Below are 41035 nucleotides of genomic sequence, written 5' to 3'. Positions count from 1 at the left end.
TTGATCGGGCCAAAAGGCAGTGCCCCAAAGCCCTGCCCGATCTCCAATTTTAAGGGGCAAATCCCCCAAATAAAATCGGACACGAACCAACCAGCACTCTCATCTTCGCAGGTCAATAGGCATGTTGCTGGTGGTGGGCGGGTGGCTGATTGACTGCCTGGCCGAGCGTGCGGTGCCGCGTAGCGGCCGATTTTACTTGGGGTTTTTGGCGCTAAACTCAGTCGGGCGGCAAGTTTTGATCCTGCCGTTTTGGCCCGACTAGCGCCAAAAAGAGGGGCCCCAAGTCAAATCGGCCACCAGTGGAACTGTCTGCGTTGGTACAGGCGGAACTGCCTGCGTGCCCGCTAGCGGAACTGCCTGCGTGCCCACTGGCGGAACTGCCTGCGTGGCCACGAGCGGAACTGCCTGCGTACCTGCCGGCGGATCTGCCTGCGTGGCCGCCAGCGGATCTGCCTGCGTGGCCGCCAGCAGGAACCGCCAGCCCGGCCAACCTGCCCAGGAGGAACCCCACCGGCGACGGCTCAGGAGCAGTCCCGAGTGCAGCCCGGAAACCCCCTGCAACCACCGCTTACCCACAGTCACACCCCCGGACCTGTGGCCAAGATCCATGCCGGGTAAGCTCGGCCTAACACTGATTCCTCGGCAGTGGCCCGTTCACCACCCGCATGCCACCCGCACATCGTCTCGGGACCATCTGCCGCGCCCCATTACGTCACCTTGCGTAGTCAAGTTGGGCCCAACCCGTGGTTCAACCGAAGAATCTTAGTGCCTTCGTGTGATTATCAGACCGTTATATAGCCTCATCGGCTACGTGGCGTGGCAGGATTCCAAGGTCGGACAGGGGCGTCCGGCAGAGCTGCCGGGAGGGCATTGAGTGGCGTTGTGGACCGTGCACGGCGATGGTCGGACTACCGACGGTGAAGCCGTGTCAGCGCAGGAGCGGTTGAGCTGGCCGCTCACCATCGGCTTCGGCGCACAACACCTCGTGGCGATGATCAGCGCCACGGCGCTCGTCCCCGCCGTCACGGGTCTGCCGGTCAGCACCACCCTCCTGTTCTCCGGGGTGGGCACGCTCCTGTTCCTGCTGCTCACCCGCAACCGCGTTCCCAGCTACCTCGGTGCGTCCTTCGCGTTCATCGCCCCGCTCGCCGCTTCCCGTGAGGAAGGGGTTGCCGCTCAACTCGGCGGTGTCCTGGCCGTCGGGTTGTTGGTGATCGTCGTGGGGATCGCGGTCAAGGCGCTCGGGGTTCGGCTGATCGACTCCGTCATGCCGCCGGTCGTGACCGGGGCCGTCGTGATCCTCATCGGGCTCAACCTGTCGCACTCGGCGACCGACTCCTTTTCCCAACAACCCCTGCTCGCCGCCGTCACGATGGGGTTCGTCCTGCTCGCCGGGGTGTTGGGCAGGCGGTTGGTCTTCCGGCTCTCCGTCCTGTTCGGCGTGGCGATCGGGTGGGCGCTCGGAGGGGCGTTGGGGCTCATCGCGGCCGAGCGGCTGCAAGCCGTGCGCAACGCCGCGTGGGTGGGGCTTCCGGACTTCCACACGCCGGAGATCCGGCCCTCGGTGACGCTGCTGTTCCTGCCGGTCGTGATCGTGCTGGTCGCGGAGAACGTCGGCCACGTGAAGGCCGTGGCCGCGTTGACCGGTCGTGACCTGGACGGGAGCGTCGGCGACTCGATCATCGCCAACGGCGTCTCCACCCTGCTGGCCGGGCTCGGCGGTGGGTCGGGGACCACGACGTACTCCGAGAACATCGGCGTCATGGCTGTGACCAAGGTCTACTCGACGGCCGCCTACGCGGTGGCCGCGTGCGGGGCCGTGCTGCTGGCGTTCTCGCCGAAGTTCACCGCCGCCATGGCCACGATCCCGCCCGGCGTGCTCGGTGGCGTGACGCTCCTCCTCTACGGCCTGATCGGGCTCATCGGTGTCCGCATCTGGATGGACAACCGGGTCGACCTGACCAACCCGGCCAACGCCATGGTCGGCGGCGCGGCGCTGGTCGCGGGGGTCGGCGACCTCACGATGAAGCTCGGCAGCATGCAGCTCGGCGGCCTCGTGTGGGGGTCGCTGCTGGTCGTGATCCTGCACCCGGTCATGCGCTGGCTGCGGGCCGCGCGGACCTCGCAGCTCGGGCCGTCCTAGCGGGCCAGCGCCTTGTTCACCCGGTGGACCAGGCCCGGACCCTCGTAGATGAACCCGGTGTAGACCTGCACGAGGTCGGCTCCGGCGTCCACCATGCGGCGGGCGTCGTCGCCGTCGAAGATCCCGCCAACGCCGATGATCGGCAGCTTGCCGTCGGTCTCCTTGCTGACGAACCGCACGACCTCGCGCGCCCGTTCGGCCAGCGGTCTGCCGCTGAGCCCGCCCGCCTCGGCCGCGAGCGCCTGGTCGGCCGGGGCCAGCCCGTCCCTGCCCAACGTCGTGTTGGTGGCGATCAAGCCGCTCACCCCGTGCTGCTCGCAGACCTCCAGCAGCTCCACGATGGCGCTGTCCGTCAGGTCCGGCGCGATCTTCACCAGGATCGGCTTGCGCTTCCCGCCGTGCGCCAGCGTGTCCGCCGTGGCCGTCAGCTCGCCCAGCAGCTCCGTCAACGCGCCCTTGTCCTGGAGGCTGCGCAGGCCTGGGGTGTTCGGCGAGCTGATGTTCACCGCGAAGTAGTCGCCGTGCCGGTAGAGGGCCCGCAGGGACGTGCAGTAGTCCTCGACGGCTTCCTCGACGGGCGTCACCTTGGACTTGCCGAGGCTGATCCCCAGCGGGGCCTTCAACGGCCCCAGCCGGTCCAACCGGGCCGACAACGCCTGGGCCCCGGCGTTGTTGAAGCCCATCCGGTTGACGATCGCCTCGCTGGACCTCAGCCGGAACAGCCGCGGCCGGGGGTTGCCTGGCTGCGGGTGCCGGGTGACCGTGCCGACCTCGACGAACCCGAAGCCCATCGCGGCCCACGCGGGCAACGCGCGCCCGTCCTTGTCCATCCCCGCCGCGAGTCCCACCGGGTTCGGGAACCGCACCCCGAACACCGTCCGCTCGTTGCGCGCGCCGGTCGTGAACCGCAGCGCGGGGCTCAGCCGGGACAGGGCGCCGAGGGTGGTCTCGTGGACCCGCTCCGCGTCCCCGCCGTGCAAGCGGAACAACGCCTTGCGGATCACGCGCTTGTAGACCACCGAACAACCTCCTGGAAGTAGACCCAGGTCAGCCTAGTGCGGCCGGTGCCGGGCGCCGGGTGGTGTCCGGCACTCCGCGACCTCGCTCACAGCCACCACGGCCACGGCGGGGCCACGCGCGTCGGCCAGGGGGGAGCGCTCACCGAGGTCCGGTGGGCAGGGAGGAACCAATCAGCATTTCCGCGAGTTGTCATGACCACCTGCACGCGAACGGGGCCCAAAAGGTTCAACGGAAGACGAACATGTGTCACCGCTGGCAGGTCGGGCACCAGTAGGAGATGCGGGCCATGTAGTCGTCGCCCTGGGTCTCCACGGCGATCCGGTCGCCGCACCGGCGGCACGGCTTCCCGGCCCGCTCGAACACCCAGTGCTGGTTCCCGCGACCCCGCTGCCCGGTCGTGCTCTGCTCCGGCGCCCACGCGTTCGCCAGCAGCAGCTTGCGCGACAGCCGCACGGCCTCGCCGGGGTCGATCGACGACACCGGCGCCCACGGCGACGCCCCCAGCAGGAAGCACACCTCGGTCTTGTAGAGGTTCCCCACGCCCGCCATCACCCGCTGGTCGAGCAGCGCGGGCCCCAGCTGCCGGTCCGGGTCGGCGGCGAGCCTGCGGATGGCCTCGTGCAGGTCCCCGTCGGACCAGTCCTCGTCGAGCAGGTCCGGTCCGAGGTGGCCGACGAGCCGGTGCTCCTCGCCGGTCGGCACGAGTTCCATGTCGTGCAGGGCGAACCCGATCGCGATCCGGTTCTCCACCTCGATGATCGCCCGCACCTGGTGCGCGGGCCGCTGCCACTTCTGGCCCGGCCGGTACAGGTGCCACGCGCCGTCCATCCGGAAGTGGCTGTGCAGGCTCAGGTCGCCGGAGAACCGCATCAGCAGGTGCTTGCCCACCGACCGGACCCCGAGCACCGAACGCCCGCTCAGCGCCCCGGAGGGCAGCCGTGGGTGCCGCAGCTCCGCGCGGAGCAGGGCTTTGCCGGCCAGGGCCTCGTCGAGGCGGTGGCCTGCCAGGAAAACCGTGTCACCCTCTGGCACTGCTGTCGAACGCCACCTTCAGGCCGAAGCCGATCAGGACGGACGCGGTCAGGCGTTCCGTCCACTCCTTGACGCGCGGCCTGGTCAGCACGACCGCCGCCCGTCCCGCCAACCACACCACCACGAGCTGCCAGACCTGGCCCAGCCCGACGTGGATACCCACCAGGAGCACGGCCCACGCCGTCGTGCCGCCGTCGACCGGCAGGAACTGGGGGAGCAGGCTCAGGTAGAACACGCCGATCTTGGGGTTGAGCAGGTTCGTGGTGAACCCGGTCCGCAACGCCTGCCGCGGCGTCACGCGCGGCGCGGGCACGTCGTCGGCGACGGTCCGACCGCGCCACGACCTCCACAGCGCCGAGCCGCCCAGCCACAGCAGGTACAGCGCGCCCGCCCAGCGCAGCACGTCGTAGGCGAGCCGCGAGGCGACCAGCAGGGCCGTGAGGCCCGCGACGCTCGCCGCGCCCCACACCACGCAGCCCAGGGTCGTGCCGAAACCGCCGACCACCCCCGCGCGACGACCGCCGCCGAGCACCATGCGCAGCAGCATCATGGTGTCCAGGCCGGGCGTGATCGTGAGCAGCAGGGCGGTGGCGGTGAAGGCGAGCAGGGCGGTCACGCTCACGCGTCGACCGCTTCCTGGATCTCCTCGTCGTCGAAGTCGCGGTGCACGGCCCGCCGCCTGCTGCGGCTGACCCGCAGCACCCGCGCGAGCAGCAGGTTGAACGCCAGCGCCACCTCGCGCGCGCCGGGCGTGCCCCACTCGTGGATCGGCATGCACGCGCCCTGCGCCTGTTGCACGGCCAGCCGGTCGGGCAGCGCCACCGGCATGACCAGCGGGCCGAAGATGTCGCGCAGCTCCTCGATGCGGAACTGGTGCTCGTGCGAGCGCGGCCGGACCCGGTTCACCACGACGCCGAGCGGTTGCAGGTCGGCGTTGTTCTCCCGCTCGTTCTGCACGGCCTCGAACGCGCGTTGCACGCCGGCGACGGCGAACATGGTCGGCTCGGTGATCAGCAGCGCGCGGTCGGCGGCGACCAGCGCGGAGCGGGTCAGCTGGCCGAGCGAGGGCGGGCAGTCCAGCAGCACGAGCTGGTACGGGTAGTCGTCGTCGCGGTCCTTGATCAGCGTCAGGGCCTCGCGGAGCCTGCCCAGCCGGGTCTGGCCGGGGTCGGGGTGGTTCAGCGACTCCGCGTCCTCGGAGCCGGACAGCACGTCGACGCCCTCGCCCCACGTGCTCGGCGCGATGGCTCTCTCCAGCACCTCGAGCGTCGGTTCTCGCAGGACGTCGTAGATGGACGCCTCGGTCTCGGCGGGTTCCAGGGTGGAGGTGGCGTTGCACTGGGGGTCCAGATCGATCACCAGCGTCCGCACACCGCGGCGGAGCGCGGCCGAGGCGAGACCGAGCGCCACCGTCGTCTTGCCCACGCCACCCTTGAGGCTCAGCACTGCGACCGTATGCACGGGGTGCAGCCTACGGTCTTTACCAGATCAGGTCCGAACATCGGTCGGCCCCCGCCGGTCGGCGCGCGCTGTCGGTACCACGCTCTACGCTCTACGACCATGCGACCGGACGCTGTGCACAGGGTGCTCGACGCCGAGCTGATCGCCGCGCGGGAGCGCCGGGGCGGGGAACCGCCCAGGGTGCTCGACGTCGGCGGCGGCACGGGGGTGTGGGCCGTGCCCCTCGCCGCGGCGGGCTGCTCCGTCACGGTCATCGAGCCGAGCCCGAACGCGCTGGCGACGCTGCACCGCCGGGCCCGCGAGGCCGGGGTGGCCGATCGCATCACCGCGATCCAGGGCGACACCGAGGCGCTCGGCGACCTGGCCCCCGAGGGCGAGGCCGACCTGGTGCTCGGCCACGGGCTGCTGGAGATCGTCGACGACGCGCAGGCCGCGGCGTCCGCGCTGGCCACGGCCGCCGCGCCGGGCGGGGCGGTGTCCGTGCTGGTGGCGAACCGGTTCGCGGCCGTGCTGCACCGGGCGATCGCGGGCAGGCTGGTCGACGCCCGCCGCCTCCTCGACGACGCCGCTGGCCAGCTGGCGGGCACGAACGACCCGCTGCTGCGCCGGTTCGACCTGGACGGCCTGGAGGCCCTGATCATCGCGACCGGGCTGAAGGTGGAGCTGCTCCAGGGGTACGGCGTGGTGTCCGACCTCGTGCCCGGATCCGTGCTGGAGTCGAGTCCGGGAGCCGCCGAGGCGCTCGCGGAGCTGGAGCTGGCGGCCGCGACGAGATCGCCGCTGCGCGACGTCGCCGCACGTCTGCACGTCCTCGCCCGTCGCCCGGCGTGACGAAGATTTTCTTTCGTAAATCTTGTGAGGAAAGTGTTATTCAGCGACATTGGAACCAGTGAAGGCCGCAGACGTGTCGACGTAGGGATCGGTGGATGGGTTTTGTCGAGGGCCCTCGGGAGCCGGACGACCCGGTTTTAGGGGAACTCTCCAGCCACGACGTCGACCACTACTTCCGGTCGGGCGTGGACGAAGCGCACCGCGTCCGGGTCGACATGCTGCTGCACCAGCACTTCCGCGAACGCGGACTCGCCGACGGGGTTTCCAAGATGGTCCTGAACCAGCTGCTGGGCTACGGGCTGGAGTACGTCAAGGGCCTGGTGCGCTCCGGGGGGATCTTCGCCAGCTCGCGCCGCCAGGGCCGGGGCGTGAGGCAGCAGGTCGTCCCGCCGCACGACGTGGAGGACCTGTCGAGCGAGGTCGTCTGGGACGGGTTCGAGATGTTCCGCGACCGCGGGCTGCTCGGCGGCAACTGGTCGCCGTTCAACGGCCTGTCCCTCAAGCAGTACTACGCGAACGCCTGCGTCCTGACCTTCCCGAACACCTACCGCAGGTGGCAGCGGGGCAGGCAGGACTGGGTGGACGTGGAACTGCTGGACGCCTGGTCCACCGTGGACCAGCTGCACGGGGACCGCTCGGCCGAGGACACCGTGGTGACGCAGGCGGTGCTGGATTCACTGTTCAAGCACATCGGGCACAGCGACAGCTCGTTGCTGGCGCTCGTGCGCGGCGGGTACAGCCCCGCGGAGATCGGAGAGCTGATGCGGCTCAAGCCCCACACCGTGGAGGTCCGCATCTCGCGGGCGCGCGCGGTGGCCCGCAGGTACCTGAGCCGGGAAGGGGGCCTGTGATGTCGTCCTCACTGGACGTCGCCTCCGAGCGGCACCGCAGGATCGTCGACGGCGAGGGCACGGTCGACGGGTCCTCGCTGGGCGAGGTGGGCGCGGCGAGCCTCGCGAAGCGCGCGCACGGCAGCAAGCTCGACGAGCTGGTCGCCCGCGCGGCGACCGTGAAGATCGTCCCCCCGGTCGAGCCGTCGATCGGCGTGCTGTCGTCCCGGCCGGACGACCTGGCCGCCGAGGTGGCGTTGGCGATCGGCGGGGACCGCGCGGCCGTGGAGCGCTTGCTCGGCGCGATCCGCCCGCTCGTGGTCCGGTACTGCCGGGCCCGCATCGGCCGTCAGGAGCGCTCGTTCGCGTCCGCGGACGACGTGGCGCAGGAGGTCTGCCTCGGCGTGCTGACGGCGCTGCCGTCCTACCGGGACCAAGGGCGGCCGTTCCTGGCATTCGTCTACGGCATCGCGGCGCACAAGGTCGCGGACGCGCACCGGGCGTCCGCCCGCAACCGCTCCGAGCCCGTCCCGGACGTGCCGGACGGTCCCGAGACCGAGGCCGGTCCCGAGCAGCGGGCCATGCGCGGCGAGCTGTCCCGCGAGATGGCGAGCCTGCTCAAGGTGCTGCCGGACAAGCAGCGGGAGATCCTGCTGCTGAGGATCGTCGTGGGCCTGTCCGCGGAGGAGACCGCGGACGCCGTCGGCTCCACGCCCGGCGCCGTGCGGGTGGCGCAGCACCGGGCCCTGTCACGCCTGCGCAAGGTGCTCAGCCCCGAGGACGTCCAAGACCGCGAGTGACCTGCCATTACCGCACTAGTGCGGTTAATAACCGTGTAATCGATGATTTCGGTTAAACCGCGAAAACGTTCTCGTGTGGACACCGATCAGTTTCGATACTCCGGCGGTCCGGTAAATCGCCATATGTATTTCCTATGGGTCTGATTTGCTTAAGAAAATGTGGTGAGTCTCGTCTTGTTTGGTGACATGTCTATGAGTGAACGTGGAAATGTCACCGACGTAGGGATGGGCCGATGAGTGGTCTTCCGGGGAAGTCCTGGGAGGCGAAGGCCTGTGCGGCGCCATCCGCAGGCGTCCGTGCAGGCAGACCGATCGGTCGACGATCCGCAGGGGATGAATTGGTGAGTGATGCAGTGCTCGCGTGTTTCCCGGTGTTCCGCAACGCCGGTCCGCCGAAATGCGGCGAAACCGCGGTGAACAGCACGCACGCTGGAGACGTGCGCATTTCCAGGGCTGGTGTGTTCGCTCGTGCGCGCAAGAACAACAAAGGGGGCCTGTGATGGCGGGTAGTGGAAACGCTGTTATCGGGGATCGTCCGTCCCGCAACGACCTCCGCCTCGACTCGGTCGTGTCCCGCGCCCCGGAGGCCGCGGCCGGTCATCAACCGGAACCCCGCACCGACGACATCGCCGCGGACGTCGTGGCGGCGATGAGGGGCGACAAGGCCGCGGTCGCCGCGCTGCTGCGCGTGGTCCGCCCGATGGCCGTCCGGTACTGCCGGGCCCGCATCGGCAGCCAGGAGCGCTCGTTCGCCTCGGCGGACGACGTGGCCCAGGAGGTCTGCCTCGCGGTCCTGAAGTCCCTGCCGTCCTACCGGGACCAGGGGCGGCCGTTCCTGGCGTTCGTGTACGGGATCGCGGCGCACAAGGTCGCGGACGCGCACCGGGCGTCGTCGCGCAACCGCTCCGAGCCCATGGCGGACGTGCCGGACCTCCCGGAGACGGACGCGGGCCCGGAGCAGCAGGTCCTGCGCGGGGAGCTGTCGCGCGAGATGGTGGAGCTGCTGAAGGTCCTGCCGGAGAAGCAGCGGGAGATCCTGCTGCTGCGCGTCGTGGTCGGCCTGTCCGCCGAGGAGACCGCCACCGCGCTCGGCTCGACCCCCGGAGCCGTCCGCGTGGCACAGCACCGAGCCCTGACCAAGCTCCGCAAGACGATGACCCCGGACCGGATGCGGTGAGCGGTGCGGGTCGGTTCTACGACGACCTGGCCCCCACCTACGACCTGATCTTCGGCGACTGGGACGCGAGCATCACCCGGCAGGCGGCGGCGTTGGCCCCGCTGCTCCCGCCGGGCTCGCGGGTCCTGGACTGCGCGTGCGGCATCGGCACGCAAGCGCTTGGCCTGGCCGCGCTCGGCCACCCCGTCGTCGGCTCCGACCTCAGCCCGGTCGCCGTGGCGCGCGCCGCCCGTGAAGCCGCGGCGCGGTCCGTGGCGCTGCCGGTGGTGGTCGCGGACATGCGGGCGCTGCCGTTCGCCTCCGGGGCGTTCGACGTCGTGCTGGCGGCCGACAACGCCGTGCCGCACCTGCTGACCGCCGCCGACGTGACGGCGGCGGCGCGGGAGATGCGGCGGGTGCTGCGGCCCGGCGGGCGGCTCGTGCTGACCACCCGCGACTACGACGTCCTGCGCCGCGACCGGCCCCTGTCCACGCCGCCGCAGCGCAACGCGGGCGGGACCGTGACGTTCCAGCTGTGGACGTGGAACAACGAGGGCACCCACTACGACTTGGAGCACTTCCAGCTCGAACCGCGCGGCGACGGGTGGGCCACGACCGTCCGCCGGACGACCTACTGGGCGATCACCCGCGCCGAACTGGGCGGCCTGCTCGCCGACGCCGGGTTCACCGACGTGAGCTGGCCGGACACCGCGTTCTTCCAGCCCGTCCTCAGTGCTGCCACCGGGTGACGGCGACGACCTCCTCCGGCGTCGAGTCGGCGAACAGGGCGACCTCGCCCCGCCGGACGTCCACGATCGTCGCCACCAGTTCGCGCCCCAGGGCGTCGTTCAACGCCTGGTCGTGCTCCAGCGCGTCCGCCGCCTCGGTCAACGACGACGGCAGCCGCGGCACGCCCGCGAGGCCGGCCGGGTCTACGTCGAGGGGCGCGGGCAGCTCGGACCCGCCCGCCAGCCCGGCGGCGATCGTCGCGGCGACCACCAGGTACGGGTTCGCGGACAGGTCGAACGACTTGATCTCCAGGTTCGCGTTCGCACCGCTGACCAGTCGCAACGCCGTCTCGCGGTTCTCCAGGCCCCACGCGGCGAACGGCGCGGCCCAGTGCGACGGCACCAGCCGCAGGTAGCTCGCGACCGACGGCGAGCCGATCGCGGTCAGCGCGGGCAGGTGCTCCAGGACGCCCGCGGTGAACGCCGCCGCCTCCGGGGTCAGCCCGAGCGGCCCGTCGCCGCGGGTGAACAGGTTCCGGCCGTCCCGCCACAGGCTCAGGTGCAGGTGGCCGCCGTTGCCGACCCCGGTCGTGGTGACCTTCGGCGAGAACGACGCCCGCAACCCGTGCCGGGCCGTCACGGCGCGGATCGTCTCGCGCGTCAGCACCGCCGTGTCGGCCGCGGCGACCGGGTCCTCCGCGGCCGTGGACACCTCGAACTGGCTCGTCGCGTACTCCGGGTGGAACTGGAGCACCCGCACGCCCTGCGTGCCCAGCGCCCGGATCACGTCGGCGCAGTAGTCCGACAGCTCGACCTGCCGCGCGTGGCTGTAACCGGGGCCGGTCGCGGCGGGTACGAAGTCGTCCGTGCCGCCCCGGCCGACGGCCCACTCGATCTCGAACCCGGCCTGCGCGGCGAGCCCGGCGTCGGCCAGCCGCTCGACCATCCGCTTCGCCGCCAACCGCTGGTCCAACGCGTACGGGCGGCCGTCCTGGTGGTGCCGGTCGGCGGGCGCCCACGCCCAGCCGGGCTGCGCGGCCAACGCGGTCAGCCGCTGTGGGTCGGCGTGCAGCCGCAGGTCGCCGACCGGGCCGCCGACGAACCGGCCGTCGATGATCGTGTCCTGGAGCAGGAACACGTCGAACACCGGCGAGGCGCCCACGGGCGTGCCCAGTCCGGCGAGCGGCACCGACTTGACCCTGGTGACGCCGCTGTTGTCGACCCAGGTGACAGCCACGGCCACGACGCCGAGTTCTGCGAGATGCGCGGTCTCCATGCCGCACATGCTGCTACAACGGGAGGATGCTGCCCTTCGTAGCGGACCTGAGGCTGGTCGACCACCACTGCCACGGCGTGCTGCGCGCCGACGTGGACCGCACGGGTTTCGAGGAGGTGCTGACCGAGGCCGACCAGGTCAGCCCGCTGGGCACGACCCTGTTCGACTCCTCGATCGGGCTGGCCGTGCGCCGGTGGTGCGCGCCGGTGCTCGACCTGGACCCGCACGCCTCCGCCGAGGACTACCTGGCGCGGCGGCGGTCGTTGGGCGCGGCGGAGGTGAACCGGGCGTTCCTGGCGGCCGCCGACGTGGACACCTACCTGGTCGACGGCGGCCTGTCGCCGGAGCTGCTGCTGGACTACCGGGAGTTGGCGGCGGTGACCGGGGCCCGGTCGTTCGAGGTCGTGCGGCTGGAGCGGCTGGCCGAGGAGGTCGTCACGGAGGGGTGCACGGCCGCCGGGTTCGCCTCCGAGGTCCGGGCGCGGTTGGCGGCGTCGACGGCGGTGGGCGCGAAGTCGATCGCCGCGTACCGGGTGGGGCTGGCCCTGCGGCCGGAGCGGCCGTCGGACGCGGAGGTCGCCGAGGCGGCCGGGCGGTGGCTCGCGCGGGGAGGCCGGTGCGCTGACGAGGTGCTGACGCGGTTCCTGGTGTGGGCGGCGCTCGACCGGCGGCTGCCCGTCCAGTTCCACGTCGGCTACGGCGACTCCGACGCCGACCTGCACCGGTGCGACCCGCTGCTGCTGACCGACTTCCTGCGCGCCACGGCCGGGCTCGGCGTGCCCGTGATGCTGCTGCACAACTACCCGTTCCACCGGAACGCCGGCTACCTCGCGCAGGTGTTCCCGCACGTGTTCGTCGACCTCGGCCTCACCACGCACAACGTCGGCCACCAGGCCGGTCGGGTGCTGGCGGAGGCGTTGGAGATCGTGCCGTTCGGGAAGTTCCTGTTCTCCAGCGACGCCTACGGCCTGGCCGAGCTGTACCACCTGGGCGTCCTGCTGTTCCGGCGCGCGCTGTCGGACTTCCTGGCGTCGGCGATGGCGTCCGGGGACCTGGTGGAGGCGGACGCCGTGCGGATCGCTCACCTGATCGGGTACGAGAACGCGCGCCGGGCCTACCGTTTGGACTAGAGTCTCGAACGGACGTTCGACCGAGGTGGGGTGGAGTGTGGGGCGCAGCGCGAACCTGCCGCGCGGCTTGGTCGACCGCTTCATCGCGCGCGACGGCCGGTGGCCGGACGACACCGGCTGCCCGATGCTGCACGTGGACATGGACGCCTTCTACGCCGCCGTGGAGATCCGCGAGCAGCCGGAGCTGCGGCACAAGCCGGTCATCGTGGGCGGCACCGGCAACCGGGGCGTCGTCTCGTCGGCGAACTACATCGCCCGCGAGTTCGGTGTCCGCTCCGCGATGCCCACGGCGCACGCGCGTCGGCTCGCGCCGCACGCCGTGTTCCTGCCGCCCAGCTTCGGGCTGTACCAGGAGACCTCGCGCGGCGTGATGGCGATCTTCCGCGACATCTCGCCACTGGTCGAGCCGCTGAGCCTGGACGAGGCGTTCATCGACGTCAGCGGGTCCCTGCGGCGGATGGGGATGACGTCGGGGGCCATCGCCGCGCTGATCAGGACGCAGGTGCAGGAGGCGTACGGCATCACCTGCTCGGTCGGCGTCGCCCCGACCAAGTTCCTCGCCAAGCTCGCGTCCGGCATGTGCAAGCCGGACGGGTTCATGGTCGTGCCCAGGACGTCGGTGCTGGAGTTCCTGCACCCGCTGCCCGTGTCCGCGCTGTGGGGCGTGGGCAAGAAGACCGCCGAGCAGCTGGACCGGGTCGGCCTGGAAACCGTCGGAGCCATCGCCGCCACCCCGTTGCCCAGGCTCCGCAAACTCCTCGGCGTGGCGCTCGCCGAACACCTCCACGCCCTCGCGCAGGGCCACGACGACCGGGCCGTCGTGCCGGAGTCGAAGGAGAAGTCCATCGGCGCGGAGGAAACGTTCGAGGTAGACCACTTCGACCGCGCCCTGCTCAAACGCGAACTCCTCAGACTCGCCGAACGCTCCGCCAGCCAACTCCGCGCCAAAGGCCTCCGCGGCCGCACGGTGTCGATCAAGGTCCGCTACTCCGACTTCTCCACCATCACCCGCTCCAGAACCCTCCAGGTCCCGACCGACCTCACCCACGAGGTCTACGCCACCGCGTGCACCCTGCTGGACGACCACGTGCCGGACGGCGCGGTCCGCCTCATCGGCGTCCGCCTCGAACAACTGGTGGAAGGCGAAACCGGCGAACAACTGATGTTCGACGCCCCCGAACGAGGCTGGCGCGAAGCAGAACAGGCAGCAGACCAGGCCAGATCCAAATTCGGCCTGACCGCAATCGGCCCAGCCTCCCTACTGGGCACCCAACCCCGCCGCTCAGGCACCACAGAACCCAAACCCGACCGCCCAACCTGACCACTGCGCGCCCCGTCGTCCGCAGACCACCACCCGATCAGGTGCATCCCCAACCCTCGGCCACCTTGAGCCTCAAAACTGTCGGACCTCCTCACTAGCGTTGATCTCGGGGGGCCACCCAGGCCGCCCCCTAGGCGTCGTGGCCCAGCTCCACCCGAGATCCGCTCCGAACACTCGACCCAGCTCGCCCGGCCCCGCGCCCGGCCCCGTGTTTGGTTGACACGTCCGGCCACCTCTGACCGCCTCAGCCGCAACCCACTTCGGACCGCCGCCGAACACCCTTGACCGCACTGGTCCGACTACCTTCGCTGCCCGCTGCCCGCTGCCCGATCAGATGCATCCCCCCAGCCTCGGCCACACCGGGCCCCGAAAATGTCGGACCCCTTCGCTAGCGTTGATCTCGGGTCCACCAAGCCGCCCTAGACGTCGTAGCCCAACTTGGTCCTGAAACCCGTTGCGGCACCTGCTCCCGCGCCACCCACCGCGCCCGGCCCGTGGAACCCCGTCCGGCCTTCGGAACCCCACCCCGGCCGCCGGACCCGACCGAAGCCCCGAACCCCGCCGTTCGGCCGAAAAACCGTCGAAAGCCGAACCGCTGATCGGGTGTCGCACGCCCGAGAACCGACCACGCGCGTCGGCGTCGGTGCACGCTGGTGGGATGGAATCCGAGGTGGCGAGGTTCTGGGGGTTGCTCGACCCCGTCGGGCACGCCCTGCTCGACGCCGTCGGCACCGTGCGCGAGTACGAGCCCGGCGCTGTCGTCTGCCACGAGGGTGAGCCGTCGCAGCACGTGCTGATCGTCCGGCGTGGGCTGATGCGGGTCACGGCCACCTCGCCCAGCGGGCACGAGATGGTGCTCGCGATTCGCGGGCCGGGGGACATCGTGGGGGAGCGGTCGGCCGTGGACGGTCTGCCGCGGTCCGCCAGCGTGCGCGTGCTCGGCGCGGCGTCGGCGTTGGTCATCGCGCCCGCCCGCTTCACCGAGTTGTGCCGCCGCCAGCCGCACATCGCGTGGGCGGTGCTGGTGGTCGTGGTGTCGCGGCAGCGGGACGCCGACCGGCAGCGCATCCAGTTCAGCGGCACGTCCACCCAGCGGGTCGCGGCGGTGCTCCTGGACGTGGTGCTGCACCGCGGCGTCGGCTCGGCGGGGGCCGTCGCGTTGAGCCAGGAGGAGTTGGCGAGCGCCGCGGGCACGTCCCGCGAGTCCCTCGTGCGGGTGCTGCGGTCGTTGCGCCAGCAGGGCATCGTGCGCACCGGCCGGAAGCGCATCGACATCCTCGCCCCGGACCGCCTCTACGAGCTGGTGGAGTGACCTCGCGTTCTGCGGCATCTGACGCGGAAGCACCCCGGATTCGGGCCTACAACTAGGTGGTCACCGAATCCAGGGGGTCTTCCGAGATGAACCGCCAGCAGATCGAACGCCTCACCACCACCATCCTGTTCTCCGTCCTGCAACTGGGCGCGACCGTCGTCCTGCTCGTGCTGCTCAACGCTTCCGGTCTCCTCGCCGCGGCCGCCGCCATCGTCATGGCTGGCAGCCTGGTCGCCGTCCACGACGCGTGGCGCGACCTCCGCAAAACCGCGAAGCCCGCCCTGGTGCAGGAACCGGATCTCGTCAACTCGTAACCCCTGAGTTGTCCACAGGCACGGGGGTTGTCCACAGATCGGCCGGACCCGGTAGACCGAGGGGTGGGTCCGGCCGACTCTGTACCCATGCACACGACGAACCGAACCCTGATCGACCTGGACGCCCTGTCGGCCCTGTTCCGCCACGGCGTCGCGACCATGTCCGAGCTCCTCCACCTGGGCATCTCGTCAGCCCTGCTGCGCCTGCGCTGCCGTCGAGGCGGCCCGTGGCAGCACCTCCTACCAGGCATCCTGCTCCTCAGCGGCTCCCCACCGACCCGCGCTCAACGCGTCCAGGCCGCCCTGCGCTTCGTGGGCCCGAACACCGTCCTCACCGGCCTGGACGCCCTGCACCTCCACGGCATCCGCACCGTCCCGGCCACCGGCCCGGTCCACGTCCTGGTGCCGCACCGCCGCGCGATCGACGCGCCACCGGGGATCCGCGTGACCCGCACCCGCGGCCTCCCCGATCCCGTGCTGCGCAACGACTTCCTCACCGCCCCACCGTCCAGGGCGGCCCTGGACGCCGCCCGCCACCTCCCGCCGGCGGCACAACGCGCGATCTTGGCGGAAACCATCCGCGCGGGCACCGACCCGACCACCTTGAACCCGCGCGGCAGCCCCACCCTCCAAGCCACCCTGGCCACCCTGCCCCCAGGCCCGATCGAGGCCATCACCAAGGCAGGCCTCCCCACACCCAGGTGGCACATCCCCCTGCGCACCCCGGAAGGCCGAATACTCGGCACGGCGGACGCCTGGTGGAACACCATCGGCCTGGCCTGGCTCTTCCGCACCACCACCCGCGCGGAACACCTGTCAGCGGCAGGCGTGGTCGTAGTGCGCACCACCCCACACCACACCCCGGAGGAAACAGCCGCCCACCTACGCCGAGCCGCGACCTACGCCACCAACCGCCCCCGCCCAGCCGTGATCCCAGGCTGACCACCCCACCTCGGCCGGCGATCCCGGCCACCACCGACCTTCGGCGGTGACCATCGGCCCTGGCTGGTGATCGCGCCTATTGATCTGGTGGCCATCGGCGGGGCTGGTGATCACCGATCATGGCCTGCGGCCACAGATGCCGGTCGGTGGTCAGCAACGTTGGCCAGTGGTCACCGACATGGGCTGGCGATCGCCGATCTTGACCGTTGGCCACGGACTCCGGCTGGTGGTCACCGATGTTGACCGATGGCCCCAGACCTGGGTTGGTGACTGCGGACTTTGACCGGTGGTCACCGACGTGCGCTGTCGATCACCAACTTTGACCAGTGGTCACGTGCTTTGGCGGGCGATCACCGACGTTGACCGGTGGTCACCCACCTAGCCTGGTGGCCACAGCTGTTGGCCAGCGGTCACCCTCCTTGGCTGGTGGCCACTGATCGTGGCGACTCCTGCCCACCTGGGATCCGCCCTGTCCCTGTCGGTGCTTGTCGTGGCCAGGGTCGGTCCGCCTCGGTCGGCACCTGGTTGGCCTTCCTCTCGATCCCACCGCTGTCCCACTTCGCCCCAGGCCAACCGGCTTCACTCCACAGGGAGGTCAATTTCGTCGACGCGCGCTGTCATCCGCTCTCGTACTGCCGCGCTTTCAGGATGATCGACAGGGCCCCACAGCGACCGGCTCGAACAGCGGCCGGTCTGCCGGTGGCCGGGGACCCCTCCCACCCCGGCCGCCGGAGGTCGTGACTCGATTTCGCCGCGGGGCCATCGAGTCGACCTTCGGTCGAGGGGCTTGGGACGGCTGTGGTTCACCGGGCGAGGGGAGGCTCGCGTGATCTTCGAGGGGGCTCCGGGGGGTGGGAATTGCCCCCCTGTGCCCGCGCGGCCGGGTGTTCGGGGCAGGAACGTGGTGGAGCGCGATCAAAATTTCTGAAGAACTTGTCCGGGTTACGCCATCGGGGTGACCGATCGGTGCTCGGGCGGTAGCCGGGGTCGATCGGTGGGATTCGGGGTGCGCACCGAGCTGGACCTGCACAAATGCGGTTATGGGTGGTTCCGCTGTGCGTCGCCCGCGTCACCTCACGGAGGTCTGACCGTTGACCCGTGAGGATGATGGTGACAGAACCAACCGCTTGAGACCCCGGACTGGGTAGTCGGCGGGCTCTGCGGATCGTATCCTGGGGGATGACGCCCCCAGTGGGGGCGTCCGCCGGGACCGGCGGCAACCGTGAACACCCGGCGCCCGCGACCGCTGTGCCGGAGGAGGATCCATGCCACTCTCCGAGCACGAGCAGCGACTGCTCGACCAGATCGAGCGCGCGCTCTACGCCGAGGACCCGAAGTTCGCTTCTACCGTGCGTGGCGCCAAGCTGCGCAAGCCGTCTCGACGACGTCGCTTCCAGGGCATCGCTTTGTTCGCCGTGGGTGTGGCGCTGCTCGTCACGGGCGTGATGTTGCCGAAGCTCGCTGGTATCCCGGTGGTGAGCGTGGTCGGCTTCTTGTTGATGTTCTTCGGCGTGTTGCTCACCCTGACGACACTTCGTCGCGGTGACCAAGGTGCCGAGGAGCCGGATCAGGAAGGCAGCCGGCCCAGCCGCAGCCGCAGCTCGTTCTCACAAAAGATGGAAGAACGTTTCCGTCGCCGCTTCGAGGACGAGTAGAACTCCGAACCGAAGAACCACACCGCGCGCCCGCCCCACCAGGGGCGGGCCGCGGTGTCTTCGCGTGCCCACCCAACTCGACCCCGCCTCGCCGCGAGCTGAAGCTGTGAGGGCTGGGAGGCCGATCGCGAGGTCGGCGGCAAAGGCCGGTGGGAAGGTGCAGTGGAGATGCTTGCGGTGGATGCCCCGAGGGCTTGCGGAAAGCCTGTGAAGGCCGGCATCGAGCGATGCTCACCCGGTCGGAGAAAGCGAAACGCGCCTGTGGGTGCCTGATCCGGTGAAGGACCATGCACCCACAGGCGCGAGTGGCCGGGTCAGTCCGACGGGTCGGCTGGGGCGGTGGGTTGGAGGACCGAGCGGGGGAGCACCTTGGCTCGGAGTGCCAGGGGGGCGTTGCGGTTGAGGCTGCGGCGGACGTCGTCCACTGCTTGAGGCAGCTGCGGGTCCGCGTCGGCTTTGCCGCTGTACCAGGAGCGTTCGATGGCTCCCACCACCGAACGCAGGCCGTCGCGGCCCTGTTCGTCCAGGTTGTGGGCCCTGGCCATGCGCCTGGCCGCCACGCGGACGGTTTCCGTGGCCGGGATGCGGGTGCCGCGGTCCACGGACTCCGCGATCAGTTCCTCCCACGCCGCGTTGGCCGCCTGGTCACCCAGGCCCGCGATGGAGTGCAGGCGGTTGCGCCTGCGGACCGCGCGCACGACCGCCGGGGACGCGGCTATGCCCAGCAGCAGCAGCGGTACGGCCAGCCACCACGAGTACAAGGCGACCGCGACCGTGGCCGTCACCGCCCACATTCCTGCCGCGGCGGCGGCGGTCGCGGGGCGGGCCCACGGTTGGGACGCCAGGGCCGGGATGCTGCCCAGGAACAGCAGCAGCACGGTCAGGAGCGCTGCCAGGCCACCCGTCACGGCGAGGGTGATCCAGTGCCACTGGGGGATCTGCTCGACCGGGGCCGTGCCCGCGAGGTTCTGGGTGTCGACCACCGGGGCGGCCGAGCTGGACGTGACCACCGCGCTGGAGGACGCCGCCGCCGACGGGTCCTGGGCGTCGGGGGCTTGGGCCTGGCCTTCGTCGCCGGTGCCGCCGATGTAGGACGGGACGACGCCGCGGCCGTCGGTGAGCGGGGTCGGGTCGAAGACCATCCAGCCGTAGCCCGCGAAGTAGATCTCCACCCACGCGTGGGCGTCCAGGCTGGTGATGGTCTTGTAGTCGTCCGTCGGGTAGCCGCCGGTGAAGCCCAGCGCGACCCTGGCGGGCAGGCCGATCGAGCGGGCCATGACGGCCATCGACGCGGAGTACTGCTGGCAGAAGCCGGTCTTGCTGTTGATCACGAAGTCGACCAGCGCGTCGGCGTTCGTGTCGCCCTGGGTCTTCGTCGAGTACTTGAAGCCCTGCGTGCCGTCGGTGAAGAACTTGTACAGCGCCGTGGCCTTGTCGAACTTCGTCGTCTCGTTCTGGGTGATGGTCCTGGCCAGCGTGGAGATCACCGGGTCGATGCCGTCGATCTTGAAGTACACCGGGTCGATGCCGTCGGCGCTGCCGTTGGCCTTGCGCAGCTCGTCGGCCGACGGGTTGGTCAGCACGGTCTCCAGCGTGTACGGGCCGACCTTGTGCTTGCGGAGGCTGTAGACCATCCCGCGGGTCGAGTCGTAGCGCCACGTGTCGTCGGTGTTGTCGATCTTGCGAGGCCTGCCGTAGACCGGCAGCCACACGTCGTTCCAGCCGACCGGGTCGATCTCGACCTTGGTGGTCTTGCCGTCGCCGGGGTCGCCGGGCTGCGCGTCCAGGTCGCCCCTGGCGGGCTGGCCCTCCGAGAGCGCGCCGCCGATGGACCACTCGCCGTTGGCCGGGTCGTACTGCTGGAGCGTCATCGCCCGCAGGTACGCCGACTCCGGCAGGCCGCGGACGTGGAACAGCTCCCTGGTCTCACCCTGGTTGAGCATGCCGCGCAGCTCGGTCAACGGCTTGAGCCCCAGGCCGTCCGCGCCGCCGCCCGCCGCGGTGCCCGCTCCGGGCAGCCTGCCCACGGTGCCGATCAGCGTGAAGGTCGCGCCCGCGAACAGGGCGATCACCACGGCCATGCCCGCCACGGCCGTCGCGGCACGCCCGGAGCTGCTGCCCCCGGTGCCGCTCATCCGTCCTCGCCACGCCTCGTGGCGGTGCTGGCCGTCGACCACGAGCAGCAGCGCGAACGATCCCGCGCCGAGCACGAACGTCCACAGCGGTAGCATCTCGTCGGCCAGCGACGCGGGCACGGCGAACACGCACAGCAGCACCAGCCCGGACGCGGCCGGAGCCGCGGCGCCCACCGCGAGGGTGTCGACCAGCACCGCGACGAGACCCATCGCGAGCATGATCAGGCAGCGCATCGCCGGGCTCTCCGCGACCGGCGGGACACCGGTCTGGACCTCGCCGATGGAGTTGCCGAGCACCGTCCACAGATCGCCGAGCGACTCGGGGCCGGGCAGGACCACCAGGAAACCGGTCCTGGTGAAGAGGGTGACCAGCAGGCACAGCAGCGCGAGGATCTGGCCGACGCCCACCAGCGGGGCGGGCAGCCGGAACGCGCGGAACACCAGGCCGGTGCCGCTGACCACGGCGACCGCGATCAGCACGTAGAAGATCCACAGGCTGCCGGTGACCACGCCGGACAGCGCGGTCGCCGAGCACACCACCGCCAGCGCGGCGACGGCGGGCGTCACCGACCCGCTCCAGTCCCCACCACCCGCCGAGGCACGGCCGGGGCTCGCCGCGGCGGGCGGTCTCTGCTGAAAAGCTCCGGGCATCAGCCAACCTCCGTGCGCGCCAGCGGCCCGCGGTCACCCGCGGCGCGGCGCGGCTTTTGCCGGGCTTGGGGCAGGTCGTTCGGGACTGCGGTGAGTCGGAGGGGCACGCTGGGCACGAGCCCACCTCCGGTGCAGTGAGGCTCTTGCCGGGCCCAGGGCACGTCGTCCGAAGACCTGGTGGGTCGGAGGGGTGTGCCGGACGTCGGCCCACCTCCGTGCGCGCCTTCGGTGTGGCGCGGCTTCTTCCGGGCCCAGAGCACGTCGTCCGAGGACCTGGTCAGCTGGAGGGATGTGCCGGGCATCGGCGAACCTCCCTGTGCGCCTGCGGCGTGGCGCAGGTCTTGCCTGGCCAGGGGCAGGTCGTTCGAGTGCGCGGTGGGTCGGAGGGGTGTGCTGGGCATCAGCCCACCTCCGTGCGCACCACGGGGCCGCGGTTGCCCGCGCTGTGGCACAGTTCTTGCCAGACCTGGTTCATCGGGCTGCCCGGCTTGGCGATCGAGACGCCCCAGCCCGCGATGTGCAGCAGGCGGCGCGTCTCCTCCACGTCCGGTGACGGGTCCTCGGTCGGGCCCGCCCACTCGGCGACGTCGAGCACCACGGCGAGGCTGCGCATCCCGCGCGGTCGGTAGCGGACGAGGCCGTCCACGACGGCCGGGGTGCACGCGCCGAGGATGGCGATGACCTCCTGGCCCGCGCCGGGGTCGATGCCCGCGGCGAGTTCCCGGCGGTGGGAGGGTTGCAGGGCGGCCAGCGCGTCGAGCACCACGGAGTCGCTGTGGCCGCCGTCGCCCGCGCCGCCCGCGAGGACGCGGCCGTCCTCGGCGACGAGCTTGACCTGGTGGCCGAAGCGGTGCAGGTGCAGGCAGATGCTGGCCGTCATGGACACGGCCCACTCGAGGCTCGCGCTGGGGCCGCTGCCGCGGTGCGCGGTCAGCCGGTGGTCCAGCAGCACGGTCGTGCCGCCGCGCCACGGGCGTTCCTCCACGCGCACCATGAGCTGGTCGCGGCGCGCGGTCGAGCGCCAGTGGACCTTGCGCAGGTCGTCGCCGTGCCGGTACTCGCGGACGATCGCGTCGTCCTCGCCCTGGCCGCTGCGCAGCCGGATCGAGCCGTCGTCGCCCGCGCCCATGCCGGAGCCGCTGGGCAGGCCGGTGAGCCCGGTGATCCGGGGCACCACGACCAGCCTGCTGCGGCCCGCGAGCTCGCGGTCGTACTCCACCAGCCCGAACGGGTCGGTGATCCGGGCCATCAGCGGGCCCACCTGCTGGATGCCGCGCATGACGGGCTTGAGGGGGTAGCGCAGCGCGGTGGCGGTGCTGCGCGGCAGCCGCTCCACCACGAACCGGGGCCTGCTGCCGAGCGCGTACGGGACGTTGTCCTCCAGGAGCAGCCCGCCGGTGGGGAGCCTGCCGGTGCTGCGCAGCTCGACGCGCACCTCGGTGGCGGACCCGACCGGGACGCGGCTGGGGTAGAGGAAGCGGGACGCGTGCAGCCCGACCCGCGCGCGGGTCGCCAGCCAGGCGGCCAGCAGCGGCAGCGCGACCACGAAGGCCGACACCCGGAGCAGGTCGCGCTCGTTGAGGACGAGCGCGCACAGCCCCGCGGCGAAGCCCGCGGCGAGCAGGCAGCGGCCGCGGGTCGTCAGGCCGGAGAGAGCTCCACGCATCTCAGCGGGTCGTCCCTGCGGGGAACTGGCCGTTTGCGGGTGTCGCCTGCGGCACCGGCACCCGCTGGATCAGCGCGCGGATCAGGTCGGCGGGGGAACGGCGGGCGGCCTGGGCCTCGGCGGTCAGGACCAGCCGGTGCGCCAGCACGGGCACCGCGACGGCGTGGATGTCGTCCGGGACGACGAAGTCGCGGCCCGCCAGCGCGGCCTGCGCGCGGGCGGCGCGGACGAGGTGCAGCGTCGACCGCGGGGACGCGCCGAGCCGCAGCTCGGGCAGCCTGCGGGTGGCCGACACCAGTTCCACGGCGTAGCGGCGGATCTCCTGCGACAGGTGCACGCGGCGGACCGTCTGCACCAGCTTCAGGATCTGCGCGGCGTCCGACACGGGGCGCAGCTCGTCCATCGGGTTGTTGCCCGCGTGCTCGTCCACCATCGCCAGCTCGGCCGCCGGGTCCGGGTAGCCGATGGACACGCGCGCGGTGAACCGGTCCCGCTGGGCCTCCGGCAGCGCGTACGTGCCCTCCATCTCGATCGGGTTCTGGGTCGCGATCACCATGAACGGGGCGCCGAGGGGGTAGGTCTTGCCGTCGACCGTGACCTGGTGCTCCTCCATGCACTCCAGCAGTGCGGACTGGGTCTTGGGGGAGGCGCGGTTTATCTCGTCGCCGACCACGATGTTCGCGAACACCGGACCGGGGCGGAACTCGAACTCGTTGCCCTGCCGGTTGTAGATCGACGAGCCGGTGATGTCGCTGGGCAGCAGGTCCGGCGTGAACTGGATGCGGCTGACCGTGCAGTCGATCGACCGGGCCAGCGCCTTCGCGAGCGAGGTCTTGCCGACGCCGGGGACGTCCTCCACCAGCAGGTGGCCCTCGGCGAGCAGGGCGACCAGCGAGACGCGGACGACGTCCGGCTTGCCGACGAGGACCTTCTCCACGTTGGCGGCGATCCGCTGGACTGCCGTGTGCAGTTCGCCGAGCACGTCGTCAGGTCGCGTCTGCGGTGTGTGGGCAGCACTGGTCACCGTGGGGTTCACGGCCTGCGCGCCCTTGCCGAACGCGTGGTCCGGAAGTGCTGCGGGCTGGGTACTCGGGGTCACTCGACCTCCTGGAGCGGGGCTCACCCGCGACCGGTGTGGAAGCGGTGAGCGTTTCACGCAGTGTGTCAAACCAGGGCGAAGTGCCCTAGCCCCGATTCGACCGGATCCTGACGCTACTTACGACGTGCGGGGTTGCACCACGGTTCATTTTCCCCTCATCTCCACGATCCCCCACCACCGGCGTACGTGAACCTGTTTTCACCGATTTTGCTGGTCCGTTCGGGTGGCAAAACGGCCCTTCGGACTCACTCGGGACGGTGGGCGTCGCTCGCTTCCCCCACCGTCCACCACGCGCCGCGCAAGCCTCCTACCTGCGAATATGCCTTTGGGGTCACTGAGGAAACACCTGTTTCGGCGTTGACTGTGGTGAAAAGTGGGGTACTGTGGCGCCCGGTGGGGCTGACGGGGGCTCCACTGCCGCTCGGAGTCGGGTCGGCAGGAGGTGTGGAGGTGCCATGTTCCTCGGCACGCACCTCCCCAGGCTGGACGACAAGGGTCGGCTGACGCTGCCCGCCAAGTTCCGGGACGCGCTAGCGGGGGGTGTCATGGTCACCAAGGGCCAGGACCACTGCCTCTTCGTGTTCCCGCGAGCCGAGTTCGAGCAGATGGCCACGAAGGTCGCCGCGGCCTCGTTCACGAACGAGTCCGTCCGCGCGTACCAGCGCTACCTGTTCGCCAGCACGGACGAGCAGCGGCCGGACGGGCAGGGCCGCATCTCGATCGTCCAGGAGCTGCGCAACTACGCCGGTCTGACCAAGGAGTGCGCGGTCATCGGCGCGGTCAACCGGTTGGAGATCTGGGACTCCCTGGCCTGGCAGCGCTACCTCGAGGCCCATGAGGGCAGCTACGCCGAAGTGCGGGAGGAGGTCCTCCCTGGAGTCTTCTGATCGGCCGTGAGTTGCACGACGTGGTTCGGGTGCCGTGAGGCCTCGGTCCGCTCGGCTTTCGGCCCTGGCGCACCTTCCCCGGCGCCAGGTTCGACGGGCGGGCGGGGACCTGACGACACCCGACCTCCACGTTGTGGCGGTCCTTCACGAAGCAAGGGAGGGGGCTTGAGATGGCGGAGCGACCACAGCACGTGCCGGTCCTGCTCGACCGCGTCCTCGAGCTGTTCGCCCCCGCTCTGGCCGACCGGCCCGCCGTGGTGGTCGACACGACCCTCGGGCTCGGCGGTCACGCCGAGGCCCTGCTCAAGGCACACCCGCAGCTGACGTTGGTGGGGCTCGACCGCGACCCGCAGGCCATCGAGCTGTCGAGCAAGCGGCTCGCGGACTTCGGCGACCGCGTCAAGTTCGTCAACGTCACCTACGACCTCATCGCCGACGCGCTGGACGACCTCGGGCTGTCCGCCGTGGACGGTGTCCTGATGGACCTCGGCGTGTCCTCGCTCCAGCTCGACGCGCAGGACCGCGGGTTCGCGTACTCCAGGGACTCACCGCTGGACATGCGGATGAGCGCGGGCACCGGCCAGACCGCGGCGGACGTGCTCAACACGTACCCGCCGGGCGACCTGGTGCGGATCCTGCGCGACTACGGCGAGGAGCGGTTCGCCAAGAAGATCGTCAGCGCGGTGGTGAAGGAGCGCGAGCGCGAGCCGTTCACGAACAGCGGGCGGCTCGTCGAGCTGCTCTACGCCGCCGTGCCCGCGGCGACCCGGCGCACCGGCGGCCACCCGGCCAAGCGGACCTTCCAGGCCCTGCGCATCGAGGTGAACGAGGAGCTGGAGTCGCTGCGGCTCGCGCTCCCCGCCGCGCTCTCGGTGCTGAAGGTGGGCGGACGGCTCGTCGTGGAGGCCTACCAGTCGCTGGAGGACCGGATGGTGAAGCGCGCGATCGCCGAGCTGTCCGTGTCGCGCAGCCCGCAGGGGCTGCCCGTGGAACTGCCGGGCTACGGGCCCGAGTTCAAGCTCGTCACCAAGGGCGCCGAGCTGGCGAACGAGCAGGAGATCGAGGAGAACCCGAGGGCGGCGCCGGTGCGCCTGCGGGCCGCAGAACGGATCAAGGAGGCGTCATGACCGCACCAGCTCGATCGGGCGGCACCTCCCCGTCCCCTCGTCCGCGCCCGGACAAGCCCCGCGAGCGGGCGCTCAAGGCCGTGCCCGCGACCGAGGGCGGCTCGCGCTCGCGGTCCGCCGCGACCGAGCGCGCCTACGCGCGGCGCGCGCAGCGCACCCAGAACCTCCGCGGGGGCGCCGCGACGCCGCAGCGCCAGCCCAGCCCGGTGTCGAAGGCCCCGTTCGTGGTGATGGTGATGGTCGTGCTGATCGTCGGCCTGGCCGCGATCATGTGGCTGTCGACGCAGGCCGCCGCGGACTCCTACAAGCTCCAGGAAGCGCACAACCAGGCCACGCAGCTCTCGCTGCGGGTCGAGCAGCTGCGCCAGGAGGTCGCGCTCGCGGAGTCGCCGACCAAGCTGGCCGAGGCCGCCGCTCGGCTCGGGCTCGTGCTCGCGGGCGACCCGGCGAAGCTCAAGCAGCTCCCGGACGGCTCGGTGCAGGTCTACGGCAAGCCGTCGGCGGTGGAGGCCCCCGCGCCCCCGCCGCCCGCCTCCACGGCCCCCAGCTCGCCGCCGCCGAGCGCGCCGCCCACCAGCCAGTCGGCCACGCCTCCCGCCGGTGAGCAGCAGCAACAACCCCCTGCCGATCCGCAGAACCAACAGCCGCCAGTGTCGCCAGGAGGTTAGTCATGCCGGGGCCCAGCAGCGGCAGGCAAGCCCGACGTCCGCTGTCGGTGCGGGCGACCCGCCCGGCCAAGCGGCGCGGGGCCAACGCCCGCGTCCGCCTGACCGTCGGTCGGCTGCTGCTCGTCAGCGCCCTCCTGCTGGCGGGGATCAAGCTCGTGCAGGTGCAGGGCTTCGAGGCCGAGGCGCTGTCGCTCAAGGCCGAGCAGCAGCGCGCCACGCCGATCAGGATCCCCGCCGAGCGCGGGGCGATCCTCGACCGCAACGGCAACCAGCTCGCGTTCAGCATCGCCGCGAAGCAGCTGTACGTGGTGCCGCAGCTGATGCGGAAGAACTGGGCGGAAGCGCTCGCGAAGGACCCGAAGATCGGCAGCTTCGAGGACCACGCCAAGGCCATCGGCAAGGCCGTCGAGCAGGTCCTGGGCAAAGAGGTCGACGGTCAGAAGACCGACGAGAAGACCATGACCGACAAGATCCTGACGGACACCACCTACATCGAGCTGGTGGACAACGTCGACCCGACGAAGGCCGCCGCGGTCCGCAAGCAGTTCAGCGAGATCGGCGCGGAGAACCGGGCCGTGCGGGTCTACCCGAACGGCAAGCTGGCGTCGAACATCGTGGGCGCGGCGAACTGGCGCAAGGACATGCAGCCCGCCGCGACGCACGGCCTGCTGGGGCTGGAGAGCTCGCAGGACAACCTGCTCGCGGGCAACGAGGGCCGCAGGGTCGTGGACACCATGCAGGGCAACGACGCCGTGGTGATCCCCGGTCCGGACCGCGACCGCGAGCTGGAGCCCGCGACGCCGGGCAAGAGCCTGGAGCTGACGCTCGACATCGACACCCAGTACGTGCTGCAGAACATGGTCACCGACTACACGGCCAAGAGCGGCGCGAAGAGCGGCTCGGCCGTGGTGCTGGACAGCAAGACCGGCGAGATCCTGGCGATGGCGAACGACAAGACGTTCGACCCGCGGGACTTCGGCAAGGCCACCGAGGACGAGAAGCGCAACAACGCGGTGTCGTCGCTGTTCGAGCCCGGCTCGGTGAACAAGATCATCACCGCCGCGGGCGCGATCGAGAACGGGCTGTTCCAGCCGGACGAGGTCATCACCGTCCCCGGCAGCATCCAGGTCGCCGACCGCAAGATCAACGATGCCTGGGTGCACGGCGACCTGGACATGACGTTCACCGGCATCTTCGCCAAGTCGTCCAACGTCGGCACGTTGATGGCCGCCCAGAAGCTCGGCGAGGACAAGTACGCCGAACTCCTGCGCAAGTTCGGCCTCGGCAAGCGCACGAACTCGGGTCTGACCGGCGAGGAGGCGGGTCTCGTCCCGCCGCGCAACCAGTGGTCCGGCTCGACGTTCGGCAACCTGCCGATCGGCCAGGGCCTGAGCATGACGCTGCTCCAGATGACCGGGATGTACCAGGCCATCGCGAACAACGGCCTGCGGATCCCGCCGCGGATCATCCGCGCCGAGGTGGACGACAACGGGGCCCGCAAGGAGACCGAGCGGCCCGAGGGCGTCCGGGTGGTCAGCCCGGAGACGGCGAAGACCGTGCGCGACATGTTCCGCGGCGTGGTCCAGGACGCGCCCGGCCAGACCGGCACCGGCAAGGCCGCCGCGCTGTCCGGCTACCAGATCGCGGGCAAGACGGGCACCGCCCAGCAGATCGACAAGGACTCCGGCCGGTACAGCAACTCGCTCTACTGGATCACCTTCGCGGGCATCCTGCCCGCGGACAACCCGCGCTACGTCGTCGGCATCATGCTCGACGGCCCCACCGGCACGCCGTTCAGCGGCTCGGCCGCGCCGCTGTTCCACGACATCGCCTCGTACCTCTCGCAGCGCTACCAGGTGCCGCTGTCGGCCGAGCAGGCGCCGGTGCTGACGCTGACGCCGTGAGCTGCGGCGGAACCGACCGGACGTGATCTGCGTCTACCCGACGACCGGTGGTCGCCGGACCCGGTGGCGGTGACCGGATACCACGGACGCGCACCGCGGCGCCCACCCGTGCCGGAGTGCCCGCCGGACGGGGCGAACACGTTGTCCCACCGGCACAAGCGGCCGTGACCGTCCGTGTCGGACTGATCGCGATCCCGTGGTGCCGACACCTCGTCGAGGTGACCGGATGAGATGTCCACCTTGGACAACCCACGAGGAGAGGAGGGCGATCTTGGCCGATCTTCCGCCGAACGCGCATGCGCCGGTCGGCCACGCTCCGTGCGCCGGTAGCCTTCCGCGCGTGCCTGCCAAGCTCCAGGGCAAGGTCGCGACCGCCCCGCCTCGCCCTTCCCGCATCCAGCCTGTCGCCGTGTCCGAGCTCGCCTCGGTCGTCGACGCGCACCTGACCACGCCCACCTACGCCCACGTGCGGGTGAGCGGCGCGACGCTGCGCGCCCAGCACGTGGTCCCCGGAGACCTGTTCGCCGCCCTGCCGGGCGCGCGGGCGCACGGCGCCGACTTCGTGGAGGGCGCGCTGGCCGCGGGGGCCGCCGCCGTCCTCACCGACCAGGCGGGCGCCGACCGGCCCGCGCTGCGCGACGCCCGCGTGCCGGTGCTGGTGCACCCGGACCCGCGCGGCGTGCTCGGCCTGCTGGCCGCCCGCATCTACGGCTACCCGTCCACGAAGCTCGCGGTCTGGGGCATCACCGGCACGTCCGGGAAGACGACGACCAGCTACCTGGTCGAGTCCGCGCTGCGCGCCGCGGGCCACCGCACCGGCCTCATCGGCACGGTCGAGACCCGCATCGCCGGTGAGCGCCTGGACAGCGCGTTCACCACCCCCGAGGCGCCCGACCTCCAGGCGCTGCTCGCCGTCATGGTCGAGCGCGAGGTGCTCGACGTCGTGATGGAGGTGTCCAGCCACGCCCTCGACCTCGGTCGGGTCGCGGGCACCGAGTTCGCGATCGGCGCGTTCACCAACCTGTCGCAGGACCACCTGGACTTCCACCCGGACATGGAGGACTACTTCCGGGCGAAGGCGCAGCTGTTCGACGGCCGCGCCCGCACCGAGGTCGTCTGCGTGGACGGCGAGTGGGGCCGCCGCCTCGTCACGCCGGACACGGTGACCGTGGCGACGACGACCGACGCCGCGTGGACCTCGGGCGAGGTGTCCGTGACGGCGACCGGCGAGCAGTCGTTCACCGCGCACGGCCCGGACGGGCTCGCGCTGCCGATCACCCTGCGGCTGCCGGGCTCGTTCAACGTCGCCAACGCCCTGCTGGCCATCGGCTGCCTGCACGCCGCGGGCGTGGCCCCGAAGGACATCCAGGCGGGCTTGGCGGCCGTCCAGGTGCCCGGCCGGATGCAGCGCGTCGACGAGGGCCAGGAGTTCACCGCCGTCGTCGACTACTCGCACAAGCCCGCCGCCGTGGCGCTGGCGCTGGACGCCGTCCGCAAGCAGGTCGAGGGCAAGGTCATCACCGTCCTCGGCTGCGGCGGCGACCGCGACACCGCCAAGCGCCCGCTGATGGGCGAGGAGGCCGCCCGCCGCAGCGACCTGCTGGTCGTGACCGACGACAACCCGCGCAGCGAGGACCCGGCCGCCATCCGGTCGGCCATGCTCGCGGGGGCGCTCGCGGTGCCCGAGGCCGAGCGTGGTGAGGTCGTGGAGATCGGCGACCGCGCCGCGGCCATCGAGCACGCCGTCGCCCACGCCCGTCCCGGCGACGTCGTCGTCGTCGCTGGCAAGGGCCACGAAACCGGCCAGGAGGTCGCGGGTGTGATCCAGCCGTTCTCGGACGTGGACGCGCTCGCCGCCGCGATCAGGGGAGCCCGCACGTGATCCAGCTCAGCCTCGCCGAGATCGCAGAGGTCGTCGGCGGGACCCTGCACGGGCCCGATGCCGTCGTCACCGGCTCCGTCGAGTTCGACACCCGCGAGATCGGGGCGGGCAGCCTGTTCGTGGCGCTGCCCGGCGTCCGGGTCGACGGCCACGACTTCGCCGCCGCCGCGATCGCCGCGGGGGCGGTGGGCGTGCTGGCCGCGCGCCCGGTCGACGGCCCCGTCGTGGTCGTGCCGCCGGTGGACGACGCGCACACCCGGTCGGTGGCGCTGACCGGCGACACCGACGGCTCGGGCGCCGCCGTGCTGGCCGCGCTGGCGAAGCTGGCCCGGCACGTGACGGACCGGCTGGTCGAGCAGGGCCTCGTCGTCGTGGGCGTCACGGGCTCGTCCGGCAAGACCTCGACCAAGGACCTCATCGCGCACCTGCTGGAGCAGATGGGCCCGACGGTCGCGCCGCCCGGCTCATTCAACAACGAGCTGGGCCACCCGTGGACGGCGCTGCGCGCCACCGCGGACACCCGCTACCTGGTGCTGGAGCTGTCGGCCCGCGGCCCCGGCCACATCGCCGCGCTCTGCCACACCGTGCCGCCGAGCATCGGCGTGGTGCTCAACGTCGGCACCGCGCACCTGAGCGAGTTCGGGTCGCAGGCCGCCGTGGCCCAGACCAAGGGGGAGCTGGTCGAGGAGCTGCCCGCCGAGAACGGCGTGGCGATCCTCAACCTGGACGACCCGCTGGTCGCCGCGATGGCCTCCCGCACCAAGGCGCGCGTCGAGTACTTCGGCACGCACTCCGAGGCGCAGGTCCGCGCCGACGACATCGTGCTGGACGACCAGGCGCGGCCGAGCTTCACGCTGGTGACGGCCGAGGGCCGCCACCCGGTGACGCTCGGGCTGCACGGCGCCCACCACGTGGGCAACGCGCTGGCCGCCGCCGCCGTCGCGCTGAACCTGGGCGCGTCGGCGGAGGAGGTCGCCGGGTGGCTGTCCACCGCGGGTCGGCGCTCCGCCCGCCGCATGGAGGTCACCACCCGCCCCGACGGCGTGACCGTGCTCAACGACTCCTTCAACGCCAACCCGGAGTCGATGAGCGCCGCACTGAAGACGCTCGCCACGATGGCGCGCGCGGGCAACCCCAGGCGACGCGCCTGGGCGGTGCTCGGCGTCATGGGCGAGCTGGGGGACAACACCGTGTCGGCGCACGACGAGATCGGGCGCTTGGCGGTCCGCTTGGACATCAGTCGTTTGGTTGTGGTCGGCGAGCAGGCGAGGCCGATGCACCAGGGCGCGAACCTCGAGGGTTCGTGGGGAGAGGAGTCGGTGCTGGTGCCGGACGTCGAGGCGGCGATCGCGCTACTGCGCGAGGAGCTGCGGGGAGATGACGTTGTGCTGGTGAAGGCATCGAAGGCCGCCGCGTTGTGGCGGGTCGCGGACGCGCTGCTGGAGGCGGGCACCAAGTGAAGAGCATCCTGATCGCAGCGGCCATCGCGCTGCTCGTCTCGATCATGCTGACGCCGTACCTGATCAAGGTCTTCTCCCGGCAGGGGTTCGGCCAGGAGATCAGGGAGGAGGGTCCGCAGAGCCACAAGACCAAACGCGGCACCCCCACCATGGGTGGTGTGGCGATCCTGATCGCGATGTGGGCCGGGTACCTCGGCGCGCACGCGGTCAACGCCATGTCGGACTCCGCGCAGGGCCAGACGCCCAGCGCGTCCGGCCTGCTGGTGCTGATGCTGACGTCCTCGCTCGGGCTCGTCGGCTTCCTGGACGACTTCATCAAGATCCGCAAGCAGCGCAACCTGGGCCTGAACAAGACCGCGAAGCTGGTCGGCCAGTTCGTCGCCACCATCGTCTTCGCGATCCTGGTCATGCAGTTCGCCAACCGCGAGGGCATCAAGCCCGCGTCGGTGAACCTCTCGTTCGTCCGCGACATCTCCGTGGTGTCGTTCGGCGTCGTCGGCTTCGTGGTGTTCTGCTACGCCGCGATCTCCGCGTGGTCCAACGCCGTGAACCTCACCGACGGCCTCGACGGCCTCGCGGGCGGCAGCTCGGCGATGGTGTTCGGCACCTACGTGGTGATCAGCTTCTGGCAGTTCCGCTACAACTGCTCCACCTCGCCGCTCGCGGGCTGCTACGACGTGCGCGACCCGCTGGACCTGGCGCTCGTGGCCGCCGCCGCGATGGCGGGCTGCATCGGCTTCCTGTGGTGGAACGCGGCCCCGGCCAAGATCTTCATGGGCGACACCGGCTCCCTCGCGCTCGGCGGTCTGGTGGCAGGCCTGTCCATCGCCACCCGCACCGAGCTGCTGATGGTCGTCATCGGCGGCCTGTTCGTCGTCGAGGCGCTGTCGGTGGTGCTCCAGGTCGCGGTCTTCCGCACGTCCCGACGGCGGCTCTTCCGCATGGCCCCGTTCCACCACCACTTCGAACTCGCCGGGTGGGCCGAGACCACGGTGATCATCCGGTTCTGGCTGCTGGGCGGGATCTGCTGCATGTTGGGGCTCGGCCTGTTCTACAGCGACTGGCTGACCGCGGTCGGGAGCTGACCCGGTGACGACCTTCCTCGACGGCAAGCACGTCCTGGTGGCGGGCGCGGGCGTGACCGGCCGCTCCGCCGCCGAAGCCCTGCTGGCCGCGGGCGCCCAGGTGACCGTGACGGACGGCTCGGCCGACCGCCTGCTCGCGCTGGAGACGCTGCTGTCCGGCGTCGCGCTGGTGCCCGGTCTGACCGAGCCGCCGCGGGGCACGGACCTCGTGGTCACCAGCCCCGGCTGGCGGCCGGAGAGCCCGCTGCTCGCCGCCGCCACCGCCGCGGGGATCGAGGTCGTCGGGGAGGTCGAGCTGGCGTGGCGGATGGCCGCCGAGCTGGCCGACCCGCCGGTGTGGCTGGCCGTCACCGGCACCAACGGCAAGACCACGACCGTCGGGATGCTGGAGTCGATCCTGCGGACCGCGGGCATCGACGCGGTCGCCTGCGGCAACGTCGGCCTGCCCGTCGTGGACGCGCTGCTGGCGGGCCACCGGGTACTGGCGGTCGAGCTGTCGAGCTTCCAGCTGTACTGGTCGCCGTCGGTCCGGCCGTTCGCGGGCGTGCTGCTCAACCTGGCCGAGGACCACCTCGACTGGCACGGCGGCATGACCGCCTACGCCGACGCGAAGGCGCGGGTGCTGACCGGCGAGATCGCCGTCGGCGGCGTCGACGACCCGCTGGTGGCCGCGCTGCTCAAGGCGTCCCCGGCGGGCAGGCACGTCGGCTTCACCCTGGACGAGCCCGCCACCGACCAGCTCGGCGTCGTGGACGGCGCGCTGGTCGACCGCGCGTTCGGCGGCGACGAGCGGCTGGTCGCCGTCGACGAGGTCCGCCCGGCCGGTCCGCCCGGACTGGCCGACGCCCTCGCCGCCTCCGCGCTGGCCCGTGCCTACGGCGTCCCGGCCGCCTCGGTCCGCCAGGGGCTGCTGAACTTCCGGCCCGGCGCGCACCGCGCGGTCGTCGTGGCCACGTCGGAGGACATCACCTACGTCAACGACTCCAAGGCCACGAACCCGCACGCGGCCGTCGCGTCGCTGCGGTCGCACGCCAGCGTCGTGTGGCTCGCGGGTGGCCTGCTCAAGGGCGCGTCGGTGGACGATCTGGTCGCGGCCGAGGCGCACCGGCTGCGCGCGGTGGTGCTGTTCGGCGAGGACCGCGACGAGATCGCGGCCGCGCTGGCCCGCCACGCCCCGCACGTCCCGTGCGCCGTGGTGGACGCGACCGACCGCGACGCCATGGCCACGGTCGTCCACGCCGCACGGGAGCTGGCGAAGCCCGGTGACGTGGTGCTCCTCGCCCCGGCCGCCGCGTCCATGGACATGTTCACCGACTACGCCCACCGCGGCCACGCCTTCACCGAGGCCGTGCTGGACCTCGTCGAGCACGAGAGGGCTCGCGCCTGACCCCGTGTGGGGATGGCGTGAGCTTTCGAACCCGGATCGGGCAGAAATCTGGTCACCCCTAGGATTTGGCGCATGATCGCCGTCGCCACCTCGCGACACGCGCCGAATGTTCGTTCGTCGATGCAATTCGCGGGAGACGATGAACTCATGACTGCGGTGGTGGGGGCATGACGGTGGTGGACCGGCCGAAAGCGGGGGCGAAGGCGGCCAAGCCTCGTCGTCGAGTCGTCGGGGTCAAGAGCTCGTTGACGGCGTGGTTGAGCCGTCCGCTCGCGGACTTCCACCTGTTGCTGGCGATCTTCGGCCTGCTGACCGCCATCGGGCTCGTGATGGTGCTGTCGGCGTCGGTGCCCGGCGAGGTCGCCGTGGGGCAGTCGGCGTACTCGGTCTTCCAGAAGCAGTTGACCTACGTGGCCGTCGGCTCGGTGCTGTTCTGGGTGGCGCTGCGGATCCCGCTGCGCCAGGTCCGGCACCTGAGCACGATGGCGATGCTCGGCTGCGTCCTGCTGCTGGTGCTGGTCCTCACGCCGCTGGGCACGGACATCAACGAGACCCGCTCCTGGTTCGTGATCGGGCCGGTGTCGTTCCAGCCGGTCGAGGCGGCGAAGCTCGCGCTCGCGCTGTGGGGCGCGCACGTGCTGGTGACCAAGCGGGCGCTGCTCAACCAGTACCGGCACCTGCTGGTCCCGGTGGTGCCGGTGGCGCTCGGCGTGTTCACGCTGGTGATGCTCCAGCCCGACCTCGGCGGCACGATCACGCTCGGCGTGGTGCTGCTCAGCCTGCTGTGGTTCGTCGGGGCCCCGATGCGGGTGTTCGGCGTGCTGCTGATCGGCGCGGTCGGCGGCGCGCTGGTGCTGGCGATCGGCGCGACCTACCGGCTCGCGCGCGTGCTGTCGTTCCTCGACCCGGAGGCCGACCCGCTGGGCGCGGGCCTCCAGGCGCAGCAGGCGGAGTACGCGCTCGCCGAGGGCGGGCTGTTCGGCAAGGGGCTCGGCCAGGCCAGCTCCAAGTGGGACTACCTGCCCAACGTGCACAGCGACTTCATCTTCGCGGTGATCGGCGAGGAGCTGGGGTTCCTCGGCTGCGCCGTGGTGCTCGGGCTGTTCGCCATGCTCGCCGTGGTGGGCCTGCGGATCGCCGCGCGCAACACCGACCCGTGGATCCGGATGGTCGCGGCGACGCTGACGGTGTGGCTCGTCGCGCAGGCCGCGATCAACATCGGCTACGTCGTGCGGCTGCTGCCGGTCACCGGCATCACGCTCCCGATGATCTCCTCCGGCGGCACGTCCGTGGTGACCACCATGGTCGTGTTCGGGCTCCTCGCGAGCTGCGCGCGGCACGAGCCGGAAGCGGTGTCCGCGTTGCGGCACATCGGTCCCGGCCGCGTCGGCGGCGTGCTGCGGCTGCCCGCGCCGGAGGCCTACAAGCCGCCGCCCAAGCGCAAGCCGGTGCGTCCCTCGACGCCGCCGCGCGCGCCGGGCAGGCGGGCGGCCGCGCCCCAGCCGCCGGACGAACGCCGGATGGCGGGCCGGTCGGCCCCGCCCTCGGAGTACCGTCGCCGCGAATCCCGCAAGGGCACCCAGGGATCGGCCCGCAACCGGCGAACCGGTCGTGACGGGCGTTAGCAGCACTCGTGCAGTCGAACTAGGAGGAAACGCGTGACGGGGCAGGACCGGGTTCCCCAACGGGGCGGACCGTGCGTGGTGGTCGCCGGAGGCGGCACCGCGGGGCACATCGAGCCCGCACTGGCCCTGGCCGACGCGGTCATGCGGATGCGGCCGGACGCGCGGGTGATCGCGCTCGGCACCGAACGCGGCCTGGAGACGAAGCTGGTGCCCGCCCGCGGCTACCAGCTGGAGCTCATCCCGCCGGTGCCGATGCCGCGCAAGCCGACGCCGGACCTGTTGAAGCTGCCGCTGAAGGTCCGCGACTCGGTGCGCCAGACCAGGGAGATCCTGGAGCGCTACCACGCGGACGTCGTGGTCGGCTTCGGCGGTTACGTCGCGCTGCCCGCGTACCTCGCGGCGCGCGGCCGGGTGCCGATCGTGGTGCACGAGGCGAACGCGAAAGCGGGGCTGGCCAACAAGGTCGGCGCGAAGTTCGCCGAGCGCGTGGCGGCGGCGGTCCCGGACTCGGGGCTGTCGGAGGCCGAGATCATCGGCATCCCGCTGCGCCAGTCGATCACCAGGCTGAACCGGATGGCGCTGCGCGCGCAGGCCCGCCAGTTCTTCGGGCTGCACCCGCACGCCCCGACGCTGCTGGTGTTCGGCGGCTCGCAGGGCGCGCAGTCGCTCAACAAGGCCGTGTCCGGCGCGGCGTCGGCGTTCGCGTCGGCGGGCATCGGCGTGCTGCACGCGCACGGCCCCAAGAACACCCTCGCGGTGCAGTCGATGGCGGGCGGTCCCGCGTACGTCCCCGTGCCGTACCTGGAGCGGATGGACCTCGCCTACGCCGCCGCCGACGCGGTGCTGTGCCGCTCGGGCGCGATGACCGTGGCCGAGGTGTCCGCGGTCGGGCTGCCCGCGGTGTTCGTGCCGCTGCCGATCGGCAACGGCGAGCAGGCGCTCAACGCCGGGCCCGTGGTGGCGGCGGGCGGCGGCCTGATGATCATGGACGCCGACCTGACGCCCGAGCGGGTCGCCCGCGAGATCGTGCCGCTGATGGCCGACCGCGCGCGGCTGGCCGCGATGAGCGCCGCGACGCTGGGCACCGGACGACGGGAAGCCGACGAAGTGCTGGCCAGGATGGTCCTCGAGGTGATCAAGAAGTGAACACGCTGGAGCGGGTCCACCTGGTCGGCATCGGCGGGGCGGGGATGAGCGGCATCGCCCGCATCCTGCTCGCCCGCGGCCTCCGGGTGTCCGGTACCGACGCCAAGGACTCGCGCACGGTCCTCGCCCTGAGGGCGCAGGGCGCGCTGGTCGCGGTCGGCCACGACGCGAAGAACCTGGACCAGCTCGACGGCGGTCCGACGGCGGTCGTGGTGTCCACCGCGATCCGCGAGGACAACCCGGAGCTGGTCGAGGCCCGCGAGCGCGGCATCACCGTGCTGCGCCGGGCCGAGGCGCTGGCCGCGCTGATGCTCGACCACCGGGTGGCCTGCGTCGCGGGCACGCACGGCAAGACGTCGACCACGTCGATGCTCACCGTGGCGTTGCAGCACTGCCGGGTCGACCCGTCGTTCGCCATCGGCGGCGACCTGAACGAGTCCGGCGCGAACGCCCACCAGGGCACCGGCGGCGTGTTCGTGGCCGAGGCCGACGAGAGCGACGGCTCGTTCCTGTACTTCGCGCCGTCGGTCGCGGTCGTGACGAACGTCGAGGCCGACCACCTGGACCACCACGGCACGGTCGAGGCGTACGTGGCCGTGTTCGACTCGTTCCTGGAGCGCATCGAGCCCGACGGCGTCCTCATCGCCTGCGTCGACGACCCCGGCGCGGCGGCGCTGGCCGAACGCGCGGGCAAGCTCGGCATCCGGGTCCGCCCGTACGGCCGGACCGCGTCCGGCAAGGGCTCCGCGACGCTGACCGGCTTCCGCCCGCACGGCGGCGGCGGGCTGGCGACCGTGGAGCTGGACGGCGAGGTCGTCGAGGTGGAGGTCGCCGTTCCGGGCGAGCACATGGCCGCCAACGCCCTCGCGGCGCTGCTGGCGGGTCTGGAGCTGGGCGCGGAGCGGGACGGCCTCCTGGAGGGGCTGGCGGCGTTCGGCGGCGTCCGGCGGCGGTTCGAGTTCAAGGGCCGCGAGGCGGGCGTCCGCGTGTACGACGACTACGCCCACCACCCGACCGAGGTGGCCGCGCAGCTCACGGCGGCCCGGCCGATCGCGGGCGAGGGCAAGCTCGTCGTCGTGTTCCAGCCGCACCTCTACTCGCGCACCCGCACGTTCGCGACCGAGTTCGGCGCGGCCCTGGGCCTGGCGGACGAGGTCGTGGTGCTGGACGTCTACGGCGCCCGCGAGGACCCGGAGCCCGGCGTGACGGGTGGGCTGGTGGCCGAGGCCGTGCCGCTGCCCGCCGGGCAGGTCCACTACGAGCCGTCGTTCGACCGCGTGCCCGCGCTGGTGGCCGGACTGGTCACCGAAGGCGACCTCGTGGTCACCATGGGTGCGGGCGACGTCACGATGCTCGGCCCGGAGATCGTCAGCGAGTTGGGGCAGAAGGCATGAGCACGCCGGTTCGCGGTCGGCCACCCCGCACCGCCGGGAAGTCGTCGGCCGCGGACCGGGCCCGCGCTCGTCGAGCCCGGCGGGTGCCGGGCCGGGTGAGCCGCCGGACCGTGGTGCGGCGGCGGGTCGTCGCACTCCTGGTCCTGGTGTCCGTCGTCGGCCTGGTCGTCGGGGTGTTCTTCACCCCGCTGCTCGGCGTGGACGACGTCGACGTCCGGGGTGCGAAGGAGCTGACGGTCGACCAGGTCAGGGCCAAGGCGGCGATCAAGCCGGGGTCGCCGATCGTCCGGGTCGACGTCCACGGCATCGCCGACCGGGTGCGCGAACTGCCGCGCGTCGAATCGGTCGAGGTCGCCCGCAGCCTGCCCGGCACGGTCCGGCTGACCATCGTGGAGCGCTCGCCGGTCGCGTTCGTGAAGTCGACCGACGGCGTGCACCTCGTGGACGGCTCGGCGAAGGACTACGCCACCATCGCGATGCCGCCGATCGGCCTGCCGGAGCTGCAACTGGCCGTGGACGCCCAGCCGGCGCTGAAAGCGGCCGTCGGCGTCCTGACGCAATTGCCGGAGAAACTGCGGGCCGAGGTGCTGTCGATGTCGGCGCAAACCGGCGCGGACGTGAAGCTGGCGCTGTCCGGCGGCCGGGAGGTGCGGTGGGGGAGCCTCACCGACACCCAGCGCAAGGCCGCCGTGCTGGAAGTGCTGCTGACCAGGGACGGGACCGTCTTCGACGTGTCCAGCCCCGAGCTGCCCACGGTGTCCTGACCGATTTCCGAAAACCCGTCGTGCTCCCGTGGCGAAGGCATTGATACTCACCGCATGGAATTGACGAACGACCGAGTGGACCCGCCCTTCTCCGGATCCGAGCGCGTGCAGCTCGGCGGATTTCTCGACTACCTGCGTGACACGATCGTGTACAAGTGCAAGGGTCTTTCGGACGAGCAGGCGTCGCGCTCGACGCTGCCCTCACCGCTGATGACGGCGGCCGGAATCGTGAAGCACCTGAGGTGGGTAGAGGCGTACTGGTTCCAAACGGTGCTCCTCGGCAAGCAGGACATGGCGCCTTACACGGCGGAGGATCCGGACGCGGACTGGCGCGTGGAGACGGGCGAGACGATCTCCGGATTGCTGAACGACTACGCTGCGCAGTGCGAAGTGAGTCGCGAGATCGTCACGGGCCTGGAGTTCGACCACGAGGTCCCGTTCCGTGGCGAAGGCACTGTTTCCGTGCGCTGGGTGTTGATCCACATGGTCGAGGAGACCGGTCGGCACGCGGGGCACCTCGACGTCGTGCGCGAGCTCCTCGACGGTCTGACCGGCGAGTAGTGGTAGCGCACAGTGCCGATCGGTATCGCGACCTACGGCGTGGCCGCTGGACTGAGGCACCACTGGTGCATACCGTCCAGCAACAACATACGGGGTTGACATAACTCTGGACCTCTGGTTGAGGTCGAGGGTTTCAATCCGGGTGGAGGTCCTTCCGGGCTGACCCGGCGACCACCATCCAGCGCATGGGCACGAACACGATCAGGAAGGCGGATCCGATGACGCCCCCGCACAACTACCTCGCGGTGATAAAGGTCGTCGGTATCGGTGGAGGCGGCGTGAACGCCGTCAACCGCATGATCGAGGTCGGGCTCAAGGGCGTCGAGTTCATCGCGGTCAACACCGATGCACAGGCACTGCTGATGTCCGACGCCGACGTCAAACTGGACATCGGCCGCGAGTTGACCCGCGGACTCGGCGCCGGGGCGAACCCCGACGTCGGCCACAAGGCCGCCGAAGACCACCGCGAAGAGATCGAAGAAGTCCTCAAGGGCGCCGACATGGTGTTCGTGACCGCCGGTGAAGGCGGCGGCACGGGCACCGGTGGCGCGCCCGTCATCGCGGCCATGGCGCGCAAGCAGGGCGCCCTGACGATCGGTGTCGTCACCCGGCCGTTCTCCTTCGAGGGGAAGCGGCGCGCGAAGCAGGCTGAAGAAGGAATCCAGCAGCTCCGCAACGAGTGCGACACGCTCATCGTCATCCCGAACGACCGGCTGCTCCAGCTCGGCGACATCGGTGTCAGCCTCATGGACGCCTTCCGCTCCGCGGACGAGGTCCTGCTGTCCGGTGTCCAGGGCATCACCGACCTGATCACGACCCCCGGTCTGATCAACCTCGACTTCGCCGACGTGAAGAGCGTCATGTCCGGGGCCGGATCGGCCCTGATGGGCATCGGCTCGGCGCGCGGGGAAGGACGAGCTGTCACAGCGGCGCAGAAGGCGATCAACTCGCCGCTGCTGGAAGCGTCGATGGAAGGCGCGCACGGCGTGCTGCTGTCGATCGCGGGCGGATCCGATCTTGGATTGTTCGAGATCAACGAGTCCGCGTCGCTGGTGCAGGAAGCCGCGCACCCGGACGCGAACATCATCTTCGGAACGGTCATCGACGACTCGCTCGGCGATGAAGTGCGGGTGACCGTTATCGCGGCGGGTTTTGACAGTGGCGGGCCTACGCACAAGAAGCTGGAACCGCAGGTGTTGAGTTCTCCGCAGCGGGGGACTGTGGTGTCGGGGGCTTCCGGGCAGTTGAGCCAGCCGGCTCCGGTGGCGCCTCAGCCGCCGGTGGAGGCGGCTCCGCCGCCTATCCCGCCTCGGCCTACTACGGTGCCGCAGCAGGCTCAGCCTGTGCAGAACACCGGGGCGTTCCAGACGCCTCAGCCGACGATGCCTCGGACGTTCTCGCAGAGCAACCTGCCGAACCAGCACGGGTCGGGGAGTTCGTTGCCCAGTCGGCCGTTGCCGGTGACGGATGATCCGGATGACGAGGTTGATGTGCCGCCGTTCATGCGGCGCTGATCTTTGACGGTGAAGGCCCCTCTGCCTGATGGCAGGGGGGCCTTTCGTTTGGGGTGGTCCGGTGCTGTGGGGGCTAACCCCCGGTTGCGCCAATTATCCCACCCTCTTTCGTCTTGTCAAGGCTGGAAA

Annotated in this window: 35 protein-coding genes; 27 read left to right on the top strand and 8 right to left on the bottom strand. The window is 71.2% G+C overall.

The features are described from left to right. Window positions 1-925: 925 nt before the first annotated feature. Window positions 926-2143 carry a uracil-xanthine permease family protein gene (locus tag ACFWW9_RS30540; RefSeq protein WP_390385032.1) on the top strand — a complete coding sequence of 406 codons (1218 nt, stop codon included), beginning with the start codon at window positions 926-928 and terminating at the stop codon, window positions 2141-2143. Here ACFWW9_RS30540 and ACFWW9_RS30535 read toward each other — a convergent pair. The 4 genes from ACFWW9_RS30535 to ACFWW9_RS30520 all read right to left on the bottom strand — a co-directional run bounded on the left by ACFWW9_RS30535 (window position 2140) and on the right by ACFWW9_RS30520 (window position 5656). Beyond that, on the bottom strand, window positions 2140-3162 hold the full coding sequence (locus tag ACFWW9_RS30535) for a quinone-dependent dihydroorotate dehydrogenase (protein ID WP_390385030.1): 1023 nt from the start codon (window positions 3160-3162) through the stop codon (window positions 2140-2142). The two genes, ACFWW9_RS30540 and ACFWW9_RS30535, sit on opposite strands and share 4 nt — an antisense overlap. A 247-nt stretch (window positions 3163-3409) precedes the next feature. Next, window positions 3410-4195: a DNA-formamidopyrimidine glycosylase family protein gene (locus ACFWW9_RS30530; protein ID WP_390385028.1), complete on the bottom strand. Its 786-nt coding sequence runs from the start codon at window positions 4193-4195 to the stop codon at window positions 3410-3412. After that, window positions 4182-4817: a LysE family translocator gene (locus ACFWW9_RS30525; protein WP_390385026.1), complete on the bottom strand. Its 636-nt coding sequence runs from the start codon at window positions 4815-4817 to the stop codon at window positions 4182-4184. The genes ACFWW9_RS30530 and ACFWW9_RS30525 overlap by 14 nt, the downstream gene beginning before the upstream one ends. Beyond that, window positions 4814-5656, bottom strand: coding sequence for a ParA family protein (locus tag ACFWW9_RS30520; RefSeq protein WP_390385024.1), 843 nt, complete (start codon window positions 5654-5656; stop codon window positions 4814-4816). The genes ACFWW9_RS30525 and ACFWW9_RS30520 overlap by 4 nt, the downstream gene beginning before the upstream one ends. A 99-nt stretch (window positions 5657-5755) precedes the next feature. On the opposite strand from ACFWW9_RS30520, the gene ACFWW9_RS30515 reads away from it, so the two are divergent. The 6 genes from ACFWW9_RS30515 (at window position 5756) to ACFWW9_RS30490 (ending at window position 10022) form a co-directional block, all read left to right on the top strand. Beyond that, window positions 5756-6487 carry a class I SAM-dependent methyltransferase gene (locus ACFWW9_RS30515; RefSeq protein WP_390385021.1) on the top strand — a complete coding sequence of 244 codons (732 nt, stop codon included), beginning with the start codon at window positions 5756-5758 and terminating at the stop codon, window positions 6485-6487. 95 nt (window positions 6488-6582) lie between these two features. Continuing rightward, the gene (locus ACFWW9_RS30510) at window positions 6583-7338 is read left to right on the top strand and encodes an RNA polymerase sigma factor (protein ID WP_390385019.1); all 756 of its coding nucleotides are present in this window, start codon (window positions 6583-6585) and stop codon (window positions 7336-7338) included. A 197-nt stretch (window positions 7339-7535) separates the two neighbouring features. Then, window positions 7536-8117, top strand: coding sequence for a sigma-70 family RNA polymerase sigma factor (locus ACFWW9_RS30505; protein ID WP_390385041.1), 582 nt, complete (start codon window positions 7536-7538; stop codon window positions 8115-8117). A 341-nt stretch (window positions 8118-8458) separates the two neighbouring features. Next, entirely contained in the window at window positions 8459-8617 is a 159-nt protein-coding gene (locus ACFWW9_RS30500; protein ID WP_390385017.1) for a hypothetical protein, read from the top strand. 149 nt (window positions 8618-8766) lie between these two features. After that, complete coding sequence (locus tag ACFWW9_RS30495) at window positions 8767-9294, top strand: sigma-70 family RNA polymerase sigma factor (protein ID WP_390385038.1); 528 nt, start codon at window positions 8767-8769, stop codon at window positions 9292-9294. Then, window positions 9291-10022 (top strand): methyltransferase domain-containing protein, encoded by a 732-nt coding sequence (locus tag ACFWW9_RS30490; RefSeq protein ID WP_390385015.1) that lies wholly within the window; start codon window positions 9291-9293, stop codon window positions 10020-10022. Before ACFWW9_RS30495 ends, ACFWW9_RS30490 begins: the two co-directional genes overlap by 4 nt. On the opposite strand, the gene ACFWW9_RS30485 is transcribed toward ACFWW9_RS30490, so the two are convergent. Then, entirely contained in the window at window positions 10003-11277 is a 1275-nt protein-coding gene (locus ACFWW9_RS30485) for a glutamine synthetase family protein (RefSeq protein ID WP_390385013.1), read from the bottom strand. The genes ACFWW9_RS30490 and ACFWW9_RS30485 overlap by 20 nt on opposite strands. 26 nt (window positions 11278-11303) lie before the next feature. On the opposite strand from ACFWW9_RS30485, the gene ACFWW9_RS30480 reads away from it, so the two are divergent. The 6 genes from ACFWW9_RS30480 (at window position 11304) to ACFWW9_RS30455 (ending at window position 17951) form a co-directional block, all read left to right on the top strand. After that, complete coding sequence (locus ACFWW9_RS30480) at window positions 11304-12407, top strand: amidohydrolase family protein (RefSeq protein ID WP_390385011.1); 1104 nt, start codon at window positions 11304-11306, stop codon at window positions 12405-12407. 37 nt (window positions 12408-12444) lie between these two features. Next, the gene (locus tag ACFWW9_RS30475) at window positions 12445-13728 is read left to right on the top strand and encodes a DNA polymerase IV (protein WP_390385009.1); all 1284 of its coding nucleotides are present in this window, start codon (window positions 12445-12447) and stop codon (window positions 13726-13728) included. Window positions 13729-14386: 658 nt separating this feature from the next. Further along, entirely contained in the window at window positions 14387-15040 is a 654-nt protein-coding gene (locus ACFWW9_RS30470) for a Crp/Fnr family transcriptional regulator (RefSeq protein ID WP_390385007.1), read from the top strand. Window positions 15041-15126: 86 nt separating this feature from the next. Next, complete coding sequence (locus ACFWW9_RS30465) at window positions 15127-15354, top strand: hypothetical protein (RefSeq protein ID WP_390385005.1); 228 nt, start codon at window positions 15127-15129, stop codon at window positions 15352-15354. Window positions 15355-15441: 87 nt separating this feature from the next. Continuing rightward, the gene (locus ACFWW9_RS30460; RefSeq protein WP_390385003.1) at window positions 15442-16296 is read left to right on the top strand and encodes a hypothetical protein; all 855 of its coding nucleotides are present in this window, start codon (window positions 15442-15444) and stop codon (window positions 16294-16296) included. Between the two features lie 1265 nt (window positions 16297-17561). After that, window positions 17562-17951 (top strand): DUF3040 domain-containing protein, encoded by a 390-nt coding sequence (locus ACFWW9_RS30455; RefSeq protein WP_390385001.1) that lies wholly within the window; start codon window positions 17562-17564, stop codon window positions 17949-17951. A 314-nt stretch (window positions 17952-18265) separates the two neighbouring features. Here the strand turns inward: ACFWW9_RS30455 and ACFWW9_RS30450 are convergent, their stop codons facing one another. From ACFWW9_RS30450 to ACFWW9_RS30440, 3 genes are all read right to left on the bottom strand, one after another. After that, window positions 18266-20737, bottom strand: a complete 2472-nt coding sequence (locus ACFWW9_RS30450; RefSeq protein WP_390384999.1) for a transglutaminaseTgpA domain-containing protein — start codon at window positions 20735-20737, stop codon at window positions 18266-18268. 400 nt (window positions 20738-21137) lie between these two features. Further along, window positions 21138-22403, bottom strand: coding sequence for a DUF58 domain-containing protein (locus ACFWW9_RS30445; protein WP_390384997.1), 1266 nt, complete (start codon window positions 22401-22403; stop codon window positions 21138-21140). A gap of 1 nt (window position 22404) precedes the next feature. After that, complete coding sequence (locus ACFWW9_RS30440; RefSeq protein WP_390384995.1) at window positions 22405-23502, bottom strand: AAA family ATPase; 1098 nt, start codon at window positions 23500-23502, stop codon at window positions 22405-22407. A 455-nt stretch (window positions 23503-23957) separates the two neighbouring features. On the opposite strand from ACFWW9_RS30440, the gene mraZ reads away from it, so the two are divergent. From mraZ to ftsZ, 14 genes are all read left to right on the top strand, one after another. Then, window positions 23958-24389 (top strand): division/cell wall cluster transcriptional repressor MraZ, encoded by a 432-nt coding sequence (gene mraZ, locus ACFWW9_RS30435; RefSeq protein WP_390384993.1) that lies wholly within the window; start codon window positions 23958-23960, stop codon window positions 24387-24389. A 170-nt stretch (window positions 24390-24559) separates the two neighbouring features. Beyond that, on the top strand, window positions 24560-25516 hold the full coding sequence (gene rsmH, locus ACFWW9_RS30430; protein ID WP_390384991.1) for a 16S rRNA (cytosine(1402)-N(4))-methyltransferase RsmH: 957 nt from the start codon (window positions 24560-24562) through the stop codon (window positions 25514-25516). After that, complete coding sequence (locus ACFWW9_RS30425; RefSeq protein ID WP_390384989.1) at window positions 25513-26184, top strand: hypothetical protein; 672 nt, start codon at window positions 25513-25515, stop codon at window positions 26182-26184. Before rsmH ends, ACFWW9_RS30425 begins: the two co-directional genes overlap by 4 nt. Window positions 26185-26186: 2 nt before the next feature. Further along, window positions 26187-28088, top strand: a complete 1902-nt coding sequence (locus ACFWW9_RS30420) for a peptidoglycan D,D-transpeptidase FtsI family protein (RefSeq protein WP_390384986.1) — start codon at window positions 26187-26189, stop codon at window positions 28086-28088. A 340-nt stretch (window positions 28089-28428) separates the two neighbouring features. Further along, complete coding sequence (locus ACFWW9_RS30415) at window positions 28429-29970, top strand: UDP-N-acetylmuramoyl-L-alanyl-D-glutamate--2,6-diaminopimelate ligase (protein WP_390384984.1); 1542 nt, start codon at window positions 28429-28431, stop codon at window positions 29968-29970. Further along, the gene (murF, locus tag ACFWW9_RS30410) at window positions 29967-31430 is read left to right on the top strand and encodes a UDP-N-acetylmuramoyl-tripeptide--D-alanyl-D-alanine ligase (RefSeq protein ID WP_390384982.1); all 1464 of its coding nucleotides are present in this window, start codon (window positions 29967-29969) and stop codon (window positions 31428-31430) included. Before ACFWW9_RS30415 ends, murF begins: the two co-directional genes overlap by 4 nt. Then, window positions 31427-32515 (top strand): phospho-N-acetylmuramoyl-pentapeptide-transferase, encoded by a 1089-nt coding sequence (gene mraY / locus ACFWW9_RS30405; protein WP_390384980.1) that lies wholly within the window; start codon window positions 31427-31429, stop codon window positions 32513-32515. Before murF ends, mraY begins: the two co-directional genes overlap by 4 nt. Window positions 32516-32519: 4 nt before the next feature. Beyond that, window positions 32520-33902: a UDP-N-acetylmuramoyl-L-alanine--D-glutamate ligase gene (gene murD, locus ACFWW9_RS30400; protein ID WP_390384978.1), complete on the top strand. Its 1383-nt coding sequence runs from the start codon at window positions 32520-32522 to the stop codon at window positions 33900-33902. Between the two features lie 167 nt (window positions 33903-34069). Further along, window positions 34070-35527 carry a putative lipid II flippase FtsW gene (gene ftsW, locus ACFWW9_RS30395; RefSeq protein ID WP_390384976.1) on the top strand — a complete coding sequence of 486 codons (1458 nt, stop codon included), beginning with the start codon at window positions 34070-34072 and terminating at the stop codon, window positions 35525-35527. Between the two features lie 33 nt (window positions 35528-35560). Next, the gene (murG, locus tag ACFWW9_RS30390) at window positions 35561-36673 is read left to right on the top strand and encodes an undecaprenyldiphospho-muramoylpentapeptide beta-N-acetylglucosaminyltransferase (RefSeq protein ID WP_390384974.1); all 1113 of its coding nucleotides are present in this window, start codon (window positions 35561-35563) and stop codon (window positions 36671-36673) included. 44 nt (window positions 36674-36717) lie between these two features. Continuing rightward, window positions 36718-38067, top strand: coding sequence for a UDP-N-acetylmuramate--L-alanine ligase (gene murC / locus ACFWW9_RS30385; RefSeq protein WP_390385036.1), 1350 nt, complete (start codon window positions 36718-36720; stop codon window positions 38065-38067). Continuing rightward, window positions 38064-38831, top strand: a complete 768-nt coding sequence (locus ACFWW9_RS30380; protein WP_390384972.1) for a cell division protein FtsQ/DivIB — start codon at window positions 38064-38066, stop codon at window positions 38829-38831. Before murC ends, ACFWW9_RS30380 begins: the two co-directional genes overlap by 4 nt. Before the next feature lie 54 nt (window positions 38832-38885). Next, window positions 38886-39392, top strand: a complete 507-nt coding sequence (locus ACFWW9_RS30375) for a DinB family protein (RefSeq protein WP_390384970.1) — start codon at window positions 38886-38888, stop codon at window positions 39390-39392. Between the two features lie 218 nt (window positions 39393-39610). Then, on the top strand, window positions 39611-40906 hold the full coding sequence (gene ftsZ / locus ACFWW9_RS30370) for a cell division protein FtsZ (protein WP_390385034.1): 1296 nt from the start codon (window positions 39611-39613) through the stop codon (window positions 40904-40906). Window positions 40907-41035: the final 129 nt, after the last annotated feature.

The sequence above is a fragment of the Umezawaea sp. NPDC059074 genome, from assembly GCF_042738955.1.
GTDB lineage: Bacteria > Actinomycetota > Actinomycetes > Mycobacteriales > Pseudonocardiaceae > Umezawaea.
The sequence above is the reverse complement of the archived record's forward strand: the minus strand, read 5'-3'. Positions and strand labels throughout refer to the sequence as shown.

What these genes read in the sequence shown, in the direction of transcription:
- ACFWW9_RS30515 (WP_390385021.1), top strand. Translation starts at nt 5,756, where the DNA reads ATGCGACCGGACGCTGTGCACAGGGTGCTCGACGCCGAGCTGATCGCC.
- ACFWW9_RS30510 (WP_390385019.1), top strand. Translation starts at nt 6,583, where the DNA reads ATGGGTTTTGTCGAGGGCCCTCGGGAGCCGGACGACCCGGTTTTAGGG.
- ACFWW9_RS30495 (WP_390385038.1), top strand. Translation starts at nt 8,767, where the DNA reads ATGAGGGGCGACAAGGCCGCGGTCGCCGCGCTGCTGCGCGTGGTCCGC.
- ACFWW9_RS30485 (WP_390385013.1), bottom strand. Translation starts at nt 11,277, where the DNA reads ATGGAGACCGCGCATCTCGCAGAACTCGGCGTCGTGGCCGTGGCTGTC.
- ACFWW9_RS30480 (WP_390385011.1), top strand. Translation starts at nt 11,304, where the DNA reads ATGCTGCCCTTCGTAGCGGACCTGAGGCTGGTCGACCACCACTGCCAC.
- ACFWW9_RS30470 (WP_390385007.1), top strand. Translation starts at nt 14,387, where the DNA reads ATGGAATCCGAGGTGGCGAGGTTCTGGGGGTTGCTCGACCCCGTCGGG.
- ACFWW9_RS30465 (WP_390385005.1), top strand. Translation starts at nt 15,127, where the DNA reads ATGAACCGCCAGCAGATCGAACGCCTCACCACCACCATCCTGTTCTCC.
- ACFWW9_RS30460 (WP_390385003.1), top strand. Translation starts at nt 15,442, where the DNA reads ATGCACACGACGAACCGAACCCTGATCGACCTGGACGCCCTGTCGGCC.
- ACFWW9_RS30455 (WP_390385001.1), top strand. Translation starts at nt 17,562, where the DNA reads ATGCCACTCTCCGAGCACGAGCAGCGACTGCTCGACCAGATCGAGCGC.
- ACFWW9_RS30450 (WP_390384999.1), bottom strand. Translation starts at nt 20,737, where the DNA reads ATGCCCGGAGCTTTTCAGCAGAGACCGCCCGCCGCGGCGAGCCCCGGC.
- ACFWW9_RS30445 (WP_390384997.1), bottom strand. Translation starts at nt 22,403, where the DNA reads ATGCGTGGAGCTCTCTCCGGCCTGACGACCCGCGGCCGCTGCCTGCTC.
- mraZ (WP_390384993.1), top strand. Translation starts at nt 23,958, where the DNA reads ATGTTCCTCGGCACGCACCTCCCCAGGCTGGACGACAAGGGTCGGCTG.
- rsmH (WP_390384991.1), top strand. Translation starts at nt 24,560, where the DNA reads ATGGCGGAGCGACCACAGCACGTGCCGGTCCTGCTCGACCGCGTCCTC.
- ACFWW9_RS30425 (WP_390384989.1), top strand. Translation starts at nt 25,513, where the DNA reads ATGACCGCACCAGCTCGATCGGGCGGCACCTCCCCGTCCCCTCGTCCG.
- ACFWW9_RS30420 (WP_390384986.1), top strand. Translation starts at nt 26,187, where the DNA reads ATGCCGGGGCCCAGCAGCGGCAGGCAAGCCCGACGTCCGCTGTCGGTG.
- ftsW (WP_390384976.1), top strand. Translation starts at nt 34,070, where the DNA reads ATGACGGTGGTGGACCGGCCGAAAGCGGGGGCGAAGGCGGCCAAGCCT.
- murC (WP_390385036.1), top strand. Translation starts at nt 36,718, where the DNA reads ATGAGCGGCATCGCCCGCATCCTGCTCGCCCGCGGCCTCCGGGTGTCC.
- ACFWW9_RS30380 (WP_390384972.1), top strand. Translation starts at nt 38,064, where the DNA reads ATGAGCACGCCGGTTCGCGGTCGGCCACCCCGCACCGCCGGGAAGTCG.
- ACFWW9_RS30375 (WP_390384970.1), top strand. Translation starts at nt 38,886, where the DNA reads ATGGAATTGACGAACGACCGAGTGGACCCGCCCTTCTCCGGATCCGAG.
- ftsZ (WP_390385034.1), top strand. Translation starts at nt 39,611, where the DNA reads ATGACGCCCCCGCACAACTACCTCGCGGTGATAAAGGTCGTCGGTATC.